Genomic DNA, 57,671 nt, shown 5'->3' with positions numbered 1-57,671 from the left:
GGTGTTGATATTGCGAACAAAGAAAGCATTTATCAGATAGCGAAAGATCTCGCTTTAAAGGGGATGGCTATCATCATGGTGAGCGATGAAATCCCTGAAGTGTTTTATAACAGCCATCGCGTGATTGTAATGAAAGATGGAAAGTTCTCTCATGACTTCCATCCAATAACATCTTCAGAAAAAGAAATCATGGAGGCCGTCAATGCGTGATCGTATGCGTTTTCGTTGGGATGCTTTAATAAAGCGTCATGAATTTTATCTAGCGGCCCTTATTGGTTTAATGGTTATTGGGTTAGGAATAAGCTCTGAAGATTTTTTAACGCTGGGCAATATTTTCGATATGTCGGTGAGCTCTGCCATTCTAGGCATCATGGCTTGTGGACTTTATGTTGTTTTGATTGCAGGCGGTATTGATATTTCATTTCCAGCCACTGCCGCAATAGCACAGTACGTTATGGCGACCTATGTATTGTCTATTGGAGGCAACTTCTTTATTGCTTTTTTGATTGCCGCTGCTGTAGGTATGCTGCTTGGCCTTATCAATGCCGTATTGGTATATAAGCTGAAAGTACCTGCTATCATCATTACGATTTCAACACTCAATTTATTTTTTGGATTGCTGATTTACTTTAGCAATGGTGCTTGGTTATACGGTTTCCCTGATTGGTTTATGGATGGGGTTGAGTGGTTCACCTTTGTGGGTAGCGACGGATACGACTATGGCTTATCTCTTCCAATTATAACGCTTGTCGCTGTTGTTTTATTTACATCATTTTTGATGTCGAAAACACGCTTAGGTCGTCAGATATATGCGATGGGCGGTAATGCAGATGCAGCAAGCCGGATTGGTATTAATTTATTTGGTATTCACCTGTTTGTTTACGGCTACATGGGGGCATTAGCGGGAATTGCATCAGTGGTGCAAACCCAAATTACACAGTCAGTTGCACCGAATTCATTAATGGGCTTTGAACTTACGGTTTTGGCTGCTGTGGTATTAGGTGGAACGAGCATGACAGGGGGGAAAGGCACGCTTATGGGAGTTGTTCTTGGTGTGGCGCTGTTAGCCATTATGAAGAACGGATTAACATTGCTAGGTGTTCCTTCTTATTGGCATGCGGTTGTCACCGGTCTCATTATTGTATTCAGTATCAGTATGACTGCTCTGAATGAAAAAAAACAAGCGTTGCAGGGGGCGTAATGGATCAGGTATTGAATGCATTAAAGCTACCAACGGATAGAAACATCCGTTATTTATTAGTTATTTTAATCAGTATTATGGTCATCATGGCTGTCGCAAGCGGTGATACATTCTTCTCGGTGGCAAATTTACAGTCCATGTCATCACAAATGCCATTATTGGGAATGCTAGCGCTTGCGATGGCGGTATGCATGCTTACTGGAGGGATTAATCTCTCCATTATTGCAACGACCAATGCGTGCAGTTTAGTTATGGCAAGCATTATCACGATGGCACCCGATAATGGAATGGTACTGTTGTTTGCACTGGTGGCGGGTTTAGTTACTGCGGTTGTTATTGGTTTACTTAACGGTGCTTTAATTGCTTATGTCGGGGTTTCCCCAATATTAGCAACACTCGGAATGATGACATTAATTAATGGCCTAAACGTTTTGATTTCTGGTGGCAGTGTTATGTCAGGCTTTCCAGAATCATTATTAGTCATCGGTAATGGTGCAGTATTGGGTATTCCAATGCCACTTATCCTCTTCGTATTTTTCGCTATTGGTTTATGGGGGTTACTTGAGCACACCAGCCTTGGCCGTACTATCTACTTGATGGGCTCGAACGAGAAGGCTGCTCAATTCTCTGGTATCAATACACAAAAAGCCGTGCTTTATGTGTATGCGATTTCATCGATTCTTTGTTGGGTTGCCGCACTGGTTATGATGGCAAAATTCAACTCGGCCAAAGCAGGCTATGGGGAGTCCTACTTATTGATAGCCATTTTAGCATCAGTATTAGGGGGGATTAATCCAGATGGTGGTTTTGGTCGAATTATTGGTATTGGCCTGGCATTGATTGTATTACAAACGTTAGAAAGCGGTCTGAATTTATTAGGCGTCAGCAGCTATTTAACGATGGCTCTTTGGGGTGGCATTTTAATTCTATTCATTACCCTACAAAAACGTAAAGCTTAGTGGAGAGAGCAAGATGAGTATTTATTTTATTGGCGTTGACGTTGGTAGTGGCAGCGCACGAGCTGGTGTTTTCGATGCCTCAGGTCGAAAAGTCGGTGAAGCGAAGCGTGATACACAGATGTTTAAACCCCGTGCTGATTTTATCGAACAGTCGTCTGAAAACATTTGGCAAAGTGTCTGTATGGCGGTCAAAGATGCAGTTTCGCAAGCAAACATTGATCCGATTCAAGTAAAAGGTATCGGCTTTGATGCAACCTGTTCATTGGTTGTTTTAGATAAAAAAGGCCAACCATTAACGGTTAGCCCTACAGGTCGAAGTGAACAAAATATCATTATGTGGATGGATCACCGAGCCATTGCACAAGCAGAACGTATTAATACAACAGAACATCCGGTATTGGCATATGTGGGAAATCGTATCTCACCTGAAATGCAAACCCCGAAGTTACTTTGGCTGAAGCAAAATATGCCAAATACTTGGTCTCAAGCTAAATATTTTTTTGATTTACCTGACTTTTTAACATGGAAAGCAACGTTTGATGATAGCCGTTCTCTTTGCTCTACCGTGTGTAAATGGACATACTTAGGCCATGAAGATAAGTGGGATACACACTTTTTTGAACGCATTGGGTTAGATGATTTACTTGCTGATGGTGCAAAGTCTATTGGTAATGTTATTAAGCCAATGGGAGAGCCTGTTGGGCAAGGTTTAACGGCACACGCCGCTGATGATTTAGGTTTAATACGCGGTACACCTGTTGGTACGTCGATTATTGATGCTCATGCTGGTGGTATTGGTGTTCTGGGGGCCGCTGGTATGGCTGGCGAGACTGCCGATTTTAATAAGCGTTTGGCATTAATAGGCGGAACCTCATCTTGTCATATGGCTGCATCAAAGACTGCGCGTTTCATCGATGGTGTATGGGGTGCTTACTATGGGGCAATGATCCCGAATCATTGGTTAAATGAAGGTGGTCAATCTGCTACAGGCGCGTTAATTGACCATATCATTACGTCGAACCCTTTATATGGACAACTAAAAGCACAAGCAACGAAAGATGGAACAACGGTTTATCAAATACTGAATGATCATTTATTGAAACTCGCGGGCACTAAAGAAGATATTGCGTTTCTAACTAAAGACATTCATGTATTGCCATATTTTCATGGTAACCGTTCTCCACGAGCCAATCCAAATCTTACCGGTACGATTACCGGACTAAAAATGTCGAAAACACTCGATGATATGGCTCTGGCTTACCTAGCGACAATTCAGGCTATTGCGTTAGGAACAAGGCATATCATTGAAGTAATGAATCAGTCGGGATACGAGATTGATACCATTATGGGTTGTGGAGGTGGAACAAAGAATACGATTTTTGTTCAAGAGCATGCCAATGCAACAGGCTGTTTAATGTTATTACCAGAAGAAAGCGAAGCAGTATTGCTTGGCTCTGCAATGCTAGGTTCAGTCGCGTCAGGTTTTTATACTGATATTCCAGATGCAATGAATGCAATGAGTCGTATTGGAAAAGCTGTAACACCACAAACAGACAGAATTAAGCGTTTCTATGATATGAAGTATCAAATCTTCCATCAGATGTATGAAGATGAGATGAAGTACAAACAGCTGATGTCTGAGTTCTAAAACACGACTATCATCATGATGTTCGAGCCTTTGATGTGCAATACATTAAGGGCTTGAATTTAAAAAGTATTCTTTGTTGGGGCTGATGTTTTAGCTCAAAGCAAGACTGAGCTATTCGATAAACACCTCTAATCAGGTGGCCAAATTCAGTATGCCACTACAGAGGCGTTCTTCCGGCATTCGGTGTCGATTTCCGGTGTATTGCCTTTTTCTCGCTAATTTTTGCATTCGTTAATCATTTTCTTTACTCGATATATACTTTACTATATATCGATATTTCAATGGTAAGGATAAAGTGATGGGATCGAGTAAGAAGTTTGCCTCGTTAGTTGTTTCAGTCGTCTGTCTGGCGACATCGGTAGCACCAACTTATGCAAGTGAAAAAGTCACGGTGTTCGCCGCTTCTTCTCTGACTAATGCGATATCCGAGGTGGCTGGGTTGTATAAAGAAACAGCAGGGATTGATACAACGTTGTCTTTTGCTTCTTCTTCAACCCTGGCAAGACAAATTGCACAAGGAGCACCGGCAGACATCTACCTTTCTGCGAACAATAAATGGATGGATTATGTGTCTCAGCAGAAAATGATAGAGCCTGAATCACGCCAATCACTGTTAACTAACTCACTGGTATTGGTGGCGCCTAAGTTTTATTCCGAGGACAAAATTGAAGTGACTGCCGGCTGGGATCTCAGTCAGGCTCTTCAAGGTACGCGTTTAGCGGTCGGTGATCCGGCACATGTTCCTGCCGGACGTTATGCTAAAGAATCATTACAGACTTTGGGGTTGTGGCAACAAGCTGAGCCGCTGTTAGCAAGGGCGAATAATGTTCGTTCCGCATTAGTGCTGGTAGAAAGAGGGGAAGCGATGCTTGGGATGGTCTATAAAACAGATGCCTTAATCTCTAAACAGGTGAAGCTGGTTGCAAAGATACCGGCTACCAGCCATCAACCGATTGAATATCCTATTGCAATTGTCAATGGAATGTCACGCCCAGAGGTTAAAGACTTCTATCAGTTCTTACAATCAGAGCAAGCGCTAGCTGTCTTTACAAAATACGGTTTCGGGGTACACCAATAGTGCTAACCGATTATGAACTACAGGCGCTGCTGCTTAGCCTGAAAATCGCGAGTGTGGCCGTGATTTTTAGCCTGCCAGTTGGCATTTTATGCGCTTGGTTGTTGGCTCGATGTCAGTTTGTTGGCAAGTCATTTCTTGATGGTTTAGTGCACCTTCCCTTAGTGTTGCCGCCGGTTGTTATTGGCTATTTGTTGCTGCTCGCAATGGGGCGCCAGGGTTTTATGGGGAAGTGGCTATATGAATGGTTTGGGCTGACGTTCAGCTTTAGCTGGCGTGGGGCTGCACTGGCAGTCGCTCTTGTGTCATTTCCGTTAATGGTGCGATCGATTCGTTTGGCGCTGGAAGGCGTTGATCGTAAATTAGAGCAGGCAGCGCGGACACTGGGTGCTGGCCCATTGAAGGTTTTTTTCACAATAACACTGCCATTAACCCTTCCTGGTATTCTTACGGGGACGATTCTGGCCTTTGCCCGTGCATTGGGCGAATTTGGCGCGACCATTACTTTTGTGTCGAATATCCCTGGAGAAACGCAAACAATACCTCTTGCGATGTTTTCTTTTATCGAAACACCGGGGGCGGAGAGTGAAGCTGCACGATTGTGTGTGATCGCGATAGTGATAGCGCTAATGTCGCTGATGGTCTCTGAATGGCTGACACGAATTGCCCGTAAGCGTTTGGAGGCTTAATGTTGACCAAAAACGGTATGTTAACCGTAGGTAATGTGTTGAAAATCAACATAAAGCAGCAGCTTGGTGAGCTGTTGATGGATCTTGCTCTCGATTTGCCGATGAAGGGGATCACCTCGGTATTTGGTCGTTCCGGGGCTGGTAAAACTTCTCTTATTAACGTATTGAGTGGATTGAGTCAGCCTGACGAAGGATACATCGCACTTGGAGATCGAGTATTATACGACAGCGAGAAAAGGATATATTTACCGCCCGAACAGCGTCGTATTGGTTATGTTTTTCAGGATGCTCGTTTATTTCCCCATTATACCGTGCTTGGAAATCTACACTATGGTTGCCGGCATAAAGACCAGCAGCATTTTGATGATGTTGTGGCGCTATTGGGAATTGAGCATCTATTAAAGCGCTATCCGTCATCGTTGTCTGGTGGTGAAAGGCAGCGTGTTGCGATTGGCCGGGCGTTGCTGACAAAACCAGATATGCTGCTGATGGATGAGCCTTTAGCTTCGCTGGATCAGCCGCGCAAGCAAGAGTTGATGCCTTATCTGGAAAAATTGGCGAAAGAAGTGAATATTCCGATCCTCTATGTCACCCATAGTTTGGATGAGATATTGCGTCTGGCTGATCATATGGTCATGATCAATCAGGGAAAGTTGGTGGTGTCTGGACACGTTAATAGCGTATGGGGATCACCTGAAATGCGCCCTTGGTTGCCATCGAAAGAACAAAGTTCGCTTATTAGTGCCCGGGTTAGCGTCAGTCATCCGCAATATGCATTAACCCAAGTTATGCTAAGCCATAATACTTACTTGTGGGTGAGTCGATTACCACATCAAAGGGGAGAATGGATAAGGGTGCGTATTCACTCTAATGATATATCGTTAACAAAATCCAAACCACTGCAAACCAGTATCCGTAATATCTTATCGGCACGAATCGAGAAGATCCTTCATGTTCAGGAAGAGCAAAAAGTAGAAATTAAGTTGCAAGTCGGTGACACGCATTTATGGGCCAATATTACACTCTGGGCTGCTGACGAGTTAAATCTGAAGGTCGGTGATGAAGTCTACGCACAAATCAAAGGCGTAAGTGTGACTAAAGATGATTTAGTTTAGCTCATAAAAAAATAAACCCAAATGACCAACAGTTCGCGTCTTTAAGTCGTTTGGGTAGATAAGGCGAGGAATATAGAATACTTGTGAAATAACAAGGTTTTTACTTGTGTTTGTAATTGTAAACATAGACGATTAAAATGTGTTTTCTATTATTACCGTTTAATGCATTTACTCTCTGCGATTAATTTTCAGTATTATAAATCCTGTTGGTTTAATGTCATTTTTAGCTATTTATTCGATGGCTGTTTTTACTAGTTTTTATCGTTAAAAATACAGATCCATAAAATCACAAGGTGATTTCACGGGGTGTAAAGCCAATGAATTCAAGCTTATATGAGCCTTTTTATCCTGATTGTTATCTGCTTGTGTCAGACTTTTGTCAATTCTTGTTATTTTTGATTTCGGGCTGTTGAAATATGAGATCAATTACGCGTATATTAACCGTTCCTTTATATCTTTGACTGAAAATACGATTAAAAATTAATCTCGGTTCATCAAGATGATTTTTAACAGTATTTAAATTCTTAAAATGTTTATTGATATTAAATAGATAAGTCCAATTACATTGGAAGTGCTCATGCGATTATTCTCATTATTATTTGTTTCTATATTTTTTATTTCCGGATGTGGTTCTGGTGGTGGCTCCGACCGCGACTCTAATTCAGGCGGCGACATTTCAAATTCCAGTGATTTAAATGGATCCCCGTCAACCTCGGATAAGGATAATGGCAGTGTTCAAGATCAGGATGCTTCTGGCTCTGGGGATTCAGGTATGGGGTCTGATTCAACACCAATTACCGGTTTTGAGCAAGAAATGCTGACAGCGGTTAACGCAGCACGGGCTACCGGATATGACTGTGGCGGAACCTTTATGCAAGCTGTCGGGGCGTTGACTTGGGATGCTGATCTTGAGCAAGCTGCGTTTGTGCACTCTAGCAATATGGCGAACTATAACTTCTTCAGTCATACAGGCCAGGATGGCTTGATTGTAGGTGACCGTGTAATAAATCAAGGTTATAGCTGGCGTGCAGTCGGTGAAAATATTGCTGCAGGTCAGAAAGATGTTAACGCTGTAATGACGGGTTGGTTAAACAGCCCAGGCCACTGCAAAAATATTATGAGTGCTAACTTCACGCAGATGGGCGCATCATTCGTGATGAACTCGGACACTCAGTATGGCATTTACTGGACTCAGGTATTTGCTGATCCGAGAAGTTGATTTTATTGACTATTGCCAGAGCAGTACTCGAGTGTAACTGCTCTGTTTCTGACTATAGATAACAAATTACTGTTTTTTTGCTATCTGGAGATGATATTGCTCTGTTTCGCTAATCCAGCTCGGCCGATTAATAACTTTAGCCAAAACAAACGAGGGTAACACACAAAGCAGCAGTGGAATCGACTCATAAAGATAGGTTGCGGCTAAAACATCTTCATGATGGAGATTATTAAGCAGTGCCAGAAAATCAAAAATTACGCCTAGCATCGTTAACACCGAAAATATGATAAGAGTTATCCCGAGAAGATCACGAAAATAAATCTTGGCGGCATTCATTTTTTGTTACTCCCTATATCAAGCGTCTGAAATAGCAAATTTTTACGCTATTTTATTATTTAAGATAAATGAAATTGTTATGCATTTTCATCTCAGATTAAGAGATGAGCTGTAAATGTAACTTTCGTTTTAAGATTAAATATACGCTTCATTCCGAGGAGTATTTTGACTTACATCACACAAATGAGGTTGGTTGGGTATATGTCGCCTTGCTATACCCAGTCAAAAGCGTTGCAAAATATTTCTTTTCCATCTTTACGTATCACTCTGCCATGCGCCAGTATAATGCGGTCAAAAGGCCAGGTCAGAATTTCTTGCAGCGATTGACGGAGACGGGTTTTGTCTGTGAAAGACAGCCGCCAGTAATAAGGCATGGCAGGCTTTTGGTAGCAGCCGTTAAGCAATGCCAGACCAATGGTGAGTATATTATGGCTGTCAATCATCCATGCTAATGTATCACCGACGATCAGGGTATTAGATTGAGGATCGCAAAAGACAACCTCTTCCATTTTGTCGCTACCGCGTACCAATGTTTGTAATAACTGATGACGCCAGAGCACTGGTGTCTGTGCGCTGAGCGCATCATCAAATACCAGATCTGTTCGTTTGTTTTGCAATCCTGGAGGAGCAAAAAAATAGGCTTCAGGGTAGGCAAGCCACCATTCAGACAGAAATAAGTGGTGGCTCATATTGGGTGTCACAATGGCTTGTATCTGACCGAGCTTGGTTAATTCAAGCTGCAGCTGAGTCGTTAGCTCAACAGGTGAGTGGATCAGTAATTTATTGTTATCTAACCGAATAACAGTCATACGACCGCCGACAGGTATGCCACTCACCTTGAGCGGCATGTCCTGATACCAGATGCGACCTCGACTCCATTCGATCATAGGTTATCCTTAACCTGCTTTTCTTATGTAATTACCCAATGAGTTATGCCATCAAAAGCCCATTAGTTTCAATAAGTTTTCTGCAGTTTCTATTGCCTGCTGCCGATTCGCAATATTCAGTTTCTGGTACAAATTACGGATATGGGTCTTGATCGTGGTGGAAGCCACATCTAACTCCGATGCAATTTGTTCGTTACTGAAACCGGCATAAATTAGCCCCAGCACCTGCCATTCTCGTTGTGTCAGCGGACTGGTTCTGATCAATTCCGGGATATTTGGCAAGTTCAGCAATTTTTCAACAAAATCTTCATCGAAATGCACTGAGCGTGTACGCTCCTTGCTGGTCATTTCGCGCAGTAATTGTTGTGCACGATGAAGTTCCAGTTCACTCAGTTGTTTTGTATCAACCAGTTCTTGGAGCAAATCGCAGATTTCATTGGCATTACACAAGAAATTTCCGATCATGCCTGTACTGTTAGTCAGAATTAATGCTTCTTTCAGGTGGTTGAGCGCTTCTTCTCGCTGCCCCTGCATTTTACTGAGTACAGCTTCCAGTACCAAGTTTCGGTTTCTGTCTGTGACGAGGTTATGCTCTTCACTTCCTTCCTTAAGTATGGCCAACACTTCTTGTGCTTGCTCAAGATTATTGACTATCAGGCAGGCACGGGCGATGTTACGCCATTGAAGTTGCTGGAAGTGGTTACAGGTTCCCTCTGGGCGCTCGGCTTGTTTCAGCCAGTCAGCGATTTTGTCATTTTCGCCTTTGGCTTGCCAGTAAAGCAAGTTAGCGAAATCGGCATTGGCTTTCCAGTCAATGTGGTAAACCGAACGCTTCATCAAGCTGTTACAGAGCTCTAAATAACGTGCCGCTTTGTCTAATTCGCCACGGGTCACGGCAATTTTTGCCAGCATGGAGTAAGCATGTAACGACTTAGTATCATCGAAAGGCGCAAGTACTTCTAAGCTTTTATGTGCACATTCTTCAGCTTCATCCAACCGGTTCCAGCACCATAGAATTTGTGCACGCAGGCGGAGAAGAAATTCATGCAGCGGCACCTGTTGCAAGTGCTGCTCTTTTACCAATTTGTATGCCTGATCAAGTAATTCGAAGGCAGACTGCACATAACCTTGAGCAACCAGAATTTCGCTTTGCTGAAGCAGCGCCCACAGTGCCTGATGATAAACATGGTACTGACGTGCCATTTTTTCAGTTTGTTGCATCATCGGTAACGCACGGCTCAGATTGCCTAAACAGTGGTGTACTTCACCCACCACCGAAGTGGCAACAATACGGCTGCGGTAAGTCGTCGATGGTAATTGCCCTAAGGCTTGTTCTGATAAAACCAAGGCTTCTTCCGGCTTGCTTTGGTTGATCGCGACCTGAGCACGAAGCGCATTGAACTCCCCCTGAAGCGCATCATCTAATGCCAGGTCACGCTGATGCATTTCGGTTTCAGATTCTGCAATTAGTTCGCCGACATCGTTGTAGCGATGCTGACTCTGTGCAAGCCATGCGCGTAATAACGTCAGGCGAGGTACACTGAATAATTTGTCTTTACTCAATGCCGCAATCGAATCTTCCAGCAGCTTTAACTCGCCATGGTGAAACATATTCCAGCCATGATTGGTGAGGATCTCTATGGTTAGATCTTCATTTTTACTCTTCAAGGCATGGACCAATGCTTGTTGTGGGCAGTTTTGCTTCAACCAGGCCTTGGCGGCACAAGTATGTAATTCTGAATGCTGTTGAGGTATCTGCGAATAACGTTGGTGACGCAAGAATTCAGCAAAAAGGTTATGGAAACGGTACCAGTTATCAGCACCTTCTAGGGTATTGAGGAACAGACCAAAACGGTTGAGTGATTCCAGCAAGGCCAAAGCATCGCTACGCCCGGTTAGATCAGCGACGAGTTCTGCATTGAACATGTCGAGTACAGAACATTGCAGTAAGAATTGCTGTATTTCTCGATCAAGTTGATCGAAGACTTCTTCTGCCAGGTAATCCCATAGATGGCCACGGTTGAAACTGGCCATAGAAAGAGCCGATTCTGCCAGGTTATTAGGTACTTGCTGGGCGTGAAGTGCGATTAACTGTAATGCTGATGGCCAGCCTTCGACCTGCTCTCGCAAGGAATTAAGAACGGTACTTTCGACGTTTTCTGCAATACGCTTATGGAAAAATCGCTCGGTCTCTTCCTGATCGAAAGCCAGTAACGTGTTATCAACCTCGATGAGAAGATCACGAACACGAAGATTAGCGGTGCCGAGAGGGGGCTGACTTCGGCTGGTTACCACTAGGGTCAGGTTGTCGGGCATGTGCTTAACGAAGAAACGCATGCCTTCATGAATGTCGTCGTTGTTAATGACATGGTAATCATCAAGAACTAAGTAGGTCTGCTCGTGATAATCCGTCAACTCACCAAACAGTTCACTGAACAGAGTTGCCAGGCAGGCGAACTGGCGGCGCTCTGCCATTGCCTGGGTTTTTAAACACGCGCTGTTTGTTGCCTTGTTGATGGATTGCAGGAAGTAATTTGCAAACCTGAAGGTATCGTTATCGCTCTCGTCGATATTGAACCAACCAGTATGAGGATGCTCGTTCAGCCACTGAGCAGCCATCGTGGTTTTTCCGTAACCGGCAGGAGAACGAAACAGTACAAGACGATAAAAAGGTGCTTGGTCGAGGCTTTCCAGCAAACGCGGGCGAAGAATCGCATTATGAAGGCGTGCTGGTTTAGTCAGTTTCGATGGTATCCACATAGTCTTGTTATCTTTTGTAAGGTTTCAAAATCCAATTTGATTTCTGGTAAATCGTGTACCAGGAATAGGTCATCTTCATGGCGGTCATGTCGCAAAGAAATATAATGATGGACGAAATTACTTTCACATCATTTGACCTTGCCCATAACTTTACCTTTCTAAGCCGATGAAAAGGTATATCTATCGTATCTCCCCCCCAAAATTATGAGCCAGCTCACAGATATACCATCGGAAAATAAAAGTTAAGCTCGCGGTTGCACATGAGTTGTACATTCAGAAATGTGAGTTATGTTGCATGTATGATGGTCTGAACTTTTTTCTCCGCCCTGAAACTACGGGCAATGTCACAAAAAATGCGGGGTTTCATTACCTACGCCCCTCTGACTCATCCCTCATCCTCCAAGGAGCGGGAGGATGTTTTTAAAGGTAGATACAGGCAGCATAGATACCAGTTGGAATAATCCCAGAGAGAGAAAGAACCATGACTACACGTGGTCAGACACAACAATTTGATAAAGCGGCTTTTAAAGCGGCAGTACAAAAACACTTAGTTACTACCTATGCACAAACCGCAGAAACCGCAGACACACGTAGCTGGTATCTTGCTGTTGGCCGTGCATTGGCAGAAATCAGTACCGGTAGCTTGCTTGAAACAGAAAAGTTTGTCGCCGAAAGCAATGCACGTAGTGTTAACTACCTTTCACTTGAATTCTTAATCGGTCGTCTTACCGGTAACAACCTAATCAGCATGGGCCTCTATGAAGAGGTGAGCGGTGCGGTAGAAGAGCTTGGTCTGAACTTATCCGACCTGCTGGAAGAAGAGCGGGATCCTGCTTTAGGTAATGGTGGTCTAGGCCGTCTGGCTGCTTGTTTCATGGATTCACTAGCCGCTCAAGAATATCCTGCTGTAGGTTACGGCCTGCACTATGAGTACGGTTTGTTCCGTCAGTCTTTTGAAAATGGTCGTCAGGTGGAAGCACCGGATGCATGGCGTGGCATTGAAGGTTACCCTTGGGAAATTCTTCGCCCTGAATTGAACCAGAATGTTGGTCTATATGGTCGTGTTGAATCATATATCAATGAAAAAGGTGAGAGCAGCCGTCGTTGGGTGCCAGCAATGACTGTTGAAGGTGTTGCCTGGGATCTTCCTTTAATTGGTTATGATAATAAGAGCGTATATCCACTACGTTTGTGGGAATGTCGTTCACCTGCGCCATTCAATCTGGCTCGTTTTAACGATGGTGACTACGTTGGTGCTCAGTACAGTCAGTTAGAAGCGGGTAACGTGACGAAAGTGCTTTATCCGAATGATAATCATGACCAAGGTAAAGCACTACGTCTGATGCAACAGTACTTCCACTGTGCATGTTCAGTTGCAGATATTCTGCGTCGTCATTTCGCGGCAGGTCACAAAATTGAAGATTTTGCGAAGCTTGAAGCGATTCAGCTAAATGATACCCACCCGACTATCGCTATTCCTGAGCTAATGCGCATTCTTCTTGATGAGCACAATCTTGATTGGGATGCGGCATGGGCAATATGTTCTAAGACGTTTGCTTATACTAACCACACCTTGCTTCCAGAGGCCCTGGAAACGTGGAGCGAAGCGCTTATTTCAGAGATGCTTCCGCGCCACATGGAAATCATCTTCGAAATTAACCATCGCTTTATGAGCTTGGTTGAAGAGAAATGGCCTGGTAACAATGAAATCAAGCGCAAGCTTTCAATCATTGAAGAAGGCCCGCAGCGCATGGTACGCATGGCTAACCTTTGCGTAGTGAGCACCTATGCCGTCAATGGTGTAGCAGCCCTTCACTCTGAGCTGGTTAAGCGTGATCTGTTCCCTGAATTTCATGAGTTATTCCCAGGGCGTCTCCATAATGTAACCAATGGTGTTACCCCGCGTCGCTGGGTGAAATACTGTAACCCTGGCCTGTCTGCACTGATTAGCGAAAAAGTGGGTGATGACTGGCCGAAAAAGCTGGAAAAAATCGCCGGGCTGGAAAAATTCGCTGACGATAAAGCTTTCCAGAAGCGTTACATGGCAGTGAAGAAAGAAAACAAACAGCGCTTGGCTGACTGGGTTGAAGATAATATGGGTATCGAGCTAGATACTGATGCAATCTTTGATATCCAAATCAAGCGACTGCACGAATACAAGCGTCAGCACCTGAATCTGATTCATATTCTGTCGCTGTATCACCGTCTGATCAATGATCCGACATTCGATATGCACCCGCGCGTATTCTTCTTTGGCGCAAAAGCAGCACCTGGCTATGCACTTGCTAAAGATATTATCTTCGCAATCAATAAAGTGGCTGAGAAGGTGAATAATGATCCTCGTCTTGGTGGCAAGCTGAAGGTTGTGTTTATTCCTGATTATCGCGTAAGTCTTGCAGAAATCCTGTTCCCGGCTGCCGATGTTTCTGAGCAGATCTCGACTGCAGGTAAAGAAGCATCAGGTACCGGTAACATGAAGTTTGCCCTAAATGGTGCCTTAACGATCGGTACGATGGATGGTGCAAACGTTGAGATGCGTGAAGAAGTGGGGGATGACAATATCTTCATCTTCGGACTACTCGTTGATGAAGTACAAAAACTACTGGAAGAGGGTTACGACCCTTACCGTTACTATCATGCTGATAGTCTACTGCGTGCATCACTGGATCTGTTGGATACTGATGAGTTCACACCAGGCAAGCCTGGCCAGCTGGCGGCAATTCGTCATAACTTGCTGGACGGTGGGGATCCGTACCTTGTATTAGCAGACTTTGCCGATTATGCGAAGACTCACGAGAAAATTGATGCCGAATACCGAGACCAGGAAAACTGGGCGCGTAAGGCAATTCTTAACACTGCTTTGATGAGCAAATTTAGTTCAGACCGCAGTATCCGTGATTATGCAAACAATATCTGGAACTTAAAACCAGTTTCAAAGAAGTAAGCGTAGCGCGTTAATACCACTTGTTTGTTAACTCTTTTTGCTAGTTAGCAATCTAATTGAGTTAACACATAGCTGGTTATTAATATTCATTATAGATATCAGCAAAAACTAACATCGTAGCGGCCGCAAGGCCGCTATCGGAGATAACGATGAAAGAAGATAACGTATTAAAACAAGTTGCTGAAATGGTTGGGATTGCAGACCGCTATGTCAGTGCTTGGGGCGAGGAAGCTAAAGTTGAAGATGAAACGATTCTGCGTTTATTAGCGGCCCTTGGCTACGATACTAAAAATGACGAAGCCCTGTTAGAATCTGCCCGTAAAAAGAACCGCCCTGACGTACTTGCCCCTGTGCAGGTTATTCGTCGTGGTGAACAACCAATGCACATTACTTTACACCTTGGTGTCAGTGCCCGCATGAGTGACTTCAGCTGGCGTCTGCACACCGAGCAAGGCGAAGTAATGGAAGGTTGGTTGCAATCGCAATTAATTTCAGATGATCGTGAAAGTGGCGGTCCGCTTGTTTTTGCTTTGCCTGATGATCTGGAAATGGGTTATCACAAGCTTGAAGTCTTCCGTAAACGTCGTAAATCTCCGTTTGAAATGACACTGATTGTGACACCTGAATCTTGTTATAAACAACCCGCGTTGTTGGATGACAAGAAGCTTTGGGGCACCAGTGTTCAGCTGTACTCGGTTCGTACCAACCATAACTGGGGGATCGGCGATTTCGGTGATCTGAAACAACTGGTTGCCGATATTGCTGCACGTGGTGGTGATTTTGTGGGCCTGAACCCCATTCACTCACTATTCCCTGCCAACCCTGAGGGGGCAAGTCCATATAGCCCGTCTTCACGCCGTTGGCTAAACCTTATGTACATTGATGTCAGCTCGGTTCCTGAGTTTGCACAATGCGATGCTGCCCAGCAACTCGTTGGCAGTTCAGAATTCCAGCAGCGTCTGGTTGAAGCCCGAAATACTAACTGGGTGAATTACAGTGAAGTGTCATGCCTGAAAATGGCCGTACTGCCATTATTGTTTGAGACATTTGCTGAGCGTCATCTGGACAAAAAAACAGCTCGTGCTCAGAAATTCATGCAATTTGTTGAGCAGGGTGGCGATAGCCTGCTTCATCAGGCTGCCTTTGATGCCTTACATGCAAAATTGAAAAAAGAAGATGACAGTGCTTGGGGCTGGCCAGCGTTCCCGGAAGAATACCGCCACTTTGATAACGCAGCCGTAAAAGCCTTTATAAAGAATAACTTAAAGCAAGTTCATCTGTATATGTACCTGCAGTGGGTAGCTGATACTCAGTTGGCAGAAGTGAATGATCTTGCTCAAGAAAAAGGCATGGTCATGGGTCTGTATCGTGACCTTGCTGTTGGTGTATGTGATTCAGGTGCCGAAACATGGGCTGATCACGGCGCACTGTGCCAGGACGTAAGTGTTGGTGCTCCGCCAGATGTTCTTGGCCCGTTAGGTCAAAACTGGGGTTTACCTCCGTTAAATCCACAGGTACTGAAAGAAACAGCGTACGAACCGTACATCCAGTTATTGCGTGCAAACATGCGTAACTGTGGCGCACTGCGTATTGACCATGTATTAGGTCTTTTGCGTCTTTGGTGGATCCCTAAAGGTGAATCTGCGAAGAGCGGCGCATACATGTACTACCCAGTTGATGATCTGATGGCAATCCTCGCGTTGGAAAGTCACCGTTATCAGTGCACTGTGATCGGTGAAGACTTAGGCACGGTACCTGACGAGATTGTTGAAAAACTGTCAACGGCAGGTGTTCATTCTTACAAGGTGTTCTTCTTTGAAACAGCAGAAGATGGCGGTTACCTATCTCCTGGCCATTATCCGGCCCAGTCAATGGCGGCACTGTGTACACATGATATGCCAACCCTGCGTGGTTTCTGGCATTGTGATGATTTAAAAATGGGCGAAGAGTTAGGTCTTTACCCAGATAAAGAACAATTGTCCGGATTGTTTGACAGTCGTGCCGAAAGTAAGCAAAAGATCCTTGATAGTTTGAACTGGCATGGTTATCTTCCTGAAGGGGTAGGGCACGACGCGAGATATGTACCGATGGATCGCAACCTGAGTGAAGGTATGCAGCTGCATTTAGCTGCAAGTTCCAGTGCATTGCTGAGCCTGCAATTGGAAGACTGGTTGGAAATGGATAAGCCGGTCAATATTCCTGGTACGGTTGATGAGTATCCCAACTGGCGCCGTAAGCTTTCAACCACCCTGGATGACTTATTTACACGACAGGACATCATCGACTTAACTCGTCGTTTAACAGAAACACGAGCAAAGGCCAGTCAGAAAAACTAATCAGGAGTAGTGCGTTGGACACCATGACAGTGACACGCAGTGATAAGGAATATATGCAGCTCGAAAGAGCTGCGTTTTCAGACCCATTTTCGTTCTTGGGCCCTCAGTATCAGTCAAACGGTATCGCGCTTCGGGTGTGGATGCCGGGCGCTGTTTCAGTGAAGGCCGAAACTGATCATGGTGAGCTATTCTCTCTGTCAAGAGAGGCCGATAGTGGCTTCGTGTTAGAGGGAGAGCAAGATTTCACCACTGCCGTTTATAAGCTACATATCGGCTGGCCAAGCGGCGAGCAAACCATTAACGATCCATACCAATTTCATGCGTTTTTACCTTCAGGTGATGCCTTAACGACCCCTTCGCAAATGCATAGCGAAATGGGTGCACAACTGATCACTGTAAATAAAGGTAATAAGCAGGTTTCTGGCGTTCGTTTTCTGACGTTCGCTCCGAATGCGTCGGCTGTGAGTGTGATCGGGAATTTCAATTCCTGGGATGGTCGTCGTCACCCGATGCAGCGGTTGGATGATGGTCTTTGGGGACTGTTTATTCCAGGCATGGAAGACGGTACCCAGTACAAATTTGAATTAAAAGACCACGACGGGAAAAGCTTGCCCCATAAAGCCGATCCATGGGGTTATTCTTCTGAACAGTACCCGTCTTTTACTTCTATCGTTTACGACCAGTCGCGTTATCAATGGCAAGATAAAGCTTGGCAAACGCGTCCGGTTACGGCCAAACATCAAGAAGCATTGTCTTTCTACGAACTTCACGCCGGATCCTGGCGCAAGAAAGACAATGGTGACTTCCTAACATATCGTGAGCTTGCAGAAGAGCTGATTCCGTACCTGTCTGAGATGGGGTATACCCACCTTGAGTTGATGCCTGTTTCTGAGCATCCGTTCTATGGTTCATGGGGCTATCAACCAATTGGTCTGTTCTCTCCAACGAGCCGGTTCGGGACCCCTGATGATTTCAAATATTTCGTCGATCAATGCCACCAGGCAGGTATCGGTGTTGTACTTGATTGGGTTCCAGCTCACTTCCCTTCAGATGATCATGGCCTTGCAAATTTTGACGGTACTGCACTGTATAACGACCCCGATCCACGCCGCGGCTGGCATCAGGACTGGAAGAGTTATATCTATGACTACGGCCGTGAACATGTTCGTCGTTTCTTAGTCTCGAATGCCCTGTTCTGGTTTGAGCATTATCATATCGATGGTCTGCGTGTTGATGCCGTTGCATCTATGCTGTACCTCGATTATTCACGTGAGCACGATCAGTGGCTTCCTAACCATAACGGTGGCAACGAGAACTACGATGCCATTAGCCTGTTGCGCTGGATGAACGAAGAAGTCTATTCTCATTATCCCAATGCGATGACAATTGCGGAAGAATCTACCGCTTTCTCTGGCGTATCGCGCCCGACCGATCAGGGGGGGTTAGGCTTTGGGTTTAAATGGAATATGGGATGGATGCACGACAGCCTCTCTTATATTCAAGAAGAGCCAGTGCACCGTAAATACCACCACAATACGATTACCTTCCCGCTGATTTATGCATTCAGTGAGAACTACGTCCTGTCTTTGTCGCATGATGAAGTGGTTTACGGCAAAGGTTCATTACTGGACAAGATGCCGGGTGATGAGTGGCAGAAAACCGCCAACCTGCGTGCCTACATGGGTTATATGTATGGTCAGCCCGGTAAGAAACTGAACTTCATGGGCGCCGAAATTGCGCAAAGCGCAGAGTGGGCACATGACGGTCAATTACAATGGCACTGGTTACAGTATCCTCGCCATAGCGGTATGAAAGCGTTAGTGAGCGATCTGAACAAGCTATACACTTCAACCCCAGCCCTCCATGAGCAAGATTGTTCGCCGGAAGGGTTCGAATGGCGGGTTCAAGATGATGCTGAAACAAGTGTATTAGCGCATGAGCGTATGGCACTGAATGGCGACAAAGTATTAGTTATTTCTAACTTCACGCCAGTTCCTCGCGAAGGGTACACATTAGGTGTACCCACTGAGGGCGAGTACGCACTCATGTTAAACACTGATGATGGTAAATACTGGGGTAGTAATGCGCCAGTTGAGCAGGTTGTTGCAACAGAGAAAGTCGCGAGTCACGGATTAGATCATTCGATCCGTTTGAGCTTGCCGCCGCTATCAACAATGTTCATGGTATTTACCAAAAAATAAATATTACCAGAGCTAACAGAAGCCCAAAAAGCCCGTAACGTTTCGTTGCGGGCTTTTTGTTCTATCAAAAGATAGGTTATCCCCTTGTTTCTTTAAGTATTCACCTAAAAATTAACTTGCATCAACTTGTTGGCGTGTTATTAATGCTAATGATTCGTAGTTTTTTGCATGTAAAGCTTGGCCTCTGACCAAGGTGCATAACAAAATGAAACAATAATAGAGATAATAATGACACTATCTGCAAAACAATCGTTTAATCAAACGGGTGAAAAGGAAGTCGAGTACTCATCAGGGATAAACATCATATCGACCACCGACCCACAAAGCCATATTACCTATATAAACCAGCATTTCTGTGATGTTGCGGGTTTTCAACCCGGCGAGCTGGATGGCGAACCGCATAATGTGATCAGGCATGCGGATATGCCCAAAGCCGCCTTTGCGCAGCTATGGAAGTATATCAAGTCTGGCAAAAGCTGGATGGGGGTGATGAAGAACCACTGCAAAAATGGTGACTTTTATTGGGTGTCAGCCTTTGTTACACCAATCACCAATGATAAGGGACAGGTTATTGAGTATCAGTCGGTTCGTAGTAAGCCCGATCGTGATGCCGTTCAGCGTGCGACTGATTTATATCAAAAATTGAATAATGGGAAAACGTCAAACGAGATTAACCGCCCGCGGTTCAGGCAAAACAATGTGCTGTGTGGATTGATGACTTTTGCATTGATACTGCTGGCCGCTCAAATGTTCCTGAATGGGGCGACATTGTGGACGGCAGCCACAATAGGGATCCTTCTCTCTGCAATCGCTGTGAGTATACATTATCAATCCAGAGTCAGGCATCTGACGACACTGGCAAAAGAGGCCTATGACAATCCATTAATGGAGCATGTTTATACCGGTAAAAAAGATGATGTATCAATAATCGAACTAGCCTTGAAAATGCGTCAGGCAGAGGTTCGAGCAATTGTCGGACGGGCAAGCGAAACGGCCGGAGACATTTTAATGTCAGCTGAAGATGAATTTGCACAAACAAAACAGATTAAAACCAATCTGGCAAAGCAATCTGAAGCGACCGTACAGGTGGGGGTTGCTATGGCGCAGATGTCATCATCGATTCGAGAGGTCGCTGAAAGTGCTGCCCAGGCATCAACCATTACCTCTGATGCGCTGCAGATGTCGGTTGAAGGCCAGCGAAGTGTAGAGACCACCATTAATTCTGTGAACTCACTTTATAAAGAGCTGGATAATTCAAAGCATGTGATTACTGCCTTGTCGGAAAGTAGTCGTCAGATTGAAGGTATTTTAGATGTTATCGGCTCTATTGCCGATCAAACGAACCTATTGGCGCTAAATGCAGCTATCGAAGCGGCTCGTGCAGGCGAAGCTGGCCGAGGGTTTGCTGTTGTGGCCGATGAAGTGCGCTCTCTTGCGCAAAAAACACAATTATCTACGGGTGAAATTCAAAAAATGATTGCTCATTTGCAGCAGACTGCAAGTCAAGCGGTCGATTCCGTTGAACGTGGTGGTGCTTTATCCGAGCAATGTAATCAACAAGCAGCCGAAACTGGCGGCCGATTAGAACAGATTCATGAAATGCTGAACCGGGTTACCGATAGCAGCCAGCAGATAGCGTCGTCGGTTGAAGATCAAGCCGGTGTAAGTGACGAGATTTCACTAAATGTTCAGAATATTCGTCAGTTGACATCTGAGACGTCTGAAACCAGTGATTTATCTGTTGAAAGCACCAGAATGCTGGTGGAGCGGATAGAGGCGATGAAACGATTAATGGATCAGTTTCAGAGAGTTTGATGCAATAGTTATTGCCTGAAATAATGCAAAAAGCCCGCTCAGCGGGCTTTTTTGTACTCAGTATCGAAGGTACGGCTACTGATTTTTCAGTAGCCGTGTTGCGTTTACTTAAAGTCAGCTTTACGCATTCGGCTCAGCACAGCCATCACTTCGATTGCACGAGGTTTCGCTAAGTCGCCGTAGTGTGGCATCGAGCGGAACCAGTCATCATGCAGCATCTGTTCAAAAGCTTTCGATGGGTTCTTTTCCCAACCTTTACCTTGAGCAAGCTGGAACCACAACCAACCAACTGTATATAGCTGGCTTGAATCAGCGATTTGTTCTAATGCCTGTAGGTCAATTAGCTCACGTCCAAAACGCAACGATGTCTTGTCTTTAACCTGAATACGGAATTTACCGTCTTCCAGCATGGCCTTTAGCGTACTACGGTTTACCTGGCGTGTGCGAGGCAATGACAGTGTTTCAGTGCCTTCGTGAGTACGACGGGTCGGGTGGGTTGCAATGACTTCTTTTGCTTTTTCTGTGACATCAATGGCCTGATAGTTGTGCATTTGGATAACAGTATCAGCGACGTCAAGATAATCACCGGAACCACCCATCACCAGTAATACCGAAATATTCAGTTGGTCTCGTAGAAGTGAAATGCGATCAACTAATGGGGTAATCGGCTCATCACTTTTCGCAATCAGCGCCTGCATGCGCTCGTCACGGATCATAAAATTAGATGCTGAGGTATCTTCATCAATAAGCAGAGCTTGCGCACCGGCTTCCAGCGACTCCTGCAACCAAGAAGCCTGAGACGTAGAACCAGACGCATCTTGTGTACTAAATGAATGTGTATCTTTACCCATTGGCAGATTGCTGATGTACGGTGACAAATCAACATTATGGACACAGCGGCCATCTTCGGCACGGATCTTAGTCGCAGTGTCATTGGTAACAATGTACTCACGACCATCGCCGGGGATATGGTCATATACCGAGTTTTCAATCGCATTCAACAGGGTTGATTTACCGTGGAAGCCGCCGCCAACAATCATAGTGATCCCTTCAGGAACCCCCATTCCGCGTATTTTACCCTTATGTGGCGCTTCAAGTTCCAGAGCCAGTGCGTCAGGGCTAACGAACGCAATAGCGTCCGCCATTGGTAAGTCGACATTACCGGCCAGGCGAGGTAAAACGCTGCCATCAGCAACAAAGGCAAGTAAGTTGTGTTCTTTTAGCTGGCTACGCAGGGCTACCTGATCTTCAACCGCTTCACAGTGAAGCTTCATTTCTTCAATCGGTAGTTCCCGTGCGATTGTCGAGCGACGGATGATTTTAGGCATCGTAAACGTCAGCAGGTTCATTGCCTTTTTAGCGATGATCTTACGGTTGTCTGCGGGTAGGTTAACGCGAAAGCGTAGCTCGATACCGTCTTCATCAAAGACAACAGCAGTGCGATCAAGAATAACCTGACCAGGACGATCAATTTGAATCGCGTTTTCTTGCTGGGAAAGATCGGCAAACTGACGTGCAATGAAATCGCGTGCGGCACGCTGGTAATCCTGAGATTGATCTTTCAACCAAGCTAAATCTGTCAGCGCCCATTTACGACGAGCACGAACACGAGAAGCAGGTGCGTATGGGTCTGCTTGAATAGTGTCGATAAAAAAGTCGAAGTCAACGAAGTTGTATTCGCCACGCATACTAGAGTAGCTGCGGTAGTTGTGACGGTCGATTTTGTGTAATTTGGCTTCGAGTAATTGCATGTCGTCTCGATATCGTGCGTTATAATTCTGGGGGCTGGATTTTACACTAAAGTCTGACCGTTAGCATGTAAACTTTGGCTATAAAAGGAATTCCTCTGCCAGTACGACGGCGGCAAGATTGCACTAAGGTCTAATTGAGCCTACATCCTGTTAATGTATCTTATGAATGTCTTCATGATTTTATGTTCCCCCCATGCAGTGGGTGGGTCATTGATAAGAATTCCAGGATGGCGCTATGCTGCAAATAACAATGAATTACGCTGAAATATTGCTATTGGTAACCGGTTTGCTACTTATTACTAAGAGTCTGTTTCAATACGGGAAGCGCACCAGAGACTGGTCGGGGTTAGCGATGATGATCGTTAAGCGTGTTGGAATGGATACTGCAGAGTATCGCTGGTACCGATTGGGTGTCAGCTATTTTGTTGCTGGCGTTGTTATCCGTATCGCTAATATGATCTTCTGGCCACAAATGTGATTTAGGGCGAGATGCATAACATCGATTATGCCTTTCCAGCCTGAATGGTTTACCTCAAGTAATCTGAACCGAGAATGAATTCGTGCTGCTGTTTACGCTTGCTACTTTCAGTGATTTATCGCACACTTTCTTGCTAATTTCGAATAAGTTACATTGAGGTGTACATTATGGCTTCAACAGCAGCAGCGCTTCATATCCTAGTGAAGCATAAAGAACAAGCGGATGACATTCTTCAACAGCTGAAGAAAGGCGCCAAGTTTCAAACTCTCGCGAAAAAATACTCCACATGTCCATCTAAGAACCGTGGTGGGGACTTAGGTGAATTTCGTAAAGGGGCAATGGTTCCTGCTTTTGATAAAGCGGTGTTTTCCGGCAAAGTACTTGAACCAATCGGCCCGGTTAAAACTAAGTTTGGTTATCACATTATCAAGGTGCTTTACAGGACGTAGATGTCGTAAAGAGCCTTTTGAGCGCTCCTGTCTGTCGCGCTTAAGTCCAGTGTTTCTCTCAGCATCTTGCTTTTCTTGCCTGGTACTCTTTGCAGGCTTAAAGAGTACCCAGAAATGCCTTTCTATTCTCTGGTGTTGTCCGGGCCGGTTGTAGGCGCTCTTTGCGCCGACAACCTAAAAATTCGTCCTGAATTTTTTCCCTGTTTTGTACGTCATATTCAAACGCATTATTCCCCCTTATCAATTTAGAGTAATTGTCCGCGACAATGGACTTGCCTGTTAATTATCTAATCTTTCATTATGTATTTCGTTGATCAAGGCTCTAACCTATTAGTGGGCTAGTAAGCTGGATGCAGGTCAATCCCGCCTTGGCTGGTGCCGCCTGAGCGGAGCGTTAGACACACACTCAAATCCATTTTATTTTGGGGAATGACATGTCAGCAAAGAAGGTTAATGAAGAGGCAGCCCAAACATCCCCCCGCCAGTGGTTCAGATTAATTGTGGTGTATCTCATAATTTCGATGATTTTATTTATATGCGGTGGGGACCTCAGCTGGTGGCAGGCGTGGTTATTTTCCATACAGTTCGTGGCTGCTGGTATTGGTGGGCGCATGTGGGCGGAACAACGACATCCCGGATTAACAGCAGAAAGACAAAATATTGAAAACATCCAAAACGCAAAAGCCTGGGACAGAGTGCTTGCTCCATTGATGGCGGTGAGTGTCGGGTTTTCTATGGTCATTGTGGCAGGGCTGGACCATCGTTATAACTGGTCCTCCGAGTTTTCGCTATGGCTCATTGTAATTGGCTTTATTTTGATCTCACTCGGATACGCTTTCGCGGCATGGGCATTGGCTGAGAACCGCTTTTTCTCTAGTGTGGTGCGCATTCAGACGGATCGAGGACATGTGGTGTGTGACAGTGGCCCATACCGGTTTGTGCGGCATCCGGGTTATGCCGGAAATATTCTTGCACTGTTCGGTATTGTTCTTGCTCTGAGCTCGGTATGGACACTGATTCCTGCAGCGGTAGCATCAATCGTCACGGTGATTAGAACCGCACTTGAAGACCAGACGTTACAGGAAGAGTTGCCAGGATATCGATACTATGCAAGACGCGTGCGCTATCGATTGATTCCTGGGATATACTGAAAGACCTGAGTGGTGATGTCCTAGATCAGAGATGGAGGTCCAACAGAAAGAGTTGCGCGCCGCCTTACGCGGCTGAATCATTTCTGCCTCATTGTGATACCTTAAAGGCGATTGAGCATCTGGGATGCATGACCTATGTTCGTCGAAAGTTCATGGATCCCAAGAAAGTCCAGGAGAAAGATAAAACCGGCAAAGCTAGAGCCGGATATCAATGCATTGCTCCCCTGGAACGTCTCACATTAATAACCACCCCGTGGGATTATCGGGCGCATACTATTTACCTGCCAAATTTAGGTGCACAGTTTTTTGAGAGCGTGCCGACTCACCAGCAGCTTCAGCCAATTCCAAAGCGATCTGACCATCGATACCACTACAACAAGGTTCTGTTCTTCCCGCCAGAATATCAGCAAAGTGTTTCCATTCCGCAATGTAGGCGTTGTTGTAGCGCTCTAGGAAAAAGAACTCTGGATTGGTACCCGTACAGCCGTGTTCATTCCAGTGCTGGACTAGGTTTTCTGTTTGGTTATCAACCTTAAGCAGACCTGTTTCGCCATGAAGCTCCAGACGTTGGTCATAACCGTAACCTGAACGACGACTGTTGATAATGGTTGCACTTACACCCGATGGAAAACCAAGAACAATCGTTGCAGTATCCACGTCACCTGCCTCACCAATCGCTGAATCCACAACGCACGATGCATGTACAGTGATTGAATTTGGCTCTTCTCCAATCATAAATCGAGCCATGTCCAGATCATGGACACTCATGTCTCTGAACATACCACCAGATACTTTGCAATATTCTGCAGGTGGTGGCAGTGGATCGCGAGAAGTAATCACAAGAGACTCAGCTTTACCGATTTTACCTTCATTAAATTTATCTTTTACATAACGAAAGTTCGGATCAAAACGGCGATTAAAGCCAACTAATAATGGAACTTTGTAGTCATTTACGATGGCAAGACATTCCTGAATTCTTGCTAAAGACAGATCAATCGGCTTTTCACAGAAAATTGCTTTGCCTTTCTTCGCAGCACGTTCAACAAGCTCAGCATGCGTATCTGTAGCTGAAGCAATACATACTGCATGGATGTTTTCATCATTCATGGCTTCTTCAACAGACTGAATAACAGCTTGGTATTTATTGGCAATACTTTCTGCCCCAGGTAAGTATGGGTCAATCACAGAATACAGGTTTATTTCTGGGTGATTGTTAATAATTTCCGCATGAACTTTACCAATGCGGCCTGTACCAAATAGTGCAACATTAAACATAACAGCTCCTTAGTCAAATAGTAATGGCGGCAACCTCTCAGGATTATGAAAAATTTTTTTCATTCCTCTTCAAGTTTCATGTCCCATAAAACAGCAATTAAGGCTAATATACCAACAAGGTTTCTATCTTTCGTTTTGTTTTCTTGAAAATTGAGATGCAAGGTAAAAAAAATTTTTCATCGCGATGTATGCTATTTACAAACCGAAACGACATGATTGACTTGAAAGGAAACCAATATGAAATTTGCATTACACGGTATGTGCTCTCTTCACGGAAATATCATTAGTGATATTCGATTAGCAAAAGAAACAGGTTACACCGGACTAGAGATTCACACAGAAAAGCTGTGGCGTTACATTAACGCGGGTTTTAGCGCGAAAGACTTCAAAGATCATATGGATGCAGCTGGCATTGCACCTTCTGCAATTGACATTATCGGGCACTGTGAAGCTCCGGATAAGGAAATGCAAAAGCGAGTTTTTAATGAAGTCGAAATTTTGTCTAAATTTGCCAAAGAAATTGGCTGCCCAAGCATTCAGCTAAACGCATTTGAAGCGCTGAATGGTTTCTCTAAAGAAGACAATATTCGTCTAACGGCGCAAAATATTCGTCATATGGTTGATATTGGTGCTGAACATGGAATTCGTTTCCAATATGAGGGGGCAGCATGGTGCCCAATCTCTTCGCTGGATGACTACTACCGGCTGTATGATGCAGTTGGCCGCGATAATTTTGGCTTTATTCTAGATACTTGGCACTTTTGGGCATGCCGTGGTGCAACACCTGAAGATATGGCACGAATTGATAAAGATCTGATTTATAATGTACATATTGCTGATGGTTACCGTCCTGACGAGGGTCAACCTTGGGTGGATGAGAAAGAGCTACGCGGAGTGATTGTTGGTGAAGGTAATATTCCGCTGAAAGAGTGGATAGATGCGATTCGTAGCACCGGCTACGAGGGATTCTATTCTGGTGAATTCTTAAATGATCAGCTTTGGGAAGCAGATCATTACACTATCGCTGACGATATGCTCAAAGGCATGAAAGCTTTGTTTGATTGATCTTTAAGTTAACGAGATCTTGTAGGTTTAGAAGTTCTAAAGCTCATAAATAGTAAAAAGCCTCGAGTTTTCGAGGCCTTAATGTCTGAACTTTAAGCAAAAACTCGTAATGAGATCTCATTCTAGCTTACTTGTTGGAATGATGTTTGTGTTAACTGACAAAAAATCAGTCGGTGTATCGGTGTATCGGTGAGCGTGGCTAAGCTTATCTGACGGTTAGTTATCAGGCGAATATTCACCTACAAGCACCGATTGAGGCATGACTAAATGACGGGAGCAGTGGTGAAGCCCGTGAGCCTATTGACTTCTTTAGTATTTAAAGTCTGGCGTGGACTCATGTAAAAATACCGTCCCCCTGAACGAAGGAAAGGGGCATTGGAGGTGTTTACGGCCTGAGGCGTTCCTTTTTATTCGAACCTATTGCATTGATAAGCGAGAAGTTTTATAGATTTTACAGTACTATAAAACCGAGAATAATCTTGTTTTGAATTACTTAGGCTACCTGCTGTGGTGTGAGGAAATGAGCAGAAATCAGAACAGTCTCAACCATTCTGATTTAGTGTAATAGTTAGTGGTCACTTTTCTATATTTTTTCTAATCCAAGTAAGCTGAGCTAGACTAAAGTCTCTAGCTTACTTTTGTCCAAAAGAAGGGCGCTATAGTTTCACGCAGGTTGGTTTCTGATTCTGCTTGGTAACATTTTCGACATAGCCGGTATCTTGTGTACCTTCCTCATAGTTAATGCCGATGCCGCCAGCCACCTGTTTCTCAGGTGTTGAATCGAGATCGCCCAATTTCGCCAGTTTTGTAGATGTATCTTGGATTATGGACTCCATCAATGCTAATGACTTGGGATCCAAAGCATTCTTCTCTTCAGCTTCGAGCTGAAATAGCTGTAAGTTGTTTAAAAAGTTATTAACAATGTCATGGACCGTTCTCATTGTTGCCCGCAAAACATTCACTCGTTCTTTTTGCACTTCAAGTTTATGTTTATTTCGAGTTATCTCTCCATGTTCGATGATCTTCGGTAGCCACTGCCGAATACCTAAAGCTAATAATAGGAAACCCAAAAGATAACCAACGACCTTTTCCAAAAACGCCTGGGGTTCGGTATCGCCTATGATTACAAAACGGTTCAATTCTTCGAAATTATCAGTGATATCAAGCAACGTTCCAAAGAAGATCAAGACAAACCCAGCTACGATGGTTCGCCAACCACTAGCTTGGCTTAATTCTTTGGCGTGTTGTACTTTGAGAAGGGAAATAACTATCCCTCCGGTTATAATTGCTCGAAATATCTCGATGACGATATCAGCCATTGTTTTCCCTTCTTCCTTGTGGGTCTATGTAATAGTAGCTCACACAATCGTTGTTTTCATGCTTAGTCCAATTGAAATCCTTTCAATCAAGTATCTGAACAATATCGTCGAGCAAAGCCACCGCAGAGTAAAAGGTAAAATGAATCAATATATAGGGTGGAAATCAGACGAAGGGGCAAAGGCCACACTCGCTGGCGTGGAGTTTTGATCGATGATTAAAAATGGGCAACTCGACAACCCTGAATGTTTATCTGTTTGGGATGAGTTTTACGCGCTTGCAGCCTAATAGTATCTGAAAATCAGTACGCGTGTAGTTAGACTACACTTTTTGATAGAAACTCATAAGCAAATGAAAAGTATGATATATTTAGTCAGATTGGCCTCCCGTGCATGTAAGTTGGCCGCATATATTATGGCTCTGGCTGTTACAGCTAACCCACGACGTGGAGGCTAGCACCTCCTGGGAGTCATTGTGTCTATGATCTAATGGTTTTTAAAGTCGTTTTGCTTACATAGGACTCAAAATGGAAAATGTTAAAAGAGCTCGTTTACTTATAGCTTTGGCGGAAGTGGTTCAGGATATTGAGGTTGTAAATGCTATTGAATATAGCAGTGGACGGTTATCTAATGATGAATTGGATGGTTTAGAAGAAATTATTCTTAAAAAGGTAATGGCATACCGTTGTCATGAAAAATGGCCACCAAAAATCAACCCTATTACGGAAGTAATGAACTTTGATAGCTAACTTAAAGTATCGCCCTTTGGTTACACTCATAACAGATAAGGAGAGATGTCGCGAAGCCGACACCTCTCCGAAGTGTTGAACAATCCCGAGCTACCTTATATAGGGAAATATAATTTTGCGTGACAGGGCATTAATTAACCACATGAACAATGTGAGCTAGAGCCAAAGTTTAGTGGTTTCTATTTGGTTTACGTTGCGACTTAGAACCCAAAGATAAGCATTGAAAAAGAAGAAAAGCCGCATGTGTAATCGCGGCTTTGAATTAGATATTGAGAAAAAGACGGTTAAGTATGAATTCACATAATAATGGAAGTATGTAATGAGAATAGGTGTTTTGCTGGGCGGTGACTCCAGTGAAAGAGAGGTGTCTTTAAAATCGGGGAAGTGCATTGCTGATGCAATTGAATCGATGGGACACGAAGTGATGTCTATTGATCCTCGACATATTGATATAACCCTGCAAGGTTTCTTTAATCTTGATAAGGTTTTTATCGCACTACATGGTGGCATGGGGGAAGGTGGACATATTCAAGCACTACTCGACTTGCTGAAAATCCCGTATACCGGAAGCGGTATGTTAGCGTCTGCACTGTCGCTCAATAAATTAAAAACCAAAGAAATCTGGCGTTCTGCCAATCTTAAGACTGCTGATTGGCTGACAGTAAATAAAAATATATCAGAGAAAGAGCTTAAAGCGATGTTGTCGCAAGCAATATGCCCAGTGGTTGTTAAGCCATTAACACAAGGTTGTAGTATTGGTATTGCTAAAGCCGAAAATCAAGCACAGTTATTTGAAGCGGTAATCAACGCATTTGAGTACGATGATACCGTTTTGGTTGAGTCGTTCATAACTGGACGAGAATACACTTGTGCTGTTTTAGCCGGCAAGCCGTTGCCTGCGGTGCAAATAAAATCTGAAGCTTTCTTTGATTTTGATGCAAAGTTTGGTAGTCAAAGTGCCACGTATCATTGTCCAAGTGATCTCACTCTTGAACAACAAACACATATGCAATTAATAACTTTACAAGCTTATGAAGCACTAGGTTGTCGTGGTTGGGGGCGTGTCGATGTTATTTTAGATGAGAATGAGGAAGTGCATCTTATCGAGATGAATACCGTACCAGGAATGACCACACGTAGTGTGTTCCCAATGGCAGCGAAAGAGTCAGGCTTGAGCTTTAATGATGTAGTGAGCTCGATTTTAGATTCAGCATGTTTTGATGAAGTGTATTGATTTACTGGTGATTTTATAGGCAGGCCAATAGCATTAAAATAACAAAGCGCATGTAAATCAATCGATTATATTGTCATTAAAGATCGACAAGACCACGTAAAATATTGATCGTACAAGAAGTTTTATTCTTCGTATGTTTTCCCTGACCACCGACGATGTTAATCAGAGAAAATAATCAAAATGTTTTTGATGCAGAGTGGAAAGATATAAGCAAATCTGTTAAATCTTAGCTTTCGATGGATAGTAAACATGAGCAGTGAAAGATACGTTAAAGGGCTTAATAAACTGTCAGAAATTGATGGTGAAGCGAGCCATCAAATTATTGATAGCTTGCAAGATATAGCGCCTGATTTAAGTCGATATATTATTGAATTTGGTTTTGGTGATATTTACTCAAGGCCTGGTCTTGATTTAAAAAGTAGACAAATAGCAACTATTGCCGCGCTTACCGCGATGGGCCATTGCCAACCACAGCTAAAAGGCCATATTAATGCCGCTTTAAATGTTGGATGCTTGCCTGAAGAAATTGTGGAGGTCATTATACAAATGTCCAGCTATGCAGGGTTTCCTGCAGCATTGAAGGGGATGGCGGTGGCTAAAGAAGTTTTTGATGCGCGTGAAATCAAGATAGATTTACCATAACCCCCGTAATGTGTCTCACGGAATAACAAGCTTAAAAGGTCGCTTCGGCGGCCTTGTCTTAACACGGTTCTGCCCCTTTTCTTGTTAGAATGTTTACTCGATCTGTGATTGTTGCCAGCAGATTTTACATACTTTTTCTGATCTGTGGCTAAGTAACCGAAGCATTCCTATTTTCGGTATGGATGATGCGATGAGAATTTGACGATTCGCGGTAGTTTTTGAGAGGGATATTAATTCAAACGCCCCCAGAACCTCAATAAAACCTCACATGACACTTTCCACCTAGACTCATATGACCAACTTCAAAAAAACATAAAAAACAATATGTTATATTGGTGTCATATCATCTATTTAAAAGGATATTGTGCTGTGATTACAGAGATTATTTTAGATAATGTAGCAAGTTATAAATCAAAGGTTACATTAACAACTGATAAGAAAATAAATATAGTTTATGGTCTCAATGGTTCTGGGAAAAGTACGTTTTCAAACTACTTCTACGATCCAGAAAATCTTAAGTATAAAGCTTGTTCTAACACTCGTGACGGTGAAACAGTCCTTGTCTACAATCAGAAGTTTATAAATAACAACTTTTATTCTCCTGATAGCTTGAATGGAATATTTGGTCTTTCTGAAGAAAATAAGCAAGTAGAAGAAGAAATAGCCAAGAAAACTGAAGAGTTAGAGGTGTTGGAGACAGATAAAAAGAAACAAGCTACTAATATTGAAGAGCAAGCTATAATGGTAGAAAAAGCTAAATCTTCTGCTGAAAAAAAGGTCTGGGAGATCAAGCAAACATATACGGGAGGAGATAGAGTTCTTGAATACTGCTTGGAAAACTTAAAAGGTAATAAGTCGAAGTTATACGCACACATAAGCGCGTTATCTAAACCAGTGACCAAATCTCAGAAAACAATAGACGATCTTAAAGTAGAGGTAAATGCTATAGATGGTGATACTGCCGTCAAACTCAGTACATTGGACGTTATTACGTTTGATACCCTATCTGAAATTAGTGTAGATGCACTGAATGAAATTATCATTGGTAATGAAGATAGCCCTGTAGCAACGCTGATAGAAAAATTACAAAACTCAGATTGGGTTAGCTCAGGATTAAAATACCTTGATTTAATCAATGGTGACGAATGTCCATTCTGTCAATCCCAAACCATGACCGAACAGTTGATACGACAAATCAAAGACTATTTTGATGAGTCATATGAAGAGAAAATAAATGCTATTAAATTGATAGAAACAGAATATGAAACTCTGATCAAAGACTTTCCAAAGTTAGATGTTTACAAATCGTCCCAGTATGCGGTCAAGCATTTAGCGCAGCTAACAGAAGAGCATTCATTGATCGTAAAAATAATCGAAAATAATAAAAATTTAATTCAAAACAAGAAAGCGAAACCAAGTACTCAAATAAAGTTAGAAGACCCGTCCCCGCATGTTAACAGCTTTAATATACTCATAGAGTCAGTTAATGCTTCAATTATCAAACATAATAAAAAAATTGAAAACGTTAGTAGTGAAAAAGCACGTATTAAAAAAGAGTTCTGGGATATCTTAAGGTATGAGTATGACCAAACAATTTCTAATTATAACAAAATCGATAAGGATGCTCAAACGGTAATTAATGCGGCAAAGATTGTAAAAGACCAGAAGACAAAAGATATAATTACAAAAAAAGCAGAAATTGTAGAACAACAAAAAAACACGGTTAACATCGACGAAGCTGTAGAAAATATATCCAAGGGTTTAGAAGATATTGGCATTACAGATTTTTCGATTAAGAAACATGAAAGTAATTTGTATCGAGTGGTTCGCTCTGGCGCTGACGAAGACGTGTTTACATCATTAAGTGAAGGCGAAAAAATGATGATTAGTTTTCTCTATTTTAGAGAACTAATCAAAGGCAAACAGTCGGCAACTGAAATGCCACAAAAGAAGATTGCGATTATAGATGATCCCGTATCAAGTCTATCTCACATTTTTGTCTACAATATTGGCAGGTTGATAAAAAATGACTTTTTCAAATCAGATGATGTTGAACAAGTTTTTGTACTCACTCATAGTCTTTACTTTTTCTATGAACTTACCGATACGAATCATAGTCGACGCAAAAAAGAGCAGGAACTATTTCGATTATCAAAAAACTCTTCTGGCTCATCGGTCAATAAAATGAGTTACCAAGAAGTCCAAAACGACTACCAATCTTACTGGTCGGTGATTAATGATGGCCAACAACCACCCGCTTTAATAGCGAATTGCATGAGGAATATAATAGAGTACTTTTTTGGTTTTGTTCAAAAAATAGAACTGAGTAACGTTGCTGATATTGAAGAACTTCAACAAAACAAATTTGAAGCGTTTATGAGATATATCAATAGAGAATCACACTCAGTTGGTCAGAACATTATCGACTTCAAAGAGTTTGATTACGATATTTTTAAAGAAGCATTTAAATTGCTTTTTTATAAAACAGGTTATCCCGAGCACTATAATAAAATGTCTGAAATTAAATAGTTACTAAGTGTCGGGGACAGCAGGTAGTAAAGCAGCTAAGCATCACCAATATCGTGTTGCTCTGCTGCATATGCCATCTTTTGTTATGAGTTAGGTCAGATTTTGTTTTTTCTGCCTATGATTTTCCATAAATTTTGTAATCCACACCAGTTGAGCTAGACACCACCTGAAATTGAGAGTGTCATATTGCGATGTAACGTTTCTTTAATCAAAACCTAGAATGCCTCAGCATCGTTTAAGCTGCTTAATCTTCAAGTTTTCACAACAGCTTATTGAAAAAGGAGTTAACCGCTTTAACAAGGATTTAATCGAGTTTAAAATGGGTTATGCTGCACGCAAAATCTTAATTCAAATGATTATTTTCATCTTATAGTGAAAGGAAATATACATGGCGACGGTTCAAGCAACTGATGTGACATACGAACTTCACACTTTAGGTTGGAAGGCTTTTCAACAGCTATGTTCGACAGTGTTATCAAGCATATTGGGACAAACCGTTCAGAGTTTTTCTGAAGTGAATGATGGTGGTAGAGACTTGGCGTTTTATGGCATCTGGGACAACGTTGATAATAATGAGAGCTTTAATGGTTCATTTACTGTCCAGTGCAAACATACCATCAAACCAGATGCAAATTTTAGTCTTAGTCATGTTAAACATGAATTGAGCAAGGTTCAGGCATTAGTAAACAAGGGGCTATGCGATAACTATTTCATTTTTACAAATGCAAAAGTGTCAGCAGATGCTGAAACTAAAATAGTTGAGGCTTTCCAGAATATTAATGGAATTAAAGTTTGTAGAGTGTTCACAGGGCAATGGCTAAGCCAGAAAATCACAGAATCCCCAAAACTAAGAATGCTTGTTCCAAGAGTTTATGGATTGGGAGATTTGTCTCAGATAGTTGATGAAAGAGCATATGTTCAAGCAAATGAAATTTTATCTTCGATGGGGGGAGATATTGCGAAATTTGTTATTACGGATGCATATAGCCAGAGTGTAAAAGCATTAATTGAAAATGGTTTTGTTTTATTGCTAGGAGATCCAGCGTCGGGAAAGTCAACTATTGCAGCATCTCTTGTTCTTTCTTCTATTGACAGATGGGAATCAAGATCTATTAAAGTAAGTTCGCCAGAAGAATTTAAAAAACACTGGAATCCAAATGAGATAAATCAAGTTTTTTGGGTAGATGATGTTTTTGGTGCGACACAGTTAGACTTTTCTAAAGCAACTGATTGGAATTCTGCGCTCAGCCACTTAAATACGGCGATAGGGAAAGGAACGAAGATAATATTTACATCTAGAACATACATATACCGAGAAGCAAAAGAATATCTTAAAGAACATGCAGTACCCGTTTTACGAAATTCTCAAGTTACGATTTATGTAGAGAAGATATCTAGAGATGAACGAGAACAAATATTGTACAACCATATTAAATTGGGGAATCAAAATAAAAATTACAAGACCAGTCTGAAGCCATTTTTGAAGATGATAGTCGAGAGTAGTGGTTTTTCTCCGGAGGTAGCTCGGCGATTAGGAGATAAACAGTTTACAAAAAATTTAAATATCGATGGTCAAAGTGTAACTAGATTTATTAGCAATCCAATGGGTTTTTTAGCTGATACAATAAATAACCTTGATGTTCACTGTAAGGCCGCTTTGACGGTACTGTTTATGAATGGCGGTGAGATTGAAAGTCCTGTGAAGCTTGAGGTAGCAGATCCGGACTATATAAATAGGCTTGGAAGTTCATTACATAAAGTTATTAAAGCATTGACGTTTCTTGAAGGGAGCTTTACAACTGAATATCAACAAGGTGGTCAATATTTTTGGAAGTTTAAGCACCCAACTATTCAGGATGCTCTAGCTAATAAGTTTTCTTCTGATAGAGAGTTCTTAAATGAATATTTGTTAGGGGCTGATTTGATAAAAATATTTAGAGAGGTTAGTTGTGGTGTTAGTGATGTTGAAGGTGTAAAAATTGTCGTGCCTAAGTATTACTATTCAAGTTTGATAGAACGTATGATGAAGCTAGATAGAAAAAATTACATGAATAACATTCTCATGTCCTATTTTTTATCTGAGAAATGTGATTCAAACTTTTTACAAGAGTTAGTGGAAACAAATCCAGCATATGTCTCTTCTTTGGGTGTATATTCAAAATTAAAACACTGTAGTGAACTAAAAGTCATTTTAAAGCTTAACTTGGTGGGGCTTTTAAAAGAGGAACTTAGGATCTCCGCCGCAAAAAAATTGTCTTCGATTGCGATTAATCAATTTGATTCAGGTATTTTTGAACATAGCATAAACTCCTTATTGACTGATATTGAGCGAGGAGTGGTTTTTAAGAAAATTAAAAGTGAGTCAATTCTTAATATTTATAATGAGATTGATAATTATGCTCAGGATTGGGACGGTGAAGAAGCTGAGGAGTATTTTTCAGATCTTGAATCAGCAATTAAAGCATACAAAACTCATTTTGTAGACGAAGAAAGTATGCCTTTATTAGAAGAAGCTGAAGAGTTTCTTAATGAATGTAAGTCTGATATTGAAAGTAAATTTGGTTATGATTGCAGTAATTCTCATGAAACATTCACAAGAGCAGACACTAGTGCTAAAAGTTCAAACGAACGCTGTATTTTTGATGATGTAGATTGCTAGAGAGAATTATCACATTGATATATCCAATCCCGAAACCTTTCCAATCTGCTAGATATTCTGGTCTAATCGATCTGGACACCTTGATTGTGGATAATAGGACCATCAATCGATGGTGAGCATGAATACGAAAAGACAGTACCGCAGTTATACTAAAGATTTTAAAGAGAAAACTTTAGGTTTAATAACCGAACAGGGCTACAGCATTCCACAAGTCATACGATTTTAAATCGATTGAATATCTCAGCAGAAAACTGGCTTAAGGTCTCAGAAGATTTAAGAGTGTAGTAGGTTCCTTGTTGGCAGTGACAACCTATTGTGAGCATTCAGAGCGAAAACGACGAAAAAATGCGGCTAATTGCCAACTTAAAATTTACTCACCGCTAGCTTCTTCTCATCAATATGATGCTTTGCATTAGATGAGGTTATCTAACGCTCTCGAATGCTCTCGAATTAGAGTGAAAGATCTAACGTATTTCTGTCCAATTCCAATTTAGAGTGCTTGCTCATTTATATCTTGTTAACAGTGGTTTGGGTTAGATTTGGTAATGTTGGTGAGGTATGCCAAACCACTTCAATCTGAAATTCTTTAGCTCATGTCTTTACCCCCGTTTCAGAAGGTTGCCTCGTTCACGGTTATCAGTACGATTTAGCCTTATACCAATCAGCATCATTGTGTTGATGAGCGATACTAAACCAGATATTGATCCTCATCAATAAATCGCTATTCTTCAATCAATTACGGCTCTAAATCCTGCCTATAGTTATTTCAGCGCTGTGGGTAGTGACGGAAACCCGCTTGTTATACCCACTGTATCCAGGTTTTAACAAGATGAAATGGAGTTGAGTCTATGAACAAAAAGAATGGTTTGTGCCTATCGAGGCGACAGCTGTTGTTGGGGACCGGCAGTCTGGCTCTGGTTTCTTTGTTTTCCCCATCGCCGATCATGATGGCGATGGCCAAGGCTGGCATGGTATATGAACCAGGCAGTGGAAAGTGGATTGGGACCACCTGCAATGGCTGTACCTCGTTCTGTGCTAAGCAGGTTTACATTCAGGATGGCCGTGCCCTGCATATTCGTGGTAATGAACATTCTAAGGTACATGGTACTTCCAGTTGTCCGCGTCAGTACCTGGCTCTGCAAGAGCTTTATGATCCGGATCGGGTGCGTACCCCGATGCTGCGTACCAATCCAGAAAAGGGGCGGGGCATCGACCCGCAATTTAAACCCATCAGCTGGGACGAAGCGATTAAGTTGATGGCGGATCGCCTGATGGCGCTTCGTGAGCGCAACGAAACTCATCGTTACGTCACCCTTCGCGGGCGTTACTCCTACCTCAGTGATCTGCTGATCAAGAATTTTACCCAGGTTCTGGGTTCGCCTAACGCTATTACTCACAGTGCTCTTTGCGCTGAGGCGGATAAGCTGGGCAGCTTTTTTACAGAGGGTGACTGGGGATACCGTCAATATGATATCAAAGATACCCGCTATATCCTTTCGTTCGGCGTGGATCCTCTGAGTGCCAACCGGCAGGTTTCCTACTACTGCAGTCAGTGGGGCAATACGCTGGATCATGCCCAGGTTGCTATTGTAGACCCGCGCTTCTCTGCTTCCGCTGCGAAGGCTGATGAGTGGTTGCCGGTCGTGCCGGGGCAGGATGCGGCTCTCGGTTTGGCTTTAGCCCATCAGATCCTGGTCGATGGCGGCTGGCACCGCCCCTTTATCGGAGACTTCAAAGATGGCCAGAACCGTTTTGTCGCGGGGCAAGAGGTAGATCCTGAGTACTTCGATGAGCTGCATTCTCACGGGCTGGTACGTTGGTGGAACCTTGAGCTGAAAGAACATACCCCTGAGTGGGCTGCTGAGCTGAGCGGTATAGAGGCGGCACAGATCCGTCGCCTCGCGAAAAAACTGGCAGATGCGGCACCACGGGTACAGGTCTGGCGGGCACGCGGGGTTCAAATGCAGCACCGTGGTGGCTATACCGCCATGGCTTTGCATGCGCTGAATGGCCTGCTCGGCGCCATTGACCAGGAAGGTGGCGTGCTTAAGTGGGCCTCGGTACCGCTGGGAGAAATCCCCTCGTCTAAGAAATACGCGGACGAAATCGGTCAGCAAGGCCTCAAGAAAGAGAAGATCGACCGTCGTGGCCGGCTCGAGTTTCCGGCGCTCAAAAAAGGCAAAAGTGGCGGAGGTGTGGTCACCAACGCAGTTGCCGAGAGCATCCTGACGGAAGATCCTTACCTGCCGGATTTCGTACTCGGTTATTTTAATAACTTCACTTTCTCTGCTCCGGGTGGTCAGCAATGGGAAGAAGCCCTGAAGAAGGTCCCTTTTGTTGCTCATATTACGACCAATATTAGTGAGTTCAGCTGGTATGCCGATCTGATCCTGCCAGCGCCGCACTTCATGTTCGAGCGCTGGGGCATTCAGAAAACGGCAGGTAATCGCTACACCCAAGTCTCGATTAGCCAGCCGATGATCAAGCGTCTGGGGCTCTCTGTCGAGGATGAATGTGGTATTCCCTGGTTGATAGCAGAAGAACTGGCCCGGCGCGGATTCAAGGATCCGATGCGTTATTTGATAACGGAATTCAAGGATCCGGAAACCGGTAAGGAGCCAACCAATGCCGATGAATTGGCACTGTATGCCACCAAGCTATTGACCAAGAAGCTTTGGGATCCGCTCCAATATATAGAAGGGGATCACTTCAGTGGCTGGCAGGAGTTTCAGGATAAAGGAGTGTGGAACTCAAAGCCCTATTCGTTCCGCAAGCGCTGGAGCCAGATGAAAACAGCGACCAAAAAGTTTGAGTTTTACAGCGAGACCATGAAGGAGGCGCTGGAAAAGCACGCTAAGAAACATCATACCGACGTGGATCAGGTGATGGAAGCCACTGGTTACTTAGCCCGTGGTGAACAGGCTTTCGTGCCGCACTACGAGCCTCCGTTCCGGTACGGCGATGAGAAGGCGTTCCCTATGTTGTTCGTCGACCATAAGTCACGCCTGAGCCGGGAAGGCCGATCGGCCAATTCATTCTGGTACCAGCAAAATCTTGACGTTGATCCCGGGGCTCGCAAGTATGCGGACGTCGCCAAATTAAACCCGATAGATGCGAAGATGCTGAGTATTGAAGATGGCGATACCATCCGAATTACTTCGATACAAGGCAGTATTGTTTGTGAAGCGGCTCTGTTTGAGGGCGTACGCCCCGGAACAGTCGCCAAGGCGTTTGGTCAGGGACACTGGGCCTATGGCCGAATAGCTTCTCAGCAGTTCGGCAAAATACCATTCGGTGGCAACAATAATGAACTCTTGCCTCCGGTCTATGAGCAATTGTCTGGATCCTCGGCCTTCTACGGTCAGATTGGTGTCCGGGTTGAGAAAGTATAGGAGGCTAGACGATGCGTTATGGAATGGTAATCGATCAACAGAAATGCGTAGGTTGTGCGGGTTGTATCTTTGCCTGCAAGGCAGAGAATAATACCCCGCCCGAGATCAACTGGTGCGATAAGATCACCACGACCAGCGGTAAGTATCCGGACGTGAGTTTCGAATATATATCGACTATGTGCAATCATTGTGATGACGCTCCCTGCGTCAAAGGCTGTCCGAGCCAGGCGATGCATAAGGGAGAGGGGGGGCTGACCCTCCATGATCCGGACAAATGCATCGGCTGCAAGGCCTGCATGGTGAACTGCCCATATGGGGTGATCAGCTTCAACTGGGATCGCCCGCACAAGAGGTGGCAGGATAACACTGGAGTGGCCGCAGGGACTTTCACGCCAATCAGTATGTTGGAGGAAGCGGGTGGCGAAGGCAGCCCCCATAGCAATCCGGAGGGTGCCAACACTTATCCGCAGGTACGCGCGCGCGGCACCGTGGAGAAGTGTAACTTCTGTGAACACCGACTCAAGGCGGGTCAGAATCCGGCCTGTGTGGACGCTTGTCCGTCACAAGCACGCGTGATAGGCGATCTGGATGATCCAGACAGCCAGGTTTCACGGCTGATCAGGAAGTACAATGGACAGCCGCTCAGACCGGAGCTGGGGACTGGCGCTAAGGTCTATTATATCCGTCGCTACACTCCACAACATCGCTCATAGGAGAACAGCACCATGAAAACCGACAATTTCAATATGTTGTTTCTGGCACTGTCCGCCGCCGGGCTGCTGTTCGGAGGCTACTTTGCCGTTGAGGAGTGGTTCATTGGCCCCTCCTTTGCAACCAACGATGGCCTGGTATGGACCTTGCCACTGGTGACTTACATCTTTTTGGCGCTGGCCAGCACTGGGATATCTATCCTTCTGACATGTGGTGAATTGCTTGGTAACGAAGCCATCAAGGCCCACAAGTCCCTGTTGTTAATTACTGCTCTGTCGCTGTTAATCGGTGCCTTCGCGGCCTTGGCCACAGAGCTCGGCTCATTATTCCACGTATTCTGGCTGGTTTTGACTCCCAACCTCAAATCTCCCATTTGGTGGATGGGAACGCTCTACGCCATCGAGCTGCTGTTGCTTGGCATCAAGTTCTACGCTTTGCTAAGCGAACGTACCTTCAGCTTCGAACGCTGGCTTTCTGCAGGCACTCTGTGCGTCGCGGTAGCGGCTTCTCTGGTATTGGGCAGCGTATTCGGGACGGTGATCGGGCGGATCGGCTTCTATGGCGTGGATGCATCCATTCTCACCTTCCTCTGTGCCCTGGCCAGCGGACTGAGTCTGGCTCAGCTATTGCTGATTCCTGAGAAACGTGCGGTACTACTAATGCCTGGACGGTTAGTGCTTGGTACCCTTGCGCTGCTGTTGGTGGTCAACTACGTCTATCTTGCTCGCGGCAGCATCCTGGCAGAGCAGCCTTGGGTGGCACTCTGGATGCCGTTGCTGCTTTTGGTGGCGTTGATGACTTATCAAGCGAAGCCGGCAATAAGCGCAATGGTGGCCTTACCGACCCTATTATTGGTAGAACTGGCCTTTGTCACTCAAGGACAACTGCAGGTTTTGGGACCCAAGCAAACCTGGCTCGGCGCTATGCAAAGCTACCAGCCTAATCTGGCTGAGATCGGGATTTTCGTCTTCGGTTGTTCGGTAGCTTATCTCTGCTTCTTTTGGCTCAAGCAGATGACCACCCGGTTTAGAGAGTAGGTATTCTCGGCCCGTTGGGTTCTCCGTGTACATGGCCGTAACTAAGGAATGGGCCGGCCATGTAGGCTAGCCCTGCGATGGAGGCAGATATTTTTAATAAGAAAGTAATCTACATTGCCTCGATGTGCAGGGCTGAGAGAGTGCATTGCAATGAGAACGTTTGAGAACCTAACCTGCTGTAAAACTTAAGCCGCCAGCGAACAAAATTATAGTTGGTGATCAAAATAAAAACTCAGTTTTTACATGAAACAAGTTGTCGTGATCACCTTAAATAGCCTTAGTTGAAATCAAAGTCTGTGATATGGATTTCTCCAGTCCGAACAGCTAGGCTTTCTAATGTGTATCCACGAGGGCCAATGTATTATGTGCCACATTTTACTGTTTCTCCCCTTTTTGGCGTTGCCAATATTCTGGTTGGCCCCACTGTCGTTCGCCATCCCGATTTATGGTTTTATATTTATCATTTCCATTCTTATCTACTGGTTTGCGTATCGAGCCATGCGCTTACCTGTCGTAACGGGTTCTGAAGCTCTGCATCACCAAATGGGTATTGTCTTGGCAGGACAAATGGCTTTTATCAGGTTAGCCTGAAAAATGAATTTTGGAATGCCCTGTCAGATGAGGAGCTTCAGCCGGGTGAGCAGGTAGAGGTGAGCTCGGTTCATGGTGTCACGCTGAACGTCAAACGCATCTTGGGTTGAGTCGATAATGACGACAAATGGCGCAAACTGGCTGGGTTAAGACAATGACATTCGAAACCCGCGATGGCGGAATGATTTATATCGTAACGGGAATTACCGGTTATTACTTTTTACTATTCATCACGGATGGACCATGCGAATACAATTATCGCAACTGCATTGGGGATGGCTGCTTACCACGATAGTTGGGTTGGTCGGTTGTGATATGTCTGTTAACCACATGTACTCCGCAGCAGATAAGAGTCGGGCATACCCTACCAATGGCGAACAGATATATTTCACAGGAAGGAATCAAGCCGGGTATCTGATTGCCTATCAAGGCGGGAATATGCACGCACAGATGCATGTTACGGCCTGCGCCGACTGTCATGGCGTGCTGCGGGAAGGTGGTCGGCGGATGTATCCGACTTTCTGGCTGAAGGCCCCCTCGCTAACGACAGAAGCTTTGTTCGGTGATCATAGTGATGGACATGGCGATCATGCAGCTTACACCCGAGAGAGCCTCAAAAGGGTGATTACCTATGGTGTGGACCCGTCCGGAGAGCAATTGGATTCGACGATGCCTCGCTGGCTAATGAGTGAACCGGATCTGGAAGATTTAGTTGATTACTTGGCGGGGGGCACTATGGAGTCAGAGGAGCATGAACATTAGGTTCTCAGACTGCGCATTCATCCACATTCGAAATGATTCGAAACTTCAATAAGGGAAGGAGGTTGAAGTGAGTAATTCAAATGATCCTCATAACCATATGACAACACAAGAGTTAATTATTGATGGGGCGGACTGTGCCAGCTGCGTTGAAAAGATCGAGCATGCCTTGCTGGAAGTGGAGGGGGTAGACATTGTATCAATGAATTTTGCTTTGCGCACGGTGACGGTGACGGGAAATGCTCCGCTTGAGGCGTTGCTAAAAGCCATTGAACGGGCAGGGTATAACGCTAGGAGTAGTGAAGAAACGAGCGATGAAGATCTGCTTAATGAGAAAGAAATGGCGGATTGGGCTTACTACAAACGCTTAATGCTCGAAATGACAATAGCCTTGTCACTCGGTATTCCCTTAATGATCTACAGTATTGCTGTCGGTGAAATGACAGTTACAACGACCACAGAGCGAGCGGTATGGTTTGTCGTTGGTTTACTGACCCTAGGCGTTTTGTATTTTTCAGGTAAACATTTTTTTGTCGGGGCGTGGAAGTCTTTTGTAAACCACAGCGCCAATATGGATACGCTTATCGCGCTAGGAACCGGGACGGCATGGCTTTATTCAATGGTTGTGGTGTTTTTTCCGTACCTGGTGCCGGAAATGGCACGCCATGTCTATTTTGAAGCCTCGGCTATGATTATTGGCCTGATTGACCTTGGTCTAGCGTTGGAAATCAAAGCTCGAGGTCGCACATCTGAAGCCATCAAGCGATTAATTGGCTTACAGACCAAGACCGCTCGGGTGATCCGGGATGGTAACGATGTTGATATTGCTATTGAGCAAGTATTACTCGGAGATAGTGTACGGGTCCGGCCTGGAGAAAAAATCCCGGTAGATGGAGTGGTAACAGAAGGCCATACCGCAATCGATGAGTCAATGCTGACTGGTGAGCCCATGCCGGTCGAAAAGACCGGTGGTGATGAAGTAGTCGCCGGAACATTGAACAAAAGTGGTTCAATTGTGTTTAAAGCAACCAAGGTCGGCAAAGATACCGCCCTCGCTAAAATCATCAGTATGGTGAGGCGGGCACAAAACTCTAAGCCGCCGATTGGTCGCCTCGCTGATATCATTTCGGCCTACTTTGTGCCGGTGGTAGTGATCATAGCTATAGTCTGCGCCCTTATGTGGCTTAATTTCGGTCCAGCCCCGGCAGTTGCCTTTGCTATGGTATCTGCTACATCGGTGTTAATTATTGCCTGTCCTTGTGCTCTGGGGTTGGCTACACCTATGTCTGTTATGGTGGGGGTCGGTAAAGCCGCGGAAGCAGGGGTATTAATCCGAAATGGCGCAGCACTGCAGACATCGTCAAAAATAACCGCCATGATCCTTGATAAAACCGGCACGATTACTTTGGGATCACCTAAAGTTACCCGTATTTATCTGGCTGAAGCTACGGATGAGAAAGAAGTCTTGCAACTGGCTGCCAGCCTGGAGGCCGGATCTGAGCATCCATTGGCGTTGTCGGTTGTAGCGTCCGCTAAAGAGCGAGGTTTGGTTCCTGATCAGGCTGAAAAATTTCTGGCAATAGCAGGGCATGGCGTAAAGGGTACAGTTCGTGGATGCAAATTATTGTTTGGTAATGAGAAATTGATGCGCGATCAGTCTATCGAGATTGAACCGCATATCGAAACCGCTCAGTCAATGGCCAAGGAAGCTCAGACACCGATGTACCTTTCTGTTGATGGCAAACTGGCTGCAATCATTGCCGTTTCCGATCCGATCAAGGAAGACTCTATCAGTGCAATCAAGCGATTGCAGAACAATGGTATTCGCGTAGTAATGCTCACTGGTGATAACAGGGCGACAGCCGAAGCCGTTGCCGCCAAAGTGGGAATTAAGGAGTTTTTTGCAGAAGTCTTGCCAGAAGACAAATCAAATAAAGTCGCAGAGCTGCAAATGGAAGGAGAAATTGTTGGTATGACCGGTGATGGCATTAATGATGCGCCTGCTCTGGCGCTGGCCAATGTCGGTTTTGCCATCGGTACGGGAACCGATGTGGCGATTGAAAGTGCCGATATTACTTTGATGCGAGGTTCCTTACACGGTCTTGCTGATGCCATAGCAGTGAGCAAAGCAACGCTGCGTAATATAAAACAAAATCTGTTTGGTGCATTTGTTTATAACGCAGCAGGTGTTCTGTTTGCTGCCGGACTGTTTTATCCGTTCTTCGGGGTGCTGCTAAGTCCTGTGATCGCAGGGGCGGCAATGGCTTTTTCTTCGTTAACGGTAGTCAGTAATGCTAACCGCTTACGGCTGTTCAAGGCACAAGAACATTAACGGGAGGACATTATATGATAATAATTAACCTACTGGGGCTGTCGCTAATCGGTTTAATTGTTTGGTGGTTTTGGCTGTATAAACCGAAGGAGGTTACTGCCAATGAGGGAGTGATCATGATAACGGTTGAAAACGGTACCTATGAGCCATCACGGATCCGTTTACCTGCAGGCAAGCCGGCAACATTACGTTTTGTCCGCAAAGATGCATCACCGTGTGCAGCTACTGTGGTATTTGCGGATTTTGATATCAGCGAGGAACTACCTCTGGACAAAAGCAAAGACGTTATTTTGCCTGCTAAAGAGCCTGGCGAATATAGTTTTACCTGCCAGATGCAAATGTATCGTGGTAAGTTAATTGTAACGGGTGAGAAATAACCGCTGTAGGGTAAAAAATGGTTGAAACATGCTGTGCCATAAATGCATTATTATGCGTTAGGGTGGGGTTTTATATAACCAGTCCGCTTTGAAATTGAGACTTTTCAGATGTGAAATACGCCGAATAATCGCGTAATTGGTATCGGTTACCGCTTTTTAAAGTGTGCCATCGGCCTGACAGGCTGATACATGGTTGATGAAAATGATTCACGGGTACGCGAATATTACATGTCGTCACCCTAAAATCAGAATTGTGTGTTTTTAGAGCGGAATTGAAAGAATAGAGCTAAAATACTAAAAATAGGGAATGAAATATTCCTTATGGCGATGATTTTTCCTTTTGTTGGACTCTCTGTTGTGGGGAGAATCGTATCATTTTAAGCTTATCATCAGCTTATACGCTGCAGCTTCGAGTATTACTATCTTCCTGGCAGCCTTTCAAACCAAAATATTCCACTTTCGAAATTGGACACAACATCACAAATTTAATTCTTGCCATAAATATGCCTACCTCTCCGATTAGAGATCGCATAGTATCCGCGATTTTATTCACCCACCCTTAAGTCAACAGGTCTGATAATAGCGGTGGGTTTACCCTTTTTTATTCTGATATAGGCCCAGTAAAAAATGAAATCTCTAGGATTCAAAAATACGATAATCGCCTCGGTAATAGTGTTAGCTAGCGTGTGCTTGTTGACAGCTAACTGGCTTTCTTATACCGATCTAAGAGATCATACGATTCAGAACATAGATGCCCAATCAATATCCACCGTTAGGTATGAAGCGAATAATATTGAGACATGGTTTCAGAGTAAAACTCGTACAATCGACTCACTGGTTAACCACTATAAAGCGGGCCAGCCGAGTGAAAGCTATGTCGAAACAGCTAAATTTACTAAAGATGCCAGCGATCTGACAGCGGTGCTGTACGGCTTTGATGATGGCCGTTCATACTCGAATGATGGTGTTGAAGACCCTGATGAGTATGACCCCCGTACTCGCCCTTGGTATCAAAAAGGTAAGGCGGCAAACGGCTTAGATTTAACGGATGTCTATAATGATGCAACGACAGGTCTCCCGGTTGTTTCTATTGTGAAAAAATTTGAAAGTGGTGTTGTTTTGGGTGACATCGAACTGTCTATCCTTGCTGATACTGTGAAAGGTGTTAATTTTCCGGGGGCGGTTACCACCATTGTCGACGAGACGGGGAAAATGTTAGCTTCTAGTTCGTCTTCACTTGCGGTAGGAACACGATTTTCCGATATTGGTATGGGGAAAGTGCAGGAAGCGATGTTGTCTCAAGAGGAGAGCAATTTAACTTACTCACTGAATGGCGCTGAGCAGTTATCGTTTACTAAGTCAATCACATTAGTAAATGGAAAAAAATGGTACCTGGTTATTAGTGTTGATAAATCTATTGCTTATGCGGCTGTTGATGAGGCGTTGACAGATGCGATTATATCTTCACTGGTAATGCTATCCATCGCGATTATTCTTGTCGTTACAATATTAAATGTTCTGTATCGTCCAATCCTCACCCTCAAAGACGTCGTGCTCGACCTGTCAAAAGGTAACGGTGACCTCACTCGACGACTGCCGGTTACCAGCGATGATGACCTGGGGCAAATATCAGGAGGGATCAATGCCTTTATTACTAACTTACAGTCTTTGATGCTGGAAGTTTCGCAGTCTTCTGAACACATCGCTAACAGCGTTGACCAACTTAAAAACCAAACAGATACCAATAACCAAGTGCTAACCGCTCACACAACGGAAACGACACAGATTGTTGCCGCTATTGAGGAAATGAGCGCCACGGCAAATGATGTGGCGAGTAATGCAGCTGAAGCGTCCCAGTTCACTCATAATACCAACACGCAAGTTACCGATTCAAAGAGTATTGTAACCGGTGCGACAAAGACGGTATCTCAGCTCGTTGAAGAAGTTGAAAACACCGCTACCAGCATTATAGAAATTGGAAAAGACACCCTAGATATCACCAATGTACTGCAGGTAATCGGTGAAATTGCAGACCAAACAAACTTGCTTGCGTTGAATGCTGCCATTGAAGCGGCCCGAGCCGGTGAGCAAGGTCGCGGTTTTGCCGTTGTCGCCGATGAGGTCAGGGCGCTTGCTGCCAGAACGCAAACCAGTACGGCTGAGATTGAACAGACCCTCAATAAATTACGCAATGGTTCAAATACAGCCATTTCTGCCATGGGTATCACTAAATCAACATGCGAGAGAACGGTGGAAAGTACGTCTTTGGTGGCAAACGACCTCGATACGATCGCTCAATCAGTGACGCACATTAATGACCTAAATACGCAGATTGCTACCGCTGCTGAACAGCAAAGTACTGTTGCTGATGAAATTACCCGTAATATGACTGCTATTCGTGAAATTGTGGGGGAATTATCAGCAAATGGGGAAGCTACAGCCAATGAAACCATCAATCTTGCTGCTGCAAACAGTCAATTGAAATCTGTTGTGAGTAAATTCAGACTGCAATAATACCGCGTTATTCGTACGTTCATTATCCTGAACTGGCGGGTATCACTTTGAATCCGCATCCTGAGGTGACTTGGGTATGCGGGTCTTCATCTGAAATATTACCAATAACTATAAAACCTGATGATCAGCTATATGGTCGTATGCATCTTGGTATGTCGGGCGCTTTTAATCATAACTGGCACGGTTACGCAGAAGCGAGTACGTAATTGGATTGGATGATCTATCTGCATATACATTTACGATAGACGTGAGTATTGCATTAGATTAAATTATTAATAATTACCATTTAACAAGGCTTTATATTTTATTTTATCGTTCTTACTCGATCTTTTCTGGTTTGGGGATGTATTTATGTAGTCGATCTATATCGCCGTTAACAGAGAAAAATAGCTCTAATTCCATCATAATCCCAGGATTTACTTTATAATCAAAATCACTTTTGAAATTTATGTCAGGGCTTATTTTTAAATAAAGCCAGTCTTTATATAAACGCTGTTTCCATGATGTGGATAACCAAAAGTTTTTGCTTTCTTTATCACCTCCGGTATCCGCGCTGGCACCTACCGAATATTCAATAGAATTCGTTTCATTTATACGGTGATAATATTCAACCTGTTGAACTAGCTCCCAATTATTATCAGAATCAAGAAACTGGGCGCTGGTGCCGGATTTTATTATTTTCGAGTGTTCTTTGTTGACGGCATAGTAAAAATCAAGAGACGTTAATAATCCAGGTCCTTTAGAGTGATAATAGAATATCTCTTGGTGAATTCGGGTGGTCCAGTTTTCGCTTAATGTATCTATACGCCGCAGATTAGCTTTAACAAAGGGATCCAGTGGCAGTTTTATCTTTAAGCCGATACCATAGTCGGCTTTCCATTGCCCCAGCGGCTTGTCTTGTAAACTAACACCACCGATAGCACCTCCAACTCCATTCTCGCTGTTGTCCGATATGTCACGTTGCTTGTTTTCGAGGCTGTCATAATCATCGGGATCAGTTTCAAGAATCAGTTTCCAGTTTTTTTTAGTATGCGGTAGATCTAGTTTAAGGTAAACATTTGAATCAAAATCAAAATACTCTCGGTGAGTGTATCTTGGTCTAAATCGAATCCGTAAGTAGCTGCGGTTGACTAAAGCCTCTTCATTTTCTTTCTTTCCAATGAAATGGTCGACTGAAGTGCTATATTCATTGATTGTATCAGAGACGGTGCCTTGTGATTCGTCTAGCCAGCTGAGTAAAATCCCATCTTGGTATTCAGTCTGTTCAATATCCAATGAACTAGACAAAAAATGAATATTGGGCTCTAAAATAGTATTAGAATGAGCTAAGCCTGAACAGAAGAGATAAGCGGGAAACGTAAAACACATGAGCGATACTCGTTTAAAACGATTATTCAACGGTGCACTTCTAATGTACGAACACGATTCAGTTACCATCTGATAGTCTCATCAAAAATCTATATATTTCATTGTCATACTAACTTAAGTATAGAAGCGCATAGACTGTTGGTCTCAAAATAAGACAATTTGACCGCAAAAGAAGAGCTTTTTTATGTTATTTTTTGTTCTGGCCTGAAATGTCTAAAACATTTTCCTTATTATATATGAACTTAAAATTAAATTGAATCAATGATAATCATGTCATAAAAATTCTACTACAATTAAATTTAATCTAAACCTGTACATCAATGCAAAGCTTTTTTGTATTGTTAAATTATCAGTGAGGATAAGATGGTCAGTTCAGATCTTGATGGAATTAAACGTGATATCTCATTGACTGTTAATGATATCTTTGAAGATTTTGAAGAGGATAATAATAGATTACCCACAATAGAAGAATTCAGGACAATATTTTCAACTCACGCAGAGCAATATATAGGACCGCTAGATGAACTCACGGTAGAAGGTATCCGGCATGGTTTGGATAAACAAAGGGTAAGAGAGCAGGATCTCTGGCGTTCGGTAATTGAACTGGAAGCCGAGCAACGTTTTCTACGGTCTTATTAATATGCAGTTTATATGCTGGTAACGAAATGGGTTGCTTAGCTTTTGGGTGGTAGCGACTGATCCAGAGGGGAGTTACCGCCCTTTTTTATTGGTGTCTTTTCTATATTGGTTTCGCGCAAGCAAAGCGAGTGATACTTTTGATGCGGGCTGTTTGTTTAATTTGCTGCAAATCTGCCATCCTGCTTGTGCCATTCTATTTAGATCTACACCTGTTTTTATCCCTAAGCCTTCACAAAGATAAATCACGTCTTCTGTGGCGACATTTCCACTGGCTCCGCTGGCATACGGACAACCACCTAAACCTGCAACACTGGCGTCGATAACATTTACCCCCATGCTTAATGCCTGGTAAATATTGGCTAATGCCTGTCCCCAGGTGTCATGAAAGTGTACTGCTAACTGATGTATGGGAATGTGCTGGTTTACTGCCTCCAACATTCTGGCAATACGAAGCGGGGTACCTGTACCGATGGTGTCACCGAGCGAGATTTCATAGCATCCCAACTCAATCAATACTCTTGCGACAGCAGCAACCTTTGCGGGGGGCGTTGGACCGTCATAAGGGCAATCGACAACACAAGATAAATAACCACGTACCGGGATCCCATTACCTCGGGCAAGCTCCATCAGCGGCGCAAATCGTTCCAGGCTTTCTGCTATTGAGCAATGGATGTTTTTATGGCAAAAGCCTTCAGAGGAAGAGGTAAATATAGCGACTTGATCGGCCCCTGCTTCCAGCGCCTGCTCGAATCCTTGAATGTTTGGTGTCAGGGCAGAATATACAATATTTGGCTTTCTGGCGATTTGCTGTAAGACCTGATTAGAATCGGCCATCTGCGGTACCCATTTGGCAGAGACAAATGAACCCGCTTCGATATGGCTTAATCCTGTTTCTGACAATTGATTAATAAGCATGACTTTATCGTCAGTGCTGACGCGTTGTTCATTCTGAAGGCCGTCTCTGGCACCCACTTCCACTAGGGTGACATATTCAGGTAGCACGCTCATTGTGTGTTTACCGTTCGCTCAATGTTGAGCAGTTGCTGGCCATGCTCGACTTGATCACCGGTGGTGAAGCGGACAGATTCAATAACGCCGTCGTACGGCGCTTTGACGGTATATTCCATCTTCATCGCTTCAATGATGAGAAGCGGCTGATCTTTATTAACTTTCTCTCCGGCCTTACAGTAAATGGCGGATATGACCCCATTCATTGGTGCTTGTGTGAGTGGCTCTTTTTTATCCTTCTGTTCCTTTGCGATGTAACCGTTCACCACAGAGCAGTAAGTGTCATGATTGGCCTGATAGAAAATATCGATCTGGTTATGGGTCTGGATTACGGTGAATTTCTCTTGTTGTTGGATGGCATTAATGCGCTGGCAAAGCTCAACCACCATTTGATTCGGTGAATGTGTATTTCTTCGCGGAATGTGCGTAATGGTGAGCGGACTGACTCGGTGTTGCTGGCTGTTTGTTTTTACACGGATAAGTTTTAGATCTGAGGTCAGTTTTTCCGGTTGTTCGCTAAGCTCAAATGTCAGTTCAAAGAGATGCCCATCACGGTCTTGCAAGCAGACGGTTTGTGACGCGGGTTGATTCATGCGCCATCCCACTATTGCCCATGGTGATTGAACCTGACGATAGGATTGAAGCGAGCAAGGTTGAGGTGAACCGAGCGGTATTTTTTGTTGCAGTTGCAATAAGTAAACAGCAGAAAACAATAAAGATTTCGCTATCAAAACAGCGGGGACAGTATCAGGTTGAATGGTTGTTAGTTCAATCATTGCAGAATTTTGATCCAGCAGAGCATTCTGATGTTGTTCAATAAAGGCTGTACTGATCTCTTCACGTGCAAAGGCGGGGTGGCTCACTAATCGGTGGAGATACTGGATATTGGATTTCAAGCCGATCAGCCGGTACTGTGCTAAGGCCTGCTTAAGGTGATAAATCGCAGCGGTTCGGTTTTCTCCCCAGGAGATAACTTTTGCAAGCATTGGGTCATAATAACTGGTGACAGTGTCACCATTCTGAATGCCAGAATCAATCCGAAGATGTTTATTTGGCTCGGGTTCACGCAGGTACGTGATGGTGCCTACCTCGGGGAGGAAGCCGTTATCCGGATCTTCGGCATAGACTCGGACTTCCATTGCATTTCCTTTCGGTACTATCTGGTGCTGGTGAAGGGGAAGCGGGTGACCTTCTGCAACCCTGATTTGCCACTCGACTAAATCTTGCCCGGTAATGAGTTCCGTTACGGGGTGCTCGACCTGCAAGCGGGTATTCATTTCCATAAAGTAGAACTGACTGCCGTGATTGCTCCCTGATGGATCGCTTTTTGACTGTTCAAGCAGGAATTCGATGGTTCCGGCTCCGGTATAGTTAATGGCCCGAGCGGCATTAACCGCAGCTTCCCCCATTTGTCGCCGGAGTGATTCACTCAATCCAGGAGCCGGTGCTTCTTCGACGATTTTTTGGTGGCGACGTTGAATAGAGCAGTCGCGATCTAACAGGTAAACGGTGTTTCCATGCTGATCGGCAAAAATTTGAACTTCAATATGCCTTGGATTTATCAGGTATTTTTCAATCAAAAGATGATCATCCCCAAAGGCCGCCATCGCTTCACGCTTGGCGCTGGCTATCGCTTCAAGCATTTCAGCGCCGACATTAACAATGCGCATGCCTTTGCCGCCACCACCCAGTGCCGCCTTTAATAATACGGGATAACCGATTTTCTCTGCTTGCTGCAGTAATATCTCCGGCTGGTTGCTATCGCCGTGATAACCGGGGATCAGCGGAACGTTGGCTTTTTCCATGATATTTTTGGCGTCTGATTTGGAGCCCATGGTATTGATTGATTCGGCGGATGGGCCAATAAAGAGGAACCCTTGTTTGTGGCAAGCCTCGGCAAATCCCGCATTTTCTGATAAAAAACCGTAGCCGGGATGAATGGCATCAACATGGGCTGCGTTTGCTGCAGCCAATAATGCATTGATGTTCAGGTATGATCCACGGGCTGCTGATGGCCCAATACACATCGCCTGATCTGCCATGGAAACATGCTTGGCATTGCGATCGGCATCGGAATACACCGCAACTGTTTCGATATGTAAACGTCGGGCGGTGGCGATAATTCGACAGGCAATTTCGCCTCGGTTAGCAATCAGAAGACGGTTTATTTTTCTGATCACACTGAGTTTCACCGTCTCTGCTGCATTAACAGACTGTGGTGGCTGAGCACGATTGATCACTGTCGGATCTGATGGCTTACTCATTTTTGCCACTCCATGCGGGGGGGCGCTTTTCAAAGAAAGCATTGACCCCTTCTTGTCCTTGTTCAGAGCTGCGGATCTCCGCGATCAAATCGCTGGTCAGTGTTCTCAGTTCAGAGTCTATCGCGTTATGTTCACAGACATGGCATAACTGTTTGGCTCTTGTCATTGCATTGGGGCTATTGGTAAGAATCGTTTGGGTTAAGCGGGTGAGTTGTTTTTCTAACGCACCGTTGAGCGTATCCGTGACAATATGAATGATATTCAATTGCCGCGCTGTTGCTGCGTCAAAATGCTCCGCCGTCAGCATATAGCGTCGGGCCTGTCTGACCCCCATCGCCCGGCAGACATAGGGGCTAATGGTGGCCGGAATTAACCCTAGCTTAACCTCACTGAGACAAAACAGTGCGTCAGAGCTGGCGATGGCAATATCGCAACAGCAAATTAGCCCCAAAGCGCCGCCAAATGCACTGCCGTGCACCAGTGCAATGGTCGGGTGAGGAAAGGTATCTAACACATGCATGAGTTGCGCAAGTTGCTTGGCGTCTTGGCGGTTTTCTTCGACACTTTTCTTGGCCATTGATCTCATCCAGTTCAGATCGGCCCCCGTTGAAAAGTGTTTACCAATAGCGCGTAATACCAGAACGTACACGGTGGGATCATTTTTTAATCTGTCCAGATGATCGAGTAGCGCCTGAATGACAACATCATCAAAAGCATTATGTTTGCTGGTCCGGTTTAAGGTCAGGGTTGCAATGCCCTTTTCATCGACGGCGCATAATACTTCTTGGGCCTGATCGGCGGTTTCGTGCTCTTTCATTACACCTCCTCCCGTTTACATGCGGAAAATACCAAACTGGCTCTCTGGGATCGGAGCCCGCAATGCCGCTGACAGCGCGAGTCCAACCACATCTCTGGTTTGCTTGGGGTCGATAATACCGTCATCCCATAGTCGGGCACTGGCAAAGTAGGGATGCCCCTGGGCGTCATAGAGTGTGACAATCGGCTGTTTAAAGGCTGACTCTTCATCGTCACTCCATATTTCCCCGTTACGGGCTTTGACATCGCGGGTGACTTGCGCCATCACGCCGGCAGCTTGTTCACCGCCCATCACAGATATCCGGGCATTCGGCCACATCCACATCATTGTGGGATTATAGGCCCGGCCACACATACCGTAGTTGCCCGCGCCATATGAGCCTCCGACAATCACGGTGAATTTAGGTACATCAGCACAGGCGACAGCCATCACCATTTTCGCACCGTGTTTAGCGATACCTTCAGATTCGTATTTTTTCCCGACCATGAAGCCGGTAATGTTCTGGAGAAAAAGCAGCGGGATCTTTCGCTTGGTACATAATTCAATAAAGTGCGCGCCTTTCAGGGCGGACTCTGAAAACAGAATGCCGTTGTTCGCAACGATACCGATAGGGTGACCGTGCAAATGAGCAAATCCGCAGATCAGCGTGCTACCGTATAAGGCTTTGAATTCATCCAAGTCGGAATCATCGACAATACGGGCAATCACTTCCCGGATATCAAAAGGCTGGCGCAGGTTTGTCCCGACAATGCCGTAGAGTTCATCGGCAGCATACTGCGGCGGAACAATGGTTTTTTCCGGTGGCTTAAGCTTTGGTGTATTGGTGCTGGCAATCGCCTGTCGGGTAAGGGCGAGGGCATGGGGTTCGTTTTCGGCGTAGTAATCAGCCACGCCCGATGTCCTGCAGTGCACATCGGCGCCACCGAGTGCTTCGGCCGTCACAACCTCACCCGTTGCGGCTTTTACCAGCGGCGGGCCCGCCAGAAAAATTGTTCCTTGCTCTTTTACGATGATCGACACATCTGCCATTGCCGGAACATAAGCACCGCCGGCGGTACAGAGGCCAAGCACAACGGCGATTTGCGGAATACCCTTGGCTGACATCCGAGCCTGATTATAGAAAATGCGGCCGAAATGGTCCCTATCGGGAAAAACGTCGGCTTGATGAGGCAAATTTGCGCCACCGGAATCGACTAAATAGACAGTGGGCAGATGGCACCGCTCGGCGATTTCCTGCGCACGAAGGTGTTTTTTCACGGTTAGAGGATAATAGGTGCCGCCTTTGACCGATGGATCGTTGGCGATGATCATACATTCAATGCCTTCAACCTGACCGATGCCCGCGACCACACCGGCACAAGGGATCGGCTCGTCGTAAACATTCCAGGCAGCAAACTGACTGATTTCCAAAAAAGGGGAGCCGGTATCGAGTAATTTATCAATTCTCTCCCGCACCGGAAGTTTGCCTTTTTCTCTTTGGCGAGCGAGAGCCGCTTTGCCGCCGCCTTGCATAATGACATGGAGATTGGACCGTAAGTTATCGACCAGCGCGGTCATTGCCTGATGATTTTCGACAAACTGAGGATCCAGTGGCTGAACCTTACTTTGAATAATTGCCATACTCGTCCTTATGGAAAGTAGTGTTATCGTGAACCGTTATTATTGCGATTCTTTAAACAGTTCACGGCCAATCAGCATCCGTCTGATCTCAGAAGTCCCTGCGCCTATTTCGTAAAGCTTGGCATCCCGCAGTAATCGTCCTGCCGGAAACTCATTGATATAGCCATTGCCCCCCAGTAACTGAATGGTATCCAGCGCGAGTCGGGTGGCCTGTTCGGCGCTAAAGAGGATCACGCCGGCGGCATCTTTGCGGGTCGTTTCGCCCCGGTCACAGGCAGCGGCAACGGCATACACATAAGATCGGGCGGCATTCATGCGGGTATACATGTCAGCGACTTTGGCCTGGACCAGCTGAAATTCACCAATAGAACGGCCAAACTGTTTACGGTCATGGATATAAGGCACGACTAAGTCTAAGCAGGCTTGCATAATGCCAAGAGGACCGGCAGCTAGCACGACGCGCTCGTAATCAAGGCCACTCATTAAAATTTTCACGCCATGATCGACTTCGCCAAGAACATTCTCTTTGGGTACTTCGCAGTTCTTGAATACCAGTTCGCAGGTGTTTGAACCGCGCATTCCCAGCTTGTCGAGTTTTTGTGCATGGCTGAAACCTTTGAAGTCGCGCTCGATAATGAAAGCGGTAATACCGTGGGATTCGGCCTCGGGATCCGTTTTGGCGTAAACCACCAAAGTGTGGGCGTCCGGACCATTGGTGATCCACATTTTAGTGCCGTTCAGAATGTAGCGGTTACCGACCAGCTGCGCTTTGAGCTGCATGCCGATCACATCCGATCCGGCATTCGCCTCACTCATGGCCAGCGCGCCAATTTGATTGCCATCAATCAGACCTGGCAGGTACTTGGTACATTGCTCTGCAGTACCATGGCGGTAAATTTGGTTTACACACAAGTTGGAATGGGCGGCATAACTTAACCCGACAGAGGCTGAGGCTCGGCTTATCTCTTCCATCACAACTACATGTGTCAAATACCCCATGTCGGCACCGCCATACTCTTCGCTGACGGTAACACCCAGTAAACCCATCTCACCGAGCATAGGCCATAAATGGTTCGGGAATTGATTATCCCGGTCGATCTTGGCTGCCATTGGAACAATTGTATGGGCTGCAAAAGCATTCACTTGCTCGCGAAGCATATCAATCGTTTCACCAAGGCCAAAATTAAGGGGGGTATAAGCAATTTTCATAACATCTCCTGGTTGTACCAAGCTTATGATGCGGTGTTGATGTCTAAGGGAGCGCACTATTCTGGCTTTGATCTATCCAGTGCCAGCTGACAGCGCTCGCGGGCTGTACTGAGTTCGCTCATCACCACAGCAATATCGTCTAACTGGCGTTGTAAGGTCATTTGCTTGCGGTCAATAATGGTCAGCATCTGGTTCAGCTGAGTATCGCTTTGATTGGTATCGTACAGTTCGAACAGCTCTCGGATTTCAGCTAACGAGAAGCCTAATCGTTTACCGCGCAGGATCAGTTTGAGCCTGATTTTATCTCGACGCTGATAAATTCGGATATTGCCGCGCCGGGCAGGATGCAGCAGCCCCATATCCTCATAAAAACGGATGCTTCGGGTGGTGATATCGAACTCTTTTGCCAGTTCGCTTATTTTGCAAGTCTCCACCTTATGATGCCCTCGGATCTGCATGGGGATTGGAAACGCTTTGGTACGTCGCTGTGCCGATCTGGGTCATAACCATACCGGATGGCATTGCTGGTTTGTTTCTTAACGTTTACGTA

At 44.6% G+C, this 57,671-nt stretch carries 43 protein-coding genes and 1 pseudogene (1 of these 44 only partly in view); 31 read left to right on the top strand and 13 right to left on the bottom strand.

Features of this window, described 5'->3' with window-relative positions:
- The 8 genes from AC2204_RS11455 to AC2204_RS11420 form a co-directional block, all read left to right on the top strand.
- Positions 1-210 carry the end of a sugar ABC transporter ATP-binding protein gene (locus AC2204_RS11455; RefSeq protein WP_318925624.1) on the top strand. Its footprint begins 1,284 nt before the window's first position, so only the last 210 of its 1,494 coding nucleotides appear in the window; the start codon falls outside the window, past its left edge; its stop codon occupies positions 208-210.
- Positions 203-1,201, top strand: coding sequence for an ABC transporter permease (locus tag AC2204_RS11450; RefSeq protein ID WP_318925623.1), 999 nt, complete (start codon positions 203-205; stop codon positions 1,199-1,201). The genes AC2204_RS11455 and AC2204_RS11450 overlap by 8 nt, the downstream gene beginning before the upstream one ends.
- Entirely contained in the window at positions 1,201-2,160 is a 960-nt protein-coding gene (locus tag AC2204_RS11445; protein WP_318925622.1) for an ABC transporter permease, read from the top strand. Before AC2204_RS11450 ends, AC2204_RS11445 begins: the two co-directional genes overlap by 1 nt.
- Positions 2,161-2,173: 13 nt before the next feature.
- Positions 2,174-3,808, top strand: a complete 1,635-nt coding sequence (locus AC2204_RS11440; RefSeq protein WP_318925621.1) for an FGGY-family carbohydrate kinase — start codon at positions 2,174-2,176, stop codon at positions 3,806-3,808.
- A 298-nt stretch (positions 3,809-4,106) separates the two neighbouring features.
- Positions 4,107-4,886 carry a molybdate ABC transporter substrate-binding protein gene (gene modA, locus AC2204_RS11435; RefSeq protein ID WP_318925620.1) on the top strand — a complete coding sequence of 260 codons (780 nt, stop codon included), beginning with the start codon at positions 4,107-4,109 and terminating at the stop codon, positions 4,884-4,886.
- Positions 4,886-5,572 carry a molybdate ABC transporter permease subunit gene (gene modB, locus AC2204_RS11430; protein ID WP_318925619.1) on the top strand — a complete coding sequence of 229 codons (687 nt, stop codon included), beginning with the start codon at positions 4,886-4,888 and terminating at the stop codon, positions 5,570-5,572. Before modA ends, modB begins: the two co-directional genes overlap by 1 nt.
- Entirely contained in the window at positions 5,572-6,687 is a 1,116-nt protein-coding gene (gene modC / locus AC2204_RS11425; protein ID WP_318925618.1) for a molybdenum ABC transporter ATP-binding protein ModC, read from the top strand. The genes modB and modC overlap by 1 nt, the downstream gene beginning before the upstream one ends.
- Positions 6,688-7,264: 577 nt before the next feature.
- Positions 7,265-7,906, top strand: coding sequence for a CAP domain-containing protein (locus AC2204_RS11420; RefSeq protein WP_318925617.1), 642 nt, complete (start codon positions 7,265-7,267; stop codon positions 7,904-7,906).
- A gap of 66 nt (positions 7,907-7,972) precedes the next feature.
- Here the strand turns inward: AC2204_RS11420 and AC2204_RS11415 are convergent, their stop codons facing one another.
- The 3 genes from AC2204_RS11415 to malT form a co-directional block, all read right to left on the bottom strand.
- Positions 7,973-8,242 carry a D-fructose-6-phosphate amidotransferase gene (locus tag AC2204_RS11415; RefSeq protein ID WP_318925616.1) on the bottom strand — a complete coding sequence of 90 codons (270 nt, stop codon included), beginning with the start codon at positions 8,240-8,242 and terminating at the stop codon, positions 7,973-7,975.
- 212 nt (positions 8,243-8,454) lie between these two features.
- On the bottom strand, positions 8,455-9,129 hold the full coding sequence (locus AC2204_RS11410) for a DUF4336 domain-containing protein (RefSeq protein WP_318925615.1): 675 nt from the start codon (positions 9,127-9,129) through the stop codon (positions 8,455-8,457).
- 51 nt (positions 9,130-9,180) lie between these two features.
- Positions 9,181-11,889, bottom strand: a complete 2,709-nt coding sequence (gene malT / locus AC2204_RS11405; RefSeq protein ID WP_318925614.1) for an HTH-type transcriptional regulator MalT — start codon at positions 11,887-11,889, stop codon at positions 9,181-9,183.
- Between the two features lie 481 nt (positions 11,890-12,370).
- Here malT and AC2204_RS11400 point away from each other — a divergent pair, with 481 nt between their 5' ends.
- From AC2204_RS11400 to AC2204_RS11385, 4 genes are all read left to right on the top strand, one after another.
- The gene (locus tag AC2204_RS11400) at positions 12,371-14,833 is read left to right on the top strand and encodes a glycogen/starch/alpha-glucan phosphorylase (RefSeq protein WP_318925613.1); all 2,463 of its coding nucleotides are present in this window, start codon (positions 12,371-12,373) and stop codon (positions 14,831-14,833) included.
- Positions 14,834-14,982: 149 nt separating this feature from the next.
- Positions 14,983-17,169 carry a 4-alpha-glucanotransferase gene (gene malQ, locus AC2204_RS11395; RefSeq protein ID WP_318925612.1) on the top strand — a complete coding sequence of 729 codons (2,187 nt, stop codon included), beginning with the start codon at positions 14,983-14,985 and terminating at the stop codon, positions 17,167-17,169.
- Between the two features lie 53 nt (positions 17,170-17,222).
- Positions 17,223-19,370: a 1,4-alpha-glucan branching protein GlgB gene (glgB, locus tag AC2204_RS11390; RefSeq protein ID WP_318925678.1), complete on the top strand. Its 2,148-nt coding sequence runs from the start codon at positions 17,223-17,225 to the stop codon at positions 19,368-19,370.
- 228 nt (positions 19,371-19,598) lie between these two features.
- Complete coding sequence (locus AC2204_RS11385; protein WP_318925611.1) at positions 19,599-21,185, top strand: methyl-accepting chemotaxis protein; 1,587 nt, start codon at positions 19,599-19,601, stop codon at positions 21,183-21,185.
- A 104-nt stretch (positions 21,186-21,289) separates the two neighbouring features.
- Here the strand turns inward: AC2204_RS11385 and AC2204_RS11380 are convergent, their stop codons facing one another.
- Positions 21,290-22,936 carry an ABC-ATPase domain-containing protein gene (locus AC2204_RS11380; RefSeq protein ID WP_318925610.1) on the bottom strand — a complete coding sequence of 549 codons (1,647 nt, stop codon included), beginning with the start codon at positions 22,934-22,936 and terminating at the stop codon, positions 21,290-21,292.
- Positions 22,937-23,171: 235 nt separating this feature from the next.
- Between AC2204_RS11380 and AC2204_RS11375 the strand changes: the two genes are divergently transcribed.
- From AC2204_RS11375 to AC2204_RS11365, 3 genes are all read left to right on the top strand, one after another.
- On the top strand, positions 23,172-23,414 hold the full coding sequence (locus AC2204_RS11375; RefSeq protein WP_318925609.1) for a hypothetical protein: 243 nt from the start codon (positions 23,172-23,174) through the stop codon (positions 23,412-23,414).
- Positions 23,415-23,581: 167 nt separating this feature from the next.
- Positions 23,582-23,863 carry a peptidylprolyl isomerase PpiC gene (gene ppiC, locus AC2204_RS11370; RefSeq protein WP_107283071.1) on the top strand — a complete coding sequence of 94 codons (282 nt, stop codon included), beginning with the start codon at positions 23,582-23,584 and terminating at the stop codon, positions 23,861-23,863.
- Between the two features lie 434 nt (positions 23,864-24,297).
- Positions 24,298-25,014, top strand: a complete 717-nt coding sequence (locus AC2204_RS11365; RefSeq protein WP_318925608.1) for a methyltransferase family protein — start codon at positions 24,298-24,300, stop codon at positions 25,012-25,014.
- A 273-nt stretch (positions 25,015-25,287) separates the two neighbouring features.
- On the opposite strand, the gene iolG is transcribed toward AC2204_RS11365, so the two are convergent.
- Complete coding sequence (gene iolG, locus AC2204_RS11360; protein WP_318925607.1) at positions 25,288-26,289, bottom strand: inositol 2-dehydrogenase; 1,002 nt, start codon at positions 26,287-26,289, stop codon at positions 25,288-25,290.
- A 237-nt stretch (positions 26,290-26,526) separates the two neighbouring features.
- Between iolG and AC2204_RS11355 the strand changes: the two genes are divergently transcribed.
- A complete protein-coding gene (locus AC2204_RS11355; RefSeq protein WP_318925606.1) occupies positions 26,527-27,354 on the top strand; it encodes a sugar phosphate isomerase/epimerase family protein in 828 nt (275 codons plus the stop codon).
- Between the two features lie 656 nt (positions 27,355-28,010).
- Here AC2204_RS11355 and AC2204_RS11350 read toward each other — a convergent pair.
- Positions 28,011-28,673, bottom strand: a complete 663-nt coding sequence (locus tag AC2204_RS11350; RefSeq protein ID WP_318925605.1) for a hypothetical protein — start codon at positions 28,671-28,673, stop codon at positions 28,011-28,013.
- Between the two features lie 58 nt (positions 28,674-28,731).
- On the opposite strand from AC2204_RS11350, the pseudogene AC2204_RS11345 reads away from it, so the two are divergent.
- From AC2204_RS11345 to AC2204_RS11280, 14 genes and pseudogenes are all read left to right on the top strand, one after another.
- Positions 28,732-28,959 (top strand): annotated as a pseudogene (locus AC2204_RS11345) (DDE-type integrase/transposase/recombinase); the annotation flags it as partial.
- A gap of 238 nt (positions 28,960-29,197) precedes the next feature.
- Positions 29,198-29,419: a hypothetical protein gene (locus tag AC2204_RS11340; RefSeq protein WP_318925604.1), complete on the top strand. Its 222-nt coding sequence runs from the start codon at positions 29,198-29,200 to the stop codon at positions 29,417-29,419.
- Positions 29,420-29,738: 319 nt separating this feature from the next.
- The gene (locus tag AC2204_RS11335; RefSeq protein ID WP_318925603.1) at positions 29,739-30,653 is read left to right on the top strand and encodes a D-alanine--D-alanine ligase; all 915 of its coding nucleotides are present in this window, start codon (positions 29,739-29,741) and stop codon (positions 30,651-30,653) included.
- A gap of 249 nt (positions 30,654-30,902) precedes the next feature.
- Positions 30,903-31,295 (top strand): carboxymuconolactone decarboxylase family protein, encoded by a 393-nt coding sequence (locus AC2204_RS11330; RefSeq protein ID WP_318925602.1) that lies wholly within the window; start codon positions 30,903-30,905, stop codon positions 31,293-31,295.
- A 369-nt stretch (positions 31,296-31,664) separates the two neighbouring features.
- A complete protein-coding gene (locus AC2204_RS11325; RefSeq protein ID WP_318925601.1) occupies positions 31,665-33,824 on the top strand; it encodes an AAA family ATPase in 2,160 nt (719 codons plus the stop codon).
- 388 nt (positions 33,825-34,212) lie between these two features.
- Positions 34,213-36,483, top strand: coding sequence for an nSTAND3 domain-containing NTPase (locus AC2204_RS11320; protein WP_318925600.1), 2,271 nt, complete (start codon positions 34,213-34,215; stop codon positions 36,481-36,483).
- A gap of 848 nt (positions 36,484-37,331) precedes the next feature.
- On the top strand, positions 37,332-39,875 hold the full coding sequence (locus AC2204_RS11315) for a molybdopterin-dependent oxidoreductase (protein ID WP_318925599.1): 2,544 nt from the start codon (positions 37,332-37,334) through the stop codon (positions 39,873-39,875).
- A gap of 11 nt (positions 39,876-39,886) precedes the next feature.
- Positions 39,887-40,588, top strand: a complete 702-nt coding sequence (locus AC2204_RS11310; RefSeq protein WP_318925598.1) for a 4Fe-4S dicluster domain-containing protein — start codon at positions 39,887-39,889, stop codon at positions 40,586-40,588.
- Between the two features lie 12 nt (positions 40,589-40,600).
- Complete coding sequence (locus tag AC2204_RS11305) at positions 40,601-41,623, top strand: hypothetical protein (RefSeq protein WP_318925597.1); 1,023 nt, start codon at positions 40,601-40,603, stop codon at positions 41,621-41,623.
- A 587-nt stretch (positions 41,624-42,210) separates the two neighbouring features.
- The gene (locus tag AC2204_RS11300) at positions 42,211-42,324 is read left to right on the top strand and encodes an NfeD family protein (RefSeq protein WP_486766999.1); all 114 of its coding nucleotides are present in this window, start codon (positions 42,211-42,213) and stop codon (positions 42,322-42,324) included.
- Positions 42,325-42,457: 133 nt separating this feature from the next.
- Complete coding sequence (locus AC2204_RS11295; RefSeq protein WP_318925596.1) at positions 42,458-42,976, top strand: c-type cytochrome; 519 nt, start codon at positions 42,458-42,460, stop codon at positions 42,974-42,976.
- Between the two features lie 67 nt (positions 42,977-43,043).
- Positions 43,044-45,305: a heavy metal translocating P-type ATPase gene (locus tag AC2204_RS11290; protein ID WP_318925595.1), complete on the top strand. Its 2,262-nt coding sequence runs from the start codon at positions 43,044-43,046 to the stop codon at positions 45,303-45,305.
- A gap of 14 nt (positions 45,306-45,319) precedes the next feature.
- Positions 45,320-45,682, top strand: a complete 363-nt coding sequence (locus tag AC2204_RS11285) for a cupredoxin domain-containing protein (RefSeq protein ID WP_318925594.1) — start codon at positions 45,320-45,322, stop codon at positions 45,680-45,682.
- A 684-nt stretch (positions 45,683-46,366) separates the two neighbouring features.
- Entirely contained in the window at positions 46,367-48,196 is a 1,830-nt protein-coding gene (locus AC2204_RS11280; protein ID WP_318925677.1) for a methyl-accepting chemotaxis protein, read from the top strand.
- Between the two features lie 318 nt (positions 48,197-48,514).
- Here AC2204_RS11280 and AC2204_RS11275 read toward each other — a convergent pair whose 3' ends face one another.
- Positions 48,515-49,594, bottom strand: a complete 1,080-nt coding sequence (locus AC2204_RS11275; protein ID WP_318925593.1) for a hypothetical protein — start codon at positions 49,592-49,594, stop codon at positions 48,515-48,517.
- 333 nt (positions 49,595-49,927) lie between these two features.
- On the opposite strand from AC2204_RS11275, the gene AC2204_RS11270 reads away from it, so the two are divergent.
- Positions 49,928-50,203, top strand: a complete 276-nt coding sequence (locus AC2204_RS11270) for a hypothetical protein (RefSeq protein ID WP_318925592.1) — start codon at positions 49,928-49,930, stop codon at positions 50,201-50,203.
- A 72-nt stretch (positions 50,204-50,275) separates the two neighbouring features.
- Here the strand turns inward: AC2204_RS11270 and AC2204_RS11265 are convergent, their stop codons facing one another.
- Genes AC2204_RS11265 through AC2204_RS11240 form a run of 6 tightly spaced genes read right to left on the bottom strand, consistent with a single transcriptional unit; the run spans position 50,276 to position 57,555 of the window.
- Entirely contained in the window at positions 50,276-51,211 is a 936-nt protein-coding gene (locus AC2204_RS11265) for a hydroxymethylglutaryl-CoA lyase (protein ID WP_318925591.1), read from the bottom strand.
- Positions 51,208-53,475 carry an acetyl/propionyl/methylcrotonyl-CoA carboxylase subunit alpha gene (locus tag AC2204_RS11260; RefSeq protein WP_318925590.1) on the bottom strand — a complete coding sequence of 756 codons (2,268 nt, stop codon included), beginning with the start codon at positions 53,473-53,475 and terminating at the stop codon, positions 51,208-51,210. Before AC2204_RS11260 ends, AC2204_RS11265 begins: the two co-directional genes overlap by 4 nt.
- Positions 53,468-54,292 (bottom strand): enoyl-CoA hydratase-related protein, encoded by an 825-nt coding sequence (locus AC2204_RS11255; RefSeq protein ID WP_318925589.1) that lies wholly within the window; start codon positions 54,290-54,292, stop codon positions 53,468-53,470. The genes AC2204_RS11260 and AC2204_RS11255 overlap by 8 nt, the downstream gene beginning before the upstream one ends.
- A 15-nt stretch (positions 54,293-54,307) precedes the next feature.
- Positions 54,308-55,912 (bottom strand): carboxyl transferase domain-containing protein, encoded by a 1,605-nt coding sequence (locus AC2204_RS11250; protein ID WP_318925588.1) that lies wholly within the window; start codon positions 55,910-55,912, stop codon positions 54,308-54,310.
- A gap of 39 nt (positions 55,913-55,951) precedes the next feature.
- Positions 55,952-57,121: an isovaleryl-CoA dehydrogenase gene (locus tag AC2204_RS11245; RefSeq protein WP_318925587.1), complete on the bottom strand. Its 1,170-nt coding sequence runs from the start codon at positions 57,119-57,121 to the stop codon at positions 55,952-55,954.
- A gap of 56 nt (positions 57,122-57,177) precedes the next feature.
- The gene (locus AC2204_RS11240) at positions 57,178-57,555 is read right to left on the bottom strand and encodes a MerR family transcriptional regulator (RefSeq protein WP_318925586.1); all 378 of its coding nucleotides are present in this window, start codon (positions 57,553-57,555) and stop codon (positions 57,178-57,180) included.
- Positions 57,556-57,671: the final 116 nt, after the last annotated feature.

It is taken from the genome of Photobacterium sp., assembly GCF_057456235.1.
This window is presented reverse-complemented; position numbering and strand designations above follow the sequence as displayed.

Bases quoted from the DNA above. Each gene is read 5' to 3' on its own strand.
- glgB (WP_318925678.1), top strand. From the start codon at position 17,223: ATGCAGCTCGAAAGAGCTGCGTTTTCAGACCCATTTTCGTTCTTGGGC.
- AC2204_RS11250 (WP_318925588.1), bottom strand. From the start codon at position 55,912: ATGGCAATTATTCAAAGTAAGGTTCAGCCACTGGATCCTCAGTTTGTC.
- iolG (WP_318925607.1), bottom strand. From the start codon at position 26,289: ATGTTTAATGTTGCACTATTTGGTACAGGCCGCATTGGTAAAGTTCAT.
- AC2204_RS11375 (WP_318925609.1), top strand. From the start codon at position 23,172: ATGCTGCAAATAACAATGAATTACGCTGAAATATTGCTATTGGTAACC.
- AC2204_RS11365 (WP_318925608.1), top strand. From the start codon at position 24,298: ATGTCAGCAAAGAAGGTTAATGAAGAGGCAGCCCAAACATCCCCCCGC.
- AC2204_RS11400 (WP_318925613.1), top strand. From the start codon at position 12,371: ATGACTACACGTGGTCAGACACAACAATTTGATAAAGCGGCTTTTAAA.
- AC2204_RS11380 (WP_318925610.1), bottom strand. From the start codon at position 22,936: ATGCAATTACTCGAAGCCAAATTACACAAAATCGACCGTCACAACTAC.
- modC (WP_318925618.1), top strand. From the start codon at position 5,572: ATGTTGACCAAAAACGGTATGTTAACCGTAGGTAATGTGTTGAAAATC.
- AC2204_RS11305 (WP_318925597.1), top strand. From the start codon at position 40,601: ATGAAAACCGACAATTTCAATATGTTGTTTCTGGCACTGTCCGCCGCC.
- AC2204_RS11270 (WP_318925592.1), top strand. From the start codon at position 49,928: ATGGTCAGTTCAGATCTTGATGGAATTAAACGTGATATCTCATTGACT.
- AC2204_RS11355 (WP_318925606.1), top strand. From the start codon at position 26,527: ATGAAATTTGCATTACACGGTATGTGCTCTCTTCACGGAAATATCATT.
- AC2204_RS11330 (WP_318925602.1), top strand. From the start codon at position 30,903: ATGAGCAGTGAAAGATACGTTAAAGGGCTTAATAAACTGTCAGAAATT.
- AC2204_RS11450 (WP_318925623.1), top strand. From the start codon at position 203: ATGCGTGATCGTATGCGTTTTCGTTGGGATGCTTTAATAAAGCGTCAT.
- AC2204_RS11260 (WP_318925590.1), bottom strand. From the start codon at position 53,475: ATGAGTAAGCCATCAGATCCGACAGTGATCAATCGTGCTCAGCCACCA.
- malT (WP_318925614.1), bottom strand. From the start codon at position 11,889: ATGTGGATACCATCGAAACTGACTAAACCAGCACGCCTTCATAATGCG.
- AC2204_RS11315 (WP_318925599.1), top strand. From the start codon at position 37,332: ATGAACAAAAAGAATGGTTTGTGCCTATCGAGGCGACAGCTGTTGTTG.
- AC2204_RS11335 (WP_318925603.1), top strand. From the start codon at position 29,739: ATGAGAATAGGTGTTTTGCTGGGCGGTGACTCCAGTGAAAGAGAGGTG.
- AC2204_RS11340 (WP_318925604.1), top strand. From the start codon at position 29,198: ATGGAAAATGTTAAAAGAGCTCGTTTACTTATAGCTTTGGCGGAAGTG.
- AC2204_RS11295 (WP_318925596.1), top strand. From the start codon at position 42,458: ATGCGAATACAATTATCGCAACTGCATTGGGGATGGCTGCTTACCACG.
- AC2204_RS11320 (WP_318925600.1), top strand. From the start codon at position 34,213: ATGGCGACGGTTCAAGCAACTGATGTGACATACGAACTTCACACTTTA.
- ppiC (WP_107283071.1), top strand. From the start codon at position 23,582: ATGGCTTCAACAGCAGCAGCGCTTCATATCCTAGTGAAGCATAAAGAA.
- AC2204_RS11255 (WP_318925589.1), bottom strand. From the start codon at position 54,292: ATGAAAGAGCACGAAACCGCCGATCAGGCCCAAGAAGTATTATGCGCC.
- AC2204_RS11310 (WP_318925598.1), top strand. From the start codon at position 39,887: ATGCGTTATGGAATGGTAATCGATCAACAGAAATGCGTAGGTTGTGCG.
- modA (WP_318925620.1), top strand. From the start codon at position 4,107: ATGGGATCGAGTAAGAAGTTTGCCTCGTTAGTTGTTTCAGTCGTCTGT.
- AC2204_RS11350 (WP_318925605.1), bottom strand. From the start codon at position 28,673: ATGGCTGATATCGTCATCGAGATATTTCGAGCAATTATAACCGGAGGG.
- AC2204_RS11415 (WP_318925616.1), bottom strand. From the start codon at position 8,242: ATGAATGCCGCCAAGATTTATTTTCGTGATCTTCTCGGGATAACTCTT.
- AC2204_RS11245 (WP_318925587.1), bottom strand. From the start codon at position 57,121: ATGAAAATTGCTTATACCCCCCTTAATTTTGGCCTTGGTGAAACGATT.
- AC2204_RS11420 (WP_318925617.1), top strand. From the start codon at position 7,265: ATGCGATTATTCTCATTATTATTTGTTTCTATATTTTTTATTTCCGGA.
- AC2204_RS11285 (WP_318925594.1), top strand. From the start codon at position 45,320: ATGATAATAATTAACCTACTGGGGCTGTCGCTAATCGGTTTAATTGTT.
- AC2204_RS11265 (WP_318925591.1), bottom strand. From the start codon at position 51,211: ATGAGCGTGCTACCTGAATATGTCACCCTAGTGGAAGTGGGTGCCAGA.
- AC2204_RS11410 (WP_318925615.1), bottom strand. From the start codon at position 9,129: ATGATCGAATGGAGTCGAGGTCGCATCTGGTATCAGGACATGCCGCTC.
- AC2204_RS11445 (WP_318925622.1), top strand. From the start codon at position 1,201: ATGGATCAGGTATTGAATGCATTAAAGCTACCAACGGATAGAAACATC.
- malQ (WP_318925612.1), top strand. From the start codon at position 14,983: ATGAAAGAAGATAACGTATTAAAACAAGTTGCTGAAATGGTTGGGATT.
- AC2204_RS11385 (WP_318925611.1), top strand. From the start codon at position 19,599: ATGACACTATCTGCAAAACAATCGTTTAATCAAACGGGTGAAAAGGAA.
- AC2204_RS11440 (WP_318925621.1), top strand. From the start codon at position 2,174: ATGAGTATTTATTTTATTGGCGTTGACGTTGGTAGTGGCAGCGCACGA.